We start from the raw sequence: 57,671 nt of genomic DNA, 5'->3' as shown, positions 1-57,671 counted from the left end.
CGGAGGAGTGGGTGGTCATGGCCGCCCACCGGCAGGGGCGCACCCACCTGCCCGCCAGCGACGCCTGCCCGCTGTGCCCCTCGACCGCCGAGCGCCACACCGAGATCCCCGCCTCCTCCTACGACGTGGTGACCTTCGAGAACCGGTTCCCGGCCCTGTCGTACGGCGAGGCCCCTCCCGGCGGCGCCGATGATCTGCCCGTGCCCCGGGCGACGGGTGAGGGGCGCTGCGAGGTGCTGTGCTTCGCCGACGAGCACGACGCCTCGTTCGTGGACCTCTCCCCGGACCGGGTCCGCACCATCGTCGACGTGTGGGCCGACCGCACCCGCGAGCTGTCCGAACTCCCCGGGGTGCGGCAGGTGTTCTGCTTCGAGAACCGCGGTGCCGAGATCGGGGTGACCCTGCACCACCCTCACGGGCAGATCTACGCCTACCCTTTCCTCACCCCCCGGACCCGCCGCACACTCGACGCGGCCCGGCGCTACCAGGAACGCACCGGCAACAATCTCTTCGCCGACACGCTGCGCGCCGAGCAGCACGCCGGAACCCGGATCGTGCGCAGGACCGAGTACTGGACGGCCTTCGTCCCCTCCGCCGCGCGCTGGCCGGTCGAACTGCAGGTTTACCCCAACCGCCGCGTCGGCGACCTGCCGGAACTGACCGAGGAGGAATGCGACGACCTCAGCGTCCTCTACCTCGACCTCCTGGGACGCATGGACCGGCTGTTCGGCCAGCCCCTGCCCTACGTCGCCGCCTGGCACCAGGCCCCCGTGCGTTCGCGGCGTGACCTGGCCTACCTGCACCTGGAACTCTTCTCCGTCCGCCGCGCACCCGACAAACTCAAGTACCTGGCCGGCTCCGAGGCCGCCATGGGGGTGTTCGTCAACGACGTCCTCCCCGAGACCACTGCGCAACGACTTCGGGAGGCCGCACAGTGAAACTGCTGGTAACCGGCGGCGCCGGCTACGTCGGCAGCGTGGTCGCCGCGCTTCTGCTGGACGCCGGGCACACGGTCACCGTCCTCGACGACCTCTCCACCGGCCACCGCGACGCGGTGCCGCCCGGCGCCTCGCTCGCCGAGGCCGACCTCACCGAGGCGGGAGACGTGCTGGACCCCTCCTACGACGCCGTCCTGCACTTCGCCGCGAAATCCCTGGTGAGCGAGTCCACCCGGGATCCGCGACCGTACTGGCGCACCAACGTCTCCGGCACGCTCGCCCTGTTGGACGCCGTCCGGCGGCACGGCACCGGGCGCGTGGTCCTCTCCTCCACGGCGGCCGTGTACGGCGAACCCGACACGGTCCCGGTGCCCGAGACCGCGCCCGCACTCGCCACCAACCCCTACGGGGACAGCAAGCTCGCGGCCGACCGGATGCTGGAGTCCTGGTCCGCCGCCTACGGCATCGGCGCGGTGAGCCTGCGCTACTTCAACGTCGCCGGCGCCCGCGGCCGGTACGGGGAGCGGCACGACCCGGAGACGCACCTGGTGCCCAATCTGCTTCGGGTGGCTAGCGGCCGGGAGGAGCACGCCCGGATCCACGGCACCGACTACCCCACCCGGGACGGGTCGGCCGTGCGCGACTACCTCCACGTGTCCGACCTCGCCGACGCCCACCTGCGCGCCCTCGACCGGGCCCAGCCCGGCACCTTCCGCGTCTACAACCTCGGAACCGGAAGCGGGTGCACCGTCCGGGAGGTGCTCGACGCCGTCCGGCGGGTCACGGGCCACCCCGTACCCGCCGTGGCGGGGCCGCGCAGACCGGGCGACCCGGCGGTGCTCGTGGCCTCCAACGAACGCGCCCGGCACGAACTCGGCTGGGAACCCCGCAGCACCATCGGGGACATCGTCGCCGACGCCTGGGCGTTCGCCCGGGAGCGGGGAGGGGCGCGGTGAGCGGTGTCCAGGAATCGTTCGCGGAGGTCTTCGGATACCCGCCCGAGGGTGTGTGGGCGGCTCCGGGGCGGATCAACCTCATCGGCGAACACACCGACTACAACGACGGGTTCGCGCTGCCCTTCGCGCTGGACCGCGTCCTGTCCGTGGCCGCCGCCCGGCGCACCGACGGGACGCTGCGGCTGCGGTCGCGCCAGGAGCCCCGCGGCGCGGAGATCCCCGTCACCGACCTGGAACCGGGGGCGCTGTCCGGCTGGGCGGCCTACCCCGCCGGGTCCGCCTGGGCGCTGACACGGGCCGGCCACCACGTCGGCGGGATGGACCTCCTCGTGGACAGCGCCGTCCCGACCGGTGCGGGACTGTCCTCCTCCGCGGCGATGACCTGCGCCAGCGCCCTGGCGATGGTGCACCTGTACGGCATCGGCAGCGACAGGTCGGACATCGCCCGCACGGCCCAGCGCGCCGAGAGCGAGTTCGTGGGGATGCCGTGCGGGACGCTGGACCAGACCGCGGCGATGCTGGCCACCGGCGGGCACGCGCTGTTCATGGACACGCGCTCGGCGCGGACCGAGCACGTGCCGTTCGACCCGCCGGCGCACGGGCTGGCGCTCCTGGCGATCGACACGCGCGCCCCGCACCGGCTCGTCGACGGCGAGTACGCCCAGCGCCGCAGCTGCTGCGAGCGGGCCGCACGGACCCTGGGGGTCCCGGCGCTGCGCGACGTCGACCCGCACGCCGCGGGAACACTCGACGCGCTTCCCGACGAACGGACGCGGCGCCGGGTGCGCCACGTGGTCACCGAGAACGAGCGGGTGCTGGAGACCGTGCGGCTCCTGAACGCGGGACAACCCCGCGAGGTGGGCCCGCTGCTCACCGCGTCCCACGCCTCACTGCGCGACGACTACGAGGTCAGCGCGCCGGAGGTGGACACCGCCGTGGACGCGGCCCTGGAGGCGGGGGCGCTGGGCGCGCGCATCACGGGGGCGGGGTTCGGCGGCTGCGCCATCGCCCTGGTCGAGGCCCACCGGGCGCAGTCCTGCACGGCGGCGGTGCGCGACGCGTTCCGCGGCGCGGGGTTCACCCCGCCGGTCGCCTTCGAGGCCGTCCCCTCGGCCGGTGCGCGCTGGGTGTCCACGGTGCCGTAGCCCTCGGGCAGCCCCGCTGCCGCTGGCGAGCGGCAGCGGGGGCGCGCGGCGCGTTCCTCAACGCTGCCCCGCCCGCCGGGCGGCGTCCTCCAGCCGGGCGCGGTGCTCCTCCCACCATCGGCGGTCGTCGGTGGGCATGTTGTCGTTGTCCCGCCGGCTCCCGACCGCGCCGTCCAGCATTTCCCGCACGATGTCGGCGTGGCCGAGGTGGCGCTGGGTCTCGGCGACGACGTGGGTCAGGATGAGGTGCAGTGTCACCGGGTTGCGCTTGTCGGGCCACCACGGCACCCGGCCGACCGCCTCCGGGGCCAGCTCCGCGACCGTGGCGTCGGCGTGCTCCCACGCCCGCCGGTACAGGCCGATGACGTCCTCCCGCGACTCCTCGGGGGTGGCCCACATGTCGAAGTCGGCCTCCATGGTGGAGGGGTCCAGGTCCCGGAGGAGACCGGTGGGACCGAACCAGGGGACGTGCTCGTCGAAGTGCCGGCCGAAGACCAGCCCGAGGTAGCCCAGTTCGATCATCCCCAGGTGTTTGACCAGCCCCAGCAGGTTGGTGCCGGTCGGTGTCATCGGGCGGCGGATGTCGTACTCGGACAAGTCCTCCAGTTTCCACAGCAGGGAGTCGCGGGCGTAGCGCAGGTAGCGGTGCAGGCACTCTGTGTGATCCGTCTCGGCCATGTCGAGGGTTCCCTTTCCGGAAGGGGATGTGTGTGCTCGGCGTTCGCCACGGACGATTGTCCCCGCGATGGCCGACATCCGCCGGGAACCGTGGCCAGGTGTCGTCAGGGCGTCTTGCTTCCGGCGGTCACGTACCGGGGTCGGCGGCGGGTGCCGCGTCGGCGCCCCGGTCCCCGTCCTGCGCTGGTTCTCCGAGGTCCGTGAGGGTGCGCACCTCCCGGCGCAGCGCCCACAGGACGGATCCCGTGAGGCCGGCGCACGCGAGGACGAGCGTGCCGCCCGTTCCCAGGGCGGTCATGGCCACGGCACCGCCCGCCAGCGCCCCGACGGGTTCCACGCCCCAGCTGAGGAGGCGGATCGTGGCAGTGACCCGCCCCAGGAACTCGCCGGGCACCAGGGCCTGCTTCACCGTCTCGCAGACGACGAGGTTGACCACCACCGCGTACGACCACGTCCCGAGCGCCACGGTCACCATCCCGACCGCCGCCCACTGCTGGACCCCCGCCGCCAGCGGCACCAGCAGCGCCACGGGCCCGGGAACGGCGAAGGTCAGGATGGCGGTGCGGCCGTGCCCCACCCGTTCCATGAGCCAGGGCGCTGTCGCCACCGCCAACAGGCCGGTGGCACCCGAGACGACGCTGGTCGCCCCGAGGAGTGTGGGGCTGAACTCCAGTTCCCGCACCGCGTAGAGGACGAACAGCGTGAAGAACATGGCGTGGAACAGGTTGGAGTGCGCCGCTGCCAGGGTGAGCGGGAACTGCACCCGGTCCCGGCGCAGCAGGGCGATCCCGAGCCGGATGGCACGTAGTGGCGGTTCGTGGCCGTTCTCCCCGTCCGGCCGCCGCCGCGGCAGCGTGCGGATCATGACACTGCTGAACAGGTAGGTAGCGGCGTCGATGAGCAGCACGACCGGGGCGCTCAGGAGCTGCACCAGCAGTCCGGCGGCCCCCGGGCCGGCCACGTCACCGACCGCGACGCTGCCCTGGATCCACGAGTTGGCGTGGCTCAGGGACCGCTTCGGGACCAGGGACGGAACGTAGGCGGAGCGGGCACTGTCGAACAGCAGCGTCAACGACTCGATGACCAGCATGGCCAGCGCCAGCACCCAGATGGTAAGCAGATCGCCCCAGAACAGCAGGGGGATCGTCACCAGGACGACCAGCCGGCCGAGGTTGGCCCCGTGCATGACCGACAGCCGCTCGTAGCGGTCGGCCGCCGCCCCCGCGGGTAGCGCGAGGAGCAGTGGGGCGGTGGCCCCGGCGGCCTTGACGACGCCCATCTCCCACGCGTCGGCGTCCAGCGCCAGGACGGCGATGAGCGGCATGGCGAAGAGGGTGATCTGGGTGCCGCCCATCGAGACCGATTCCCCGGTCCATAACCGGAGGAACCCCGTGCTCCGCAGTGTGCTCAGGTGCCGTTCCCCTCCGGAAGCGCGGCGTCTCGGGTTCGGTCGGTTCGACACAGGCAGCTCGCAGGGCCGTTGACGGTGGTGACAGATGCGCTCGTGAAGTCGACGTAGGACCGAGCACCGAGGGTGGGGCACCGTCCGCACGCCAGGTACTGGAGGATGTCATGCGCCGCCCAGGCCGCCACCACCGTGTTGCTCGGGCCGAACGACCACGGCGTGGGTTCCTGGAGGCGCTCCTCCAGATCCTGGCCGCGGTCGGACAGGTTCCGTTTCCGTTCGGACTCGAAACATGCGCGGCACGCTCCCGGGCCGGTGGCCGATAGCGGACCCCAGTAGCCGCGTTCGAGCCCCACAGCCGCCTCCATCATGGCGATGCCGTGGTGTTTGGTCCAGTTCGCCACGTCAGCGGCCGATCCGGGCGGGCAGGTGCCAGGCCCCACCGGGGCAGGAGACACGAGTGTGTCGGAGTTTCGGTGGGCGGGACGCGACGTTCCGTACGAGCGTCCCCTGGCAAAAAAATAACCAGCTGGTAGGTTTTGGGTCCGTGGCCGCGCATGGGACGGGTCGTTCCGACAGGCCGCAGCGCGTCCACACGTTCGGGTCCCGGCGCCGTGAGGAGAAGTTTCCGTGACCGAGCCCGCCCCGGGGCCAGCGCGCGTGTCCAAGGGGGAGCGCACCCGGCAGCGCGTCATCGACTCCGCCGTCGAGCTCTTCGCCCGGTCGGGCTACCGCGCGGTCTCGCTGCGCGACATCTCCGCGGAGGCCGGACTCACCCACGCCGGGGTGCTGCACCACTTCCCCGACAAACAAGCCCTGCTCCTCGCCATCCTCACCCGGCGCGACGAGATGGACGCGCCCCTGGTGCTGGCAGAAGGACTCACCGCGCGCGAGCGGCTGACCAACGTTCTGGCGATCGTCGCCCGCAACATGCGCACCCCCAGCCTGGTGTCGCTGTACACCAAGCTGTCCGCCGAGGCCACCGACCCCGACCACCCCGCCCACCACCACTTCGTCCGTCGCTACGAGACCCTGCGCGGCTGTCTCGTTCCCGCGTTCGCCGAGCTGCTCGACGAGCGGGCCACCGTCACACCACGACTCGCCGTCCAGCAGTTCCTCGCCGTCATGGACGGTCTGCAGGTGCAGTGGCTGCTGTGTCCACAGAGTGTGGACATGCCCGCCGCCGTCGAATCCTTCCTTGCCACCCTGGGGATAGCCGTCCCCGGCCTGGCCGAGTCCGTACCCGACCCCGAAGGGCCCGTATGAGCACCCCTGACGCGTTGGACCCCGCCACAAAGGCCGCGGCCACCTCCGGAAGCGACACCTGGCACACCACCGCCGTCCCGGGCACGCTGCGCCGCCTCACCCTCGCCGACGGGCCGCACGGTCTGCGCAAGCAGTCCGAGGGCGGAGACAATCTCGGCATCGGCGACAGCGTCCCGGCCACGTGCTTCCCGCCCGCCGTCGGTCTGGGCGCGACCTGGAACCCCGACCTGGTGCGGCGCGTCGGTGCCGCCCTCGGCACGGAAGCCAACGCGCTCGGGGTGGACGTGCTGCTGGGCCCGGGCATGAACATCAAACGCTCCCCGCTGGGCGGGCGCAACTTCGAGTACGTCTCCGAGGACCCTCACGTCACCGAACGCGTCGCCGCGGCACTGGTGGACGGCATCCAGTCCCAGGGGGTGGGGGCGTGCGTGAAGCACTTCGCCGCCAACAACCAGGAGACCGACCGGATGCGGGTCAGCGCCGACGTGGACGACCGCACCCTGCGCGAGATCTACCTGCGCGCGTTCGAACACGTCGTCCGCACCGCCGACCCGGCCATGGTGATGTGCGCCTACAACCGGATCAACGGGGTCCACGCCAGCCAGGACCCGTGGCTGCTCACCACACTGCTGCGGGACGAGTGGGGCTTCGACGGGGCCGTGGTCTCCGACTGGGGCGCCGTCGTGGACCGGGTCGCCGCGGTGCGTGCCGGGCTCGACCTGGAGATGCCGCCCAGCCACACCGACCGGCTGGTCACCGAGGCGGTCCAGCGGGGCGAACTCGACGAGTCGGTGCTGGACACCGTGGTGGACCGGCTGCGGCGCCTCCAGGAACGCGTCTCCAGCGACACCTCCCGGCCGGCGGAGCACGACAGCCACGACGCCCTGGCCCGCGAGGCGGCGGGTGAGGCGGTGGTGCTGCTCCGCAACGAGGGCGGCACCCTGCCACTGGACCCCGGCCGTTCCGTGGCGCTGATCGGCGAGTTCGCCCGCACTCCGCGGTTCCAGGGCGGGGGCTCCTCCCACGTGGTGCCGACCACCGTGCGCAACGCGCTGGACGCCCTCACCGAGGCCGTGCCCGGCGGGGTCACGTTCGCCCCCGGGTTCACCCTGGACGGCCGCCCCGACAGTGGCCTCGTCGACGAGGCCGTGGCGGCGGCCGCGGCGAACGACACCGCGGTGCTGTTCCTGGGCCTGCCCGAGGCCGCCGAGTCCGAGGGTTTCGACCGCTCCGGCATCGGGCTGCCCCACGACCAGCTCGCCCTGCTGGACCGGGTCCGGGAGGTCACCGACCGGGTCGTGGTCGTGCTGTCCAACGGCGGTGTGGTGTCGGTGAACGAGTGGCAGCATCAGGCCGACGCCGTCCTCGAGGGGTGGCTGCTGGGCCAGGCGGGCGGTGCCGCCCTGGCCGACGTGCTCACCGGTGCCGTGTCGCCCTCGGGGCGCCTGACCGAGACCATCCCGCTGCGGCTCAGTGACCACGGCTCCCACCTCGCCTTCCCCGGCGAGTACGGCCACTGCGTGTACGGTGAGGGCGTGTTCGTGGGCTACCGCTACTTCGACACCCTGGACCGTCCCGTGGCCTACCCGTTCGGCCACGGGCTGACCTACACCAGTTTCGCCTACGCGGATGCGGAGGCGAAACCCGACGGTGCCGACGGCTGGCGGGTGGCGTTCACCGTCACCAACACTGGCGGTTACACCGCCGCCGAGGCCGCCCAGCTGTACGTGGAGGTCCAGCAGGACCACCCCACCCGGCCCCGCCGGGAGCTGACCGACTTCGCCAAGGTGACGCTGGCTCCCGGAGAGAGCACCCGCCTCGAACTGGCCGCCGGCGCCCGTGACCTGTCCACCTGGGACCCGCTGAACCAGCGCTGGTCGTTGAGCGAGGGGACCTACACCCTCGCGGTGGGCGCGTCCTGCCGCGACCTCCGCCTCCGGGTGGACGTGACCAGTGAAGGGGACCGGTTCGCCCCCGCGCTCACCGCCCGCTCCACCATCGGCGAGTGGCGCGGCCACCCTGTCGGAGGGCCGGTGCTGGACGAGCTGCGCGACCAACTCCCGCCGGAGTTCCGGGAGGTTCCTGAGGAGATGCTGGCCATGGCCGACTCCATGCCGCTGGAAACATTGGCAACCCTGTCCGGGGCGCTCAGTGGGCAGGACATCGCCCGGCTCGTCGCCGAGACGGAGTCCCGGCGGCGGGCGGCGATCGACCGCGGCGAGATCACCGGTTCCTGAACGCGGCGAACGCACCGTCCCGGCCCCTCGGCCGCGCGAGGGCTGCCGGCGTTCGGGCAGGGATGTACCGGCGGCCTACGCAGCGGGACCGGAGCGGTCCGTAACTCCCGGCCGGACCGTTTCGTGGTCCGGTCAGGCCGTCTCGCCGGTGTCGGCGATCCGCTCCTCGAGGGCTGGGGCGACACGCTGCACGGTGGCCAGCGGGGACCGGAGCGTCTGGTTCCCGGAGCCGTAGGCCGTGACCCGGACGAGGAGGTTACGGGTGTTGAAGACCGCCACGGCGTGGCTCCGGCCGTCCCCGGTCGGGGTCCACTCCGCGTAGTCCCACCTCTTCTCATCGGAGGGTTCGTACAGGGAGGCGAACCCCTCGTCGCCGGTGTCGAGCTCCTCCACCTCGGTGGCGGTGTAGGGCACGTCCGGCTGGGTGGAGCCCTCCAGCCACTCCCGCCTGGTCTTGCGACGGTCGGCCACCGTCTGCCGGACCTCGCTGTAGTCGGGGGAGTCCGCCTCCGCGTCGTAACGGGTGACCGTGAGGGCCAGGCTGTTGTCCTGGACGTCGAAACACGTCCGGTCCGGTCCGTCCGGCATGTTGAGGGAGGGGTAGGACCGGTCCTCGTTCCCCAGGCCCACCATCCCCACGTCCCCCAGGTGAAGCTCGGAGGTGAGTTCCTCGGTGAACAGTTCCTCGCAGGTGGGAACCTCGGTGTAGGGCGGTCCGGGTGCCAGCCACAGGGGCAGGACGATCGCGGCGGCCGTCGCGGCGACAACGCCACCGGTGACGACCGGCACCCGGTAGCGGGCGACCAGACCACCGGGGTTCTGCGGTTCGGGCTCGGGGGGTGCGGGGGAACCTTCGGACACTGGGGACTCCTGACAGGACAGGACGGGCGGACCGACAGAACATCAGTATCCCGCTTCGCCGGAACCGCGCACGCGTCAGGTCGCGGTTCCCCGAGCCGCGCTCCCGGTCCCGTGTGCGGCTCACCCGCCTCCGGGCCCCGCATCCGGTGGGTGGGGCAGGTACGTGCGGTGGCGGAGACCGGAGACCTCGGCTCCTCCGGAGACGGTCGAGTGCGGGATGCCGTCGCAGGCCAGGCGCCAGCACCTCCCGGTCCCGGACCAGATCGTTGGCGTTGACGCTCAGGTGGCGGCCGTCCCGGTCGGCGAGTTCGGCGCGCGTACCGTTGCCGTACTCGGTTTATCCCGGGACGGAACGGGGAGTCTCAGGAAGCGCTCTCCGATGGGGTGAGGGCCTCAGTTCCGATCGCGGTGGCGATTCGGTCCAGTAGTTTCCGCTCCCGCCACTGGAAAAAAGCGGGAAAATCGTCGGCGCTGAGCTTGTCGGTATCGATGAGGTGGGTTTGGACATGCTTGAGTAGCGCGTCCTGGCTAATTCCCTCCTTTTGGACGAGGCGCGCAAGATAGTTCGACGGCGCCGTACTTCCGATGACCCGATTGGTGTGCGCTGAGAGGGGCGTCTTGTTGATGATCGAGTCATAGGCCTCGCGCGATACCCCGTTACGATTACACCATGCCTTAGGGAATATGTGGTGGATGTCGATAGCATCGTCGAAGTAGGTCGCCACATTCACGTCGTTGCCGCTGATCCAGTCTCGCGCTCCGTCGGCCATGAGCAGCGCGTAGATCCCCTTGTAGGCAGCGCTGTTGCGGGTACGTAGCGTGCGTAGCCGTTGCGGCGCGAACTGGACCTCCTGGACCGTGCGCGGTTCGCCACCGACACCCCGTACCCAGTCCACCACCTCGGTGAGGTCGCGGACGAAGCGTGTCTCGGTGGTCCCGCTGTAGAGCTCGCCGAAGACGCCGCACCAGTACCAGCGGGTGATCTTCTGTTGGGCGTCGTGGGTGTTCCACTCCTGGCCGAGAACAGCGCAGATCGCGGCCAGCGGGATCAGTTGACTCCCATACGGCAGGGACTTCACGTCGAAGACGTAGCGCTGGTGCAGGAACCGCGCCGCAGCCTGGAAACCCGCGACGATTTCCCGGCTGTACCTGCGATATTCCTGCAGAGGCAGGCGGAGCATGTGGGAGCGGCGGCAGCCGATCCGCAGTGAGCGATCCGACTCGGCACCCGCGTGTTCAACGTGGTTGCGGTAGGTAGCCAACAGGGTGACCGCCTGCAGGAAATCGGTCTCGGATACCTTTTCCAGTACCTGCTGGCGATCTCCCGTCCACTGCTGTCGGCACTCCTCCCAGTCCTGGCGCAGGTCGAAGTCGTCGGCCGCGTAGGTCGCGGTGAGCAGCTCGAACACGGTCAGAGTGATCCCACCGGTGTTGACTTTCTCGAAGACCTGGCACACCGCCTCGCGCGGCGTTGTCGAACTTAGCTCGATGACGGGAACTAGGTACTGCTCGAAGCGTTTGACGAACTGCTTATTGAACGCCTGCCACTGTTTGCTGGCCGTCTTGTCGTACTCGTGATGTTCTCGAAAACCTTCGGCCCAGTCATCGGCGTCGAATACCCGGGTAAGGGGGAACATCCCGGCGGCGTACTCCTTCTCCGGTGTGGAGAGGTCCAGCTCCACGTCCCGCGCGAAGTCAGTGCGTATCAGCCGGTTGGCCGGGACGAACCGGAAGGCGTTTTCCCGGTCGTAGGTCTCGTCGAGGGCGTGCTTGATGTTCACGTAGAACCACCCCTCGACCTCGTGCTTCTTCTCGTTCTGAGTGCGCACGGGACGGTTGAGCATCAACGCTTGGTACAGCGAGGTCAGCCGCTGCTGTCCGTCCAGCAGAAGCCGCTCGGCAGACGCGCCCGCGGGCAGCTCGATCCCTTCCACCGCGCGTTCTTTGAATCGGGTCTCCCCACCCGTACGGAGCATCATGGTCGTGCCCACCGGGTAGCCGAGCGATATCGAACTCAGCAGGCTGATGATGTTGCGCTCGGGCCACACCCACCCCCGTTGGAACTCCGGAAGCTGAATGCGCCCCTCCCTGGCCTGCCGCAGCAGATTGGACAGGAACTCCTTCTCAATGCCGAACGATTCGACGCTCAACCCCACACTCCCTTGCGCACATCGCGCTCCGTGCCGAACCCATCATTACCACCGTGATTCCGGGCGTATGCGAGGTTTCATGGGATCCTGCGCACAAGTCAATGCCCGCGCGGTTTACTCGGTTCCCACGCCGGATCCGTGTGTTCGCGTGGCCGAATCGGCGCATCAGCCCATCCGTGTCCGCAACAGGTATTCGTCCACGAGGGGACAGTTGCTTGCTCCTATGGCGGGATAGGAGCTTGGTAACCGCCAGCCCGGCCCAAGAGTTCGCTGCCCCTGGTCACCACGAACGGCAGGGACGGGCCCTCGCCCTCACCGCCCGGTGTGACGTCGAATATTCGGGATGCGGCGGGGGCGGTGATGCGGGCCCACGCTGACAGGGAGAAATGCTGCGGCGCCAGCCAGCGCGTGCTGATCGCGCTGGAGGCGCTCGATCAGCGGGACGAGGACGTACATGGTGGTTGTGCTTGACCCGCACTCCGGGACACGCTCCCCGAGATCCGGGAGCGGGCGGCGGTGGAACTTCCCGGTGCGAAAGTGCGTAGGCGTCTGTTCTGGCGGTACTCGCTGGTCTACGACGAACCCACCCGCGCTGCCCGCCGGTAGGGGATGCTGTCGCCATGGGCAGAACCGAGTACTACCACGACCCGGGCGCGCCCCGGGCGAACACGTTGATCCCCGCCAGCAACCTGCTCGTCGTGGACGGCGGGGGAGCGGTGCTGTTGCAGCGCCGCCGCGACACCGGACAGTGGGCGCTGCCGGGCGGAGCACAGGAGATCGGGGAGTCCCCGTCCCAGTGCGCGGTGCGCGAGTGCGAGGAGGAGACCGGCGTCACCGCCGAGGTGACCGGACTGCTGGGCGTGTACTCCGATCCCCGCCACATCGTCGCCTACACCGACGGTGAGGTCCGCCAGCAGTTCGAGGTCACCTACCTCGGCCGTCCCGTCGGCGGCGCCCCCCGGAGCAACGACGAGGCCGACGCCGTGCGGTGGTTTCCTGTCGAGGAGCTGGACAGTGCCGACATCCACCCCAGCATGCGCCGGCAGCTCGCCGACTACCTCGACGGCGGCCGTCCGCGCCCGCGGTGAGCACAGCCGCGTCCGCGTGTGGTCTCCTACCGCAGCCGCCGCGCCCGCAGGACAGTGTCGTGGGTGTGCGGGTTGTCCGCCGCCGCGGGCGCGGTTCGCGGGCGGGTCTCGTTGACCAGTACCCGCCAGTCGTCGTCGAGGTGTTCGGCGACCTCGTGGGGCTGGTAGTACGCGCCCGGGTCGAAACCGCGGTCGTTGTCCGGCGGCATGTCGGTGACGTCGTGACCGACGAACAGGAGGGTCCCTCCCGGAGCGACCGCGGCCAGCAGGCGGCGCAGCGCGGCGTGGTCCGGCTGCTTCGGGAGAGGGAAGTACTGGGCCGAGACCAGGTCGAACGCCCCCGCCGGCGGGCCGGTGGCGGTCAGGTCGGCGCGGGCCCACGCCACGGCGTCGGTGGTGTCCGTGGCCTGTGCGGCGGCGCGTTCCAGCGCGACCCGGGAGACGTCGACGGCGGTGACCTTCCAGCCGCGTCGGGCCAGCCAGAAAGCGTCGGCGCCCTCACCGCACCCCGCGTCGAGGGCCTGTCCCGGTGGCAGGTCGGCCGTTTCGTCGATGAGGGCCGGGTTGGGGTTACCGCTGAAGAGCTGGTCCTGGCTGCTGTACCGCTGGTCCCAGAATTGCGCGTCCATGTGTTCGGCCTCCTGGTTCCGGAGTGGGATGGGGTGGTGGGAAGCTAGTTCTCCGTGCCGTGCGCGAGGGCTCCTCGGGCCGCTCGTAGGGCACGGTTGGTGTCCTCGGTGGTCAGGTCGGCGTTGATCGCGCCCGCCGCGGCCGCACCAGAGGCCGCTGAGGCGAGCACGGTCGCCCGCGGGTCGGTGAGGTTCCCCGCGGCCCACACCCCCGGTACTCCGGTGAGGCCGCTGGCGTCGGCCGCGATGTGGTCGCCGGTCCCGGACGGGTGAGGGCTCGGTTCCAGACCGAGCGTGGTGAGTACCGCCGCGTGCGGGACGGCCCGCGGCGCCACCGCCAGGGCCCGCAGCTCGACCAGCTCGCCCGAGCGCAGGCGGACCCCGCGCAGCCGGTCGTCGTCGCCGGTCTCCACGGAGGCCACCTCACCGGGCACGAGCGTGACGCCCCGCGCGGACAACCGTTCGGCCTCCTCGTCGGTGGGGGCGGGGCCGGTGTGCCGCAGCAGGGTGAGGTCGCTGGTCCACTGGCGGAACAGCAGCGCCTGGTGCGCGGCCTGCGGCCCCGTGGCCAGCACCCCGATCGGTTGGTCGCGGAACTCCCAACCGTGGCAGTAGGGGCAGTGCAGCACATCGCGCCCCCACCGCGCGGGGAGTCCGGCGACGTCGGGCAGTTCGTCGGTGATCCCGGTCGCCACCAGCAACCGCCGCCCCGGCACCCGGTCGCCCGTGTCGAGCTCCACCTCGAGCCCGTCACTCGTGGGCGAGGCCGCGACCGCCCGGCCGGCGATGACCTCCCCGCCGTAGTCCGCCACCTCCCGGCGTCCCGCCCCAGCAGCTGCTCGGGCGGTGTCCCGTCCCGGGAGAGGACCCCGTGCACGTGCTCGGCCGGGGCGTTGCGCGGCTGTGCACCGTCCACCACCAGCACCGACCGCTGTGCGCGGCCGAGCATGAGCGCCCCGTTCAGTCCCGCCGCGCCGCCGCCGACGACCACGACGTCGTACCGTCCGCCCTCGCTGGGCTGTTTCCGTTGAGTCACTGGTGACCACCTCCGCTGCACAGGCTGCACACCGGGGTGTCCGTTTGACAAAGTTCTTTGCCAAAACTGCAATAGACGGGTGTCGGACGACCTCGATTCCGTTCTCAACGCGGTGGGTTCGCGGCTGCGCGAGCTGCGCCGCCGCAGCGGCGCTACCCTGGCGGCTCTGTCACAGAGCACGGGCATCCCGGTCAGCACGCTGTCCCGGCTGGAGTCGGGGCAGCGCAAGCCCAGCCTGGAACTGCTGCTGCCCCTGGCCCGGGTGCACCAGGTCCCGCTGGACGAGCTCGTCGGCGCCCCGGCCAGCGGCGACCCCCGGGTGTACCCGCGCCCCGTCGAGTACCACGGCATGACCGTGATCCCGTTGAACCGCAAACCCGGAGGGCTGCAGGCGTTCAAGCAGATCCTGCCCGCCCGCCACCACGGCGCCCAGCCGGAACCCCGCTCGCACGAGGGCTACCACTGGCTGTACGTGCTCAACGGGAGGCTGCGCCTGGTGCTCGGCGAGCAGGACCTCGTCCTCACCGCGGGCGAGGTGGCTGAGTTCGACACCCACCTCCCGCACTGGTTCGGCAACGCCGAACCGCAGCCGGTCGAGTTCCTGAGCATCCTCGGTCCCCAGGGTGAACGCTTCCACATCCGGGCGAGCTACCGCCCGTGAGGCCCGCGCGCCGCGTCGGAACGATTCCGCTGTCCGAGGTCCGCCTCGTGGTGCCTGGCGGTGTTGTTACCGCGCGGGTGGCGCCTCAGGGCACGACCCGGTAATGCGTGGTGACGCGCAGCTGCTCATCGAGTACGTGGAAGGCGACCGCGGGGGGATGCTCGTAGTCGAACGTCTCACCCGGCTCCCAGGGCAGCTTCAGAGTGGAGGAGACACCGGGCGCCACCAACAGGGGGCGGCCCGCGAAGGTGGTGGCTGCCGCAGTGTGGGCGTGTCCGCACAGCACGGCCGCGACCTGGGGATTCCGCTCGATGAGGTCGGCGAGACGCTGCTCCCCGTGCTGGCGCATGGCGTCGAGGTAAGGGCTGTGCAGTGTGACGGGCGGGTGGTGGAGGCAGACGAACACCGGCACGCCTTCCGGGTTGTCAGCCAGCACCCGGTCCAGCCAGTCGATGGTCTCGTCAGCGAGGTAGCCGTCACTCCGGCCGGGAACGGTGGAGTCGCAGAACGCAAACAGCGCCCCAGCGGCCCGGTGCACCACGTTGACGGGGGAGTCGGTGGGCGGCTGGCCCAGGAGCACGTCCCGGTAGGCGGCTCGCGTGTCGTGGTTTCCGGGGCCGGTGAACACCGGGAGCGGTGAGGACAGGACCTCGTTGGCCCGCTCGTACTCGGCGGCGTGGCCGTGGTCGGCGATGTCGCCGGTGACCAGTACCGCGTCGATCGCGTCGGGCAGCCCGTTCAGGTAGCTCATGACACGCGCAGCGCGGTTCGTGCTGTGCTCACCGCCGTCGAGGTGGAGGTCGCTCGTATGGGCCAGAACGATCATCGTGTTCCTTCCACAATCCGCCCCTCCGGATGAAGGGCGCCTACCGCAGCGAACCTCGGACCCTGCCGCCGGGAACGCCCGAACTCCCTGGAGTACCGGGGAGGCGCTGCCTCGGGAAGCGCCCGCGGGCGCCGCGTGCTACTACTCCCCCCCCCGCGGCCCGGGTGAGTGCGGTCGGCCGACCGTAGCACCAGGGCAGCCGGAACCAGCAGGAACAGCCCGAGCAGCACCGCCACGGCCTGGCCGCTCCGCAGGCCGAGGAGGACCATCAGCAGTGCGCAGCCCGCTATCAGCGCACCGGTGGCGCTCCTCACACACCCGCGTGTCCGTCCGCTCACCACCCGAGCTGCCCTACCTCGGGAAGAGTTCGAAGGCGAGGGCGGGTCGGCCGCCGAACTGCGGCGCGGCGCCGCCGCCGGTGATGCTTTCCAGTACGTTGCGGGCGTAGGTCTCGGGGGAAGTGTCCGTGAGCCCCTCGATGTAGGCGCGGTGCTCCAGCAGGGAGGACACCCCGCGCTCGAACCCGTCGGTCACGTCGACGGCGTGGGTCGGCTGCGGCGAGCCCGCGACCGCGACCCAGCGCACCCCGTCCCAGGGCACGAGGCCGTTGTCGGCGAGGTCGGGGAAGATCCACCGGTTGCCGGAGTCGCCGGCGGCGTCCAGCGCGGCCCGGCCCACCGCCCGGTGATCCGGCGTGTTCCACGCGCGGGCGCCCCACGTGTCGTGGTGGTTGATGGTGATGAGGAGTTCGGGGCGGTGCTCGCGGATCGCCGCGGCGAGGTCGCGGCGCAGCGCGGTGCCGTACTCGATCACCCCGTCGTGATGGTCGAGGAAACGCACCGTCGACGCGCCGACCACCGCGGCACTGGCGCGCTGCTCCCGTTCGCGCAGCTCGGCGGACTCCTCCGGCGGAATCCCGTCGATCCCCGCCTCCCCACGCGTGGCGAGCAGGTAGCTGACCTCCCGTCCGGCATCGGTCCAGACGGCGACCGCGGCGGCGGTCCCGTACTCGATGTCGTCCGGATGGGCCACGACCGCCAACGCCCGGGTCCACTCCGTCGGCATCGGTTCCAGCTGCTCGGCCACCATGCCCCCCCACTGTGCGGATGTCGCGTCCTACGGTTGCCGACATTACCCGAGCCCGCCCGCACGCGGGCCTCCAGAGCACCGGGCGCTGTCCCGACACCGGACACGCCCTCGCGCGGGCGGCCTGCCGTTTCCCCACCCTTGTCGGGCGGTTTCCGTTCACAGCGGGGACAGGGCCATGAGGACCTCGTCGCGGTCGTCGTCCGGGGCGAGGCGGTAGGCGCCGGGGCGCCGGCCGATCTCCCGGTAGCCCAGCCGACCGTAGAACTCCTCCAGGCCCGCGCCGCCACGCGCGGCGAGGTGGAGCTGTTCCAACCCCATCTCCTCGCGGGCGACGGTTCGGGCGCTGCGCATCAGGGCGGCGCCGACTCCCTGGCCGCGCACCTCCGGACGGGTCTGGACGTGGTGGAGCGTGCCCCAGTGGGAGACGAGCGGGTGGGGGTCGCGGCGGATGTTAAGCCACCCGGCCAGGGAGCCGCGCACCGTCGCGACGAGCAGGCGGCTGCGGTCGGGGGAGAGGCCGGCGACGATTGCCTCGGCGGCCGCGCCGACCTCCTGCGGGTCGACCGGTGGGAAGGGGAAACCGGCTGCCCCGCCGGCGTCGCTGACCTCCCTCCAGCACGCGGCGGCGGCCCGCTGGAGGTCCTCGGTGATCTCGTGCGGGTGGCGGATCTGGACGAAACCGGGCTCACTGGTGGACACGGCACTGGGTGTGGACATCGGCTGCCTGCGGGGACGGCGACGGTCGGACGGGGGTGCGCGGGCACCGGCCTCACTCGGACGGTGGGGCCTCGGGGTTCCGGTGGTGGGGGATGCCGTGCACGGCGTGGTAGGCGTAGCCGAGGGCTTCCTCGACCAGCCCGGCCAGGTGGTCGCTGGTGATGCGGTACACCATCCGGCGGCCCTCGCGGCGGACCTGGACCAGCCCGGCCAGGCGCAGCCGCCCGAGGTGCTGGGACACCGACGAACGTGAGGCCTCCACCTGGGACGTCAGGGTGGTGACGTCCTGCTCGCTGTTGAGCAGCTGCAGCAGGCGCAGGCGGGTGGGGTCGGCCAGCAGCCCGAGGACCTCGGCGGCGGCCCCGTACTGCTCGGGGGACTCCTCGGCGTTGCGGCCATAACTGTTGTCATGCGCATGCATGCTTGCATAATGTCGGATGCGCGCGTCCGCCGCAACCAGTGACCACCACCGATCCGTGAAAGGCACCGGCGCCCATGGCTGAGGAGCGTCCCCACCACCAGCACGACCACGGCCACGGTCACGGGCACGGCCATGGGCACGGCAGAACCGCCTCGGTGTGGGGGCGGTTGCGTCACGCCCTGACCCCCCACAGCCATGACACCACCGAACAGTTCGACTCCGCGCTGGAGACCAGCCGCCTGGGGCTGCGCACCCTGGTGTGGTCGTTCGTCGCCCTGCTGGCGACCGCCGCCGTCCAGGCCCTCATCGTGGCCTTCACCGCGTCGGTGGCGCTGTTGGGCGACACCGTCCACAACGTCGCCGACGCCCTGACAGCGCTTCCGGTGGGTATCGCCCTCGTGCTGGGGAGGCGCGCGGCCAGCAGGCGCTTCACCTACGGCCTGGGCCGTACCGAGGACCTGGCCGGGGTGGCCGTGGTGGTGCTCATCGCCGCGTCCGCGGCCCTGGCCGGATACGAGGCGATCCACCGGCTCGCCGACCCCCAGCCGGTATCCCACCTGTGGGCGGTGGCCGCCGCCGGGGTGGTGGGTTTCGCCGGGAACGAGCTCGTCGCCCGCTGGCGCATGCGGGTGGGCAGGCGCATCGGTTCGGCCGCGCTCGTGGCCGACGGGGCCCACGCCCGCGCCGACGGTTTCACCTCCCTCGCCGTGCTGGGGAGCGCGGCCGGAGCGGCACTCGGCTTCCCCCTCGCCGACCCGCTGATCGGGCTGGCCATCACCGTCGCGATCGTGTTCGTCGGGTACGGCGCCGCCAAACAGGTCGGTGCCCGCCTGCTGGACGCGGTCGATCCCCAGCTTGTGGAGACGGCCGAGCGCACCGCCGCCGGGGTGGCGGGGATTACCGGGGTCGGGCAGGTGCGGATGCGCTGGATCGGCCACAGCCTGCACGCCGAACTGTCCGTGGCGGTCGCGGCGGATCTGGCCGTGGCCCGGGCGCACCGTATCGCCCACGACGTCGAGCACGCCCTCATCCACGCGGTCCCCCGCCTGTCGGCCGCGAGCGTGCACACCGAGCCCGACACCGGTGCCGAGACCGCCCACCAGCAGCTCGCCCACCACAAACGGCAGGTACCGGCCCAACCGCAGCAGGCGTGACACGGACACCGCCCGCGCTCGGTCCCCGGAAGGCGGCGTCCCCGTGCGGGAGAACCGCCGACTGGTGGGTGCCCGCGGCGACTCCCACCGGTGCGTCCGGCAGCATCGGAGGGAGCGAGTGTCGGTACCCGGGGCGGGCGGGGTGGGACGGGACAGCGGCAACGCATGGGACACGACGACCGGGCAGGGGAGGAATGGACCTCACCATCCATCACCTCAGATGCTTCCTTGCTGTGGCGCAGGAGCTCCACTTCGGGAACGCCGCCGCGCTGCTGCGGCTCAGTCCCTCGGCGCTGAGCGAGCAGATCTCCTCCCTGGAACGGCGCCTGTCCCGTCCCCTCTTCGACCGCTCGTCCCGCACCGTGGAACTCACCGACCACGGTCGTGAATTGCTGCCACTGGCCCGCAGAACCGTCGCGGCCATGGACGACGTCCTGGACTGGGGGAGGGGTGACACCGCCACTCCCTCCATCCGCGTCGGCCTGATGGTCTCCAGCCCGGGGTTCCGCACGATCATGGCGACGGCCGCCCGGGAGATGCCCCACGTGCGCTGGCAGATCCGACAACTGGGATTCCTGGGATGCTCCGAGGCTCTCGCCAACGGCGGCGTGGACTGCGTGTTCGCGGTCGAGATCGGGCGGACGCCGGCCCCCGAGTTCGAATCCCTGCTGCTCTGGGAGGAGGCGTGCGTGCTCGTGACACCGGAACAGCACCGGCTCGCCGACCGGACCTCGGTGCGCCTGGACGAACTCGCGGAGGAGACCTTCGTGTCCACAGAGGACGAGACGGCCTCGCAGCGGTGGCTCTCGTCCGTCACCGTCGACGGCACGGCGCCACGCCTGCTGCCGGTGGCACGCAATTTCGAGGAGATTCTGGAATCGTGCAGCGCGGGGCAGGGGGTCAATATCGCCGGGGAATCCGCGCGGGAAACGTACTCCCGACCCGGGGTGCGTTTCATTCCCATTGTGGATTCCCCACCAGCGGCCACGTACCTGTACCTGCGGCGCGGCCGGCATCCGTCTCCGTTGGAACGGTTCGCGCGAATGGCGCGCGAGTTCAGGGACGGATCGGATTCCTGACCGTTCGGATCAGCCGAATTCCCGTTCGGATGACTGCGCTGGTTTCCGTCCGCTGTACCTATCACCATGGAAAGCATGGTTCACGAACCCTTCTCTTCCCCACGGGAGGTGCGGGTCGATCCGGACGTTGTCTTCGCGTGTCGGGAGACCGGCGCACTGCTTCTCGACCTCTACCGCCCGGTGTCCCCCGGCCGCCCCGTGCCGGTGGTGCTGTGGTTGCACGGAGGCGGGTGGTTCACCGGGGACCGCACACTGGCACCGGACCTCGCCCGCCGCGCCCGCACCACCGGATGCGCCATGGCGAGTGTCGAGTACCGCCTCTCCGGCCAGGCGCTCTTCCCCCCCCCAGTTGCACGACGTGCGCGCGGCGGTCCGTTTCCTGCGCACCCGCGCCGAGAACTACGGCCTGGACCCCCGCGCGGTCGGGGTGTGGGGCGCCTCCGCGGGTGGCCACCTGGCCGCTCTGACCGGCCTCACCGGCCACCTCACCACCCTGCCCGGTGAGACGGAGACCGGCGGGAGCGCGGCGGTACAAGCGGTGGCGGAGTCCTACGCGCCCGCGGACCTCGCCTCGGTCGCCGCCGGGGCGCCAGATCCAGCTCCCGGTGACGGGGACTCCCCGCCCGAGGCGCGGCTTCTCGGCGGCCACCCTGCCGAGGTTCCGGAACGTGCCAGGCGGGCGAGCCCACTGGCCTGGGTGAGCGCCGCGGCGCCTCCGTTCCAGATCTCCCACGGGACCGGCGACGCCCTCGTCCCGCACCGGCAGAGCGAACGTCTGCACGAGGCCCTCACCGCCGTCGGCGCGCCGAGCGAGCTGTACCTCGTCGAGGACTACCGGCACGGGTTCCTCAACCCGGGAGGCCGCCGCGACGCCGACACCCCGCAGGGTATGGACGACGGCCGGCTGGAGACCGAGGGAACCGCCCCGGCCCTGCACCGCACCTCGGCCGCTCCGAACGCCACGGGCGAGGGGACGACCTTCGGTTTCGACAGCATCGACGGTTTCCTCCGCCGGACCCTCGCATCCCGTTCCGCATCCGACCCCACCCCGCGTTCCGCACCAGGAGGCACCACGTGACCAGTACCGACCCGGAGGCCGCGCACGGCCCCGCGCCCGTCGTCAACGCCCTGCCCGGCGAACCGGTTCCCTACTACCTGGCCAGCGGAGAGGGCCTGCGTTACGAGACCGACGGCCAACTGTGGACGGTCATCGCCCGCGGCGTCGACACGGGCGGACTCTTCGACGCCGCCTTCGTCCTCGGCCCCCGCGCGGCCGGAACACCGTTCCACAGCCTGCCCTCCCACCAGCACTCCTACTACGTGTTCGACGGCAGCGCCCAGTTCTGGCTCCCCGGTCAGAGCCGCGTCCTGGTTCCCGGGGACTCCATCCACGTTCCGGAGGGCACACCCGTGGCCTACCGGATGCTCACCCACATGACGCGGCTGCTGTTCTTCTCCGCCCCCAGCGGCGCGCTGGACCCTCTCGTGAACTCGGGTAGGGAGGTGGAACGCCACGTCTACTCGCCCGGCGCCACCATCACCGGACGGACGCCGCCCCTGGCGGGCGCGCGGGTCCACGACATTCCGCGAGCGGCCGCCCGGGACGTTCAGGACGAGGGTCTGCCGGACGGGGCCGAAGGGTACGTCCTCCGTTCCCGCACCGGGGACCGGCGCGGATGGCCGGACGCTGTGAACTCCTACCTGGCCCGCGGCCGGAACACCGGCGGGCGCTACGTCGCGGTCAACACCCTCGCCGCGCCCCAGCCCTACATCATCCGCCACTTCCACCAGCGGCACACCGAGAACTTCCTGTGCCTGTCCGGTCGGATCTGGCTGTGGGCCAACGGAAAGGAGGTGCTGCTGACTTCCGGTGACTTCCTGCACGCCCCGGCCGGCACCGTGCACAGCTTCGCGATCTCCGCGCACAATACGCAGATGCTCGGGCTGCTCACCTCGGACGTCTTCGAACCGTTCTTCGACGTCACCGGAGTGGCGACCGACGACCACGTGCACACCGAGGGTCTGATCGACCCCTCGGTCGTCACCGACGGCATACGGCACAACCCCGACCTGGACCTCGTCGTCGTGAGTGACCCACTCCGGGGAGGCCAGGCGTCGGTTCCGTAACCGCCCGCGGAGGCGCCGCTCCAGGACGGAGCTCCCGCGCGGGGCACCCGTAGCCGGGAGAAGCGCATTCCTCCTCCCGCGGCATGCGTCACCATGCACCTCGGTGCGGAAACCGGACTGCGACGGGGAATCCGACAGGCCGGCCGCGTCGACACCATGTGCCGGCACCGGGAGGACTAACCGGCCGGGTCGTTGGTGGGCCGGTGGTGTTCGGCGGCCCAGGAGGCGAGGATGCGCAGGCGGTCGTGGGTGGGTGTGCCGGGGTCGGCGCTCCAGGCGATGAGCTGCTGATCCGGGTCGGCCGCGCGGGACAGGGCGTCCCAGTCGAGGGTGAGGTCGCCCACCACTGGCGGAACCGGGTGTCGTGCACGGACAGTTCGCCGACCAGCGCACTCAGCTGCGGATCGTCGGGATGCCGCGCGGCTTCCATACGCAACTGGGCCACACAGGTGTGGGCCGCACCCTCCCAGTCGGCGTACAGGCTCCGCATGGCGGGATCGGTGAACACCAACCGGACGTAGTTGCGCTGTTTGGCCGGGACCTGCGCGAAGTCGGTCACCAGCGCAGCGGCCAGCGGGTTCCACGTCAGAACGCCCATCTCCAGAGCACTGCGGACACGCCCTGTCCAGGCCTGTCCGGTCGGTTCCGGACGGGATGTCCCCGTGCGGTGCGGCCGGATGCGCGGTGCTGGCCACAGTCGAGGAGCGGTTCCCCTGCGTCCCCGCGGCCGCGAGGGGGAGGGCAGGGCGTCGAGTTCCTTGCCGGGCCAATACAGTAGACATTCTGGACACGGGTCCCAGCGCGGGTGCGCGCCGTTTCTCCCGGACGCGCGCGGTGGAGAGTGCTCCGGTATACGGGGAACGACGCTGCGCCGGCCGGCCTCTCCGTGCGGTCTCCGGGAGGGCGGTACTCCGTCGTGCTGTACGGCCGGGAACCACTGCCACAGCCCTCTTCCGCGCACCGTGCGCGGAGCTCGGCCCCGGTGCGGGAGAGCACTGAACGCAGTCGCCGCGACCGTGACTCCCTTACCGCACGACACCCGCGTGACATGGGGAAAGCTATAATCTCTGCTTTATACACTCTACCTATTCTGTTGGGTGATAGGGATTGTGCGTAAAGTAAGGTGGATGAAAGTGGACATAAGGAGTCGGGGTAGTGGTGACTGTGAGTGAGGAAGAGAAGAGATTTACCATCTCCGTGTCGGTGCACGACGGAGACGAGGAGTGCGCCGACACGAGGCCAGCGGAGATCAAGGCCGTGATGCAGCGCGATGAGGACGAGAACCTCGGCATCGTGGAGATGACCGTCCGGGCGGGTGAGGAGGGGGACCTTCCCGCCCGGACCGTACGCAACATCGACTTCGAGATGCTCGCGCGCGCTCTCGGGGGAACGGAGTCGGAGAGTACGCGGACCTCGATCCCCGCCACGGCTGGGAGAGCGTCGAGGCAGCTAGCCAGCGGTGGCGGGAAGAGCAGGGTGACCCGCCCCTACCGGCGGATGCCGGCGAAAGAGGATGTGAAGGCGCGGTTCCTCGAGACCCGGAGCGTGGGAAAACTCGCGCGGCACTACGACGTGCCCCGCTACACAGCGCAAGCCTGGGTCGACCGTCTCCGGAGGAACGGTTACCTGGACTGACGTGGCCCTCCTCCCGAGGCCGGCCACGCACCGTTCGGGGAGCGTGCGTGGTGGGAGGGGCGTCGGCCCGGTCCGGTTGCGGGCGTGAACCGCCCAGCGGACCGGTGTGGACGTAGGGGCGCGGTGACTCAGCGCACGTATGGCGCGTCCGGGTGCGGGTGGTTGCGACTGGAGTGTCTCCCCAGCCCAGTGGCGTATTCAGGCATCCCACCGCCCCACCTTCGGCTGCCACAGTGCCCACGCACGGGTGCCGACGGCATCGTCCGACCTCGCGCATGTCGTTGTACTGCGCCGTTTCAGGATATGTCGCCTCAAGATGTCGTCAGTACAGAGTCCAGCGTGTAGCCTGTCGCACAGTCAGCGGGAATGCGCGACGAGACGGATCCCGAGCGGAGGAATGGGCTGTGCGGGTTACGTGGGACCGTGTACTGGCGTGGCGACTGCGGAGGCAGTTCCTCGAATCGCCTACGACCGCCCACGCGGAGGAGGTCGTGGGACGGCTGTGCGGGGTGCAGGCGCAGGTCGCCGCGCCGGCGGCGACGGCGGTGGGGATACGACAGAAGGATCCCGAGCCCGACGGGATCGAGCATGCGCTCTCGGAACGGTCGTTGCTGAAGACGTGGTCGATGCGGGGCACACTCCACCTGTTGCCCGCCCGGGACGCGGCCAACTACCTTTCCGTGATCGCTTCGGCGCGTACCTGGGAGAAACCAGCTTGGCAGCGTGCGTTCGGCGCGACGCCGCGACAGGTCGCGGATCTGGTGGAAGCGGTCGCGGAGCTGCTGGACGGGCGGGTGCTGACCCGGGACGAGCTGGTCTCCCATCTCGTGCGCGATCCACGCTTCTCCTCGCTGGAGGAGCAGCTCCGCTCCGGATGGGGCACGCTCCTCAAACCACTGGCGTGGCAGGGGGCGCTGTGCCATGGCCCGAAGGACGGGAACGCGACCACCTTCACCCGGCCGGCGAGCTTCGTTCCCGACTGGCCGGGGATACCGGACCCGGACGAGGCCGCACCCGCTGTGATCGCGGCGTACTTGGGCGCCCACGGGCCGGCCACCCCGGAGATGCTCGACGCCTGGCTGACGCGCAACAGTCTGCGGAAAGCACCGCTGCGCCGGTGGTTCGCCGATATGGGGGACCGGTTGACCGAGGTCGACGTGGCGGGACGTAGCGCCTACCTTCTGACAGAGCACGCGGAGGAGCTGGCCGACACCCGGCCGCAGGGGACCGTGCGGCTGCTTGGCGCCTTCGACCAGTACGTGCTGGGCGCGGGGACGAAGGAGACGGAGGTCCTCCCGGGGCACCACCGTTCCAAGGTGAGTAGGACGGCCGGCTGGATCTCGCCCGTGGTGGTGCTTGACGGCCGGATCGTCGGCACCTGGGAGCTGGATGGAGGCCGGGTGACCGTGTCGCTGTTCCCGGACGCCCAGCAGCCGCCGTGGGAGGAGGTGGAGGCCGAGGTCTCCCGGATCGCGCGTGCCGGCGGCCACGGTGAGCTGGAGTTGCGCTCGGCCTGACCCCGCCTCACACCGGAAGCTCGGACAACCGCGACTTCGGGTTCGTGGTCACTCGGGACAGGATCCCCAGGAGCTGGTCGAGCCGGGCCAGTCCCGTGTCGCGTTCCCACAGGGAAGTGTTGACCTCGAGCATGGCGGAGATCCCCTCTCGGTGCATCAAGGCGTGGAACGACAGATCGTAGCGGGCGGTGCCGTGGGAGACCAGCTCATAGCTGGTGGCGCAGCCGGGGAGGTCGATCGGCATCCAGTCGGGCAGCTGCAGTTCGCAGGTGACCTGGTAGATCGGGTGCTGCCCGGGGGTGCGTTCCGGGCGGACGGCATCGACGATCTCGGCGAACGGCAGACGCTGGTGCTCGTAGGCGCGGAACAGGCTCTCCCCCACCCGTTCGAGCAGTTCGGTGAAGGTCGGGTCGCCGGAACAGTTCACCCGTACGGGCAGGACGTTGAGGAAGCAGCCGACGAGATGCTCCGCTCCGCGTGTGCCGCGGTTCTCGCTCGGCGCCCCCAGGACGATGTCGGTATAGGAGCTCAAATGGTGGAGGAGGGCCGTGGTCGCGGCGCAGAATACCGTGAACACGGTGGTGCTGTGGGCCCGGGCCAGCTGTCCCATCGCCTCCGCGAGTTCGCGCGGCCCCGGCCTCTCCAGGAACTCGCCGACGAAGCTGGGCTGTTCCGGCCGCGGGTGGTCGGTGGGCAGAGCGAGCACCGGCGCGTCCGCGAGCTCCCTGGCCCAGTACCGCCGCAGCCGTTCCCCCTCCGGGCCGGCCAGCGCCTCCCGTTCCGCGGTCACCAGGTCGGCGAACCCCACATCCAGACGAGGCAGGCGCGGCGGTTCCCGGGTGACGCGCGCGCGGTAGAACTCCGACAGCTCCCGCATGAAGACCGTCATCGACACCTCGTCGGTGACCAGGTGGTGGAAGAGGAGATGCAGCACGTGCCGCTCCTCACCGGTACGGACCAGCCGGGCACGCAGGAGGGGGCCGGTGGTGATGTCGAATCCGCCGTAGGCGGTCTCGCGCTTGAGGCGCTGTTCCCGCGCGGCGCGTTCGGAAGGGGGCAGAGGGCTCAGATCCGTGTACTCCACCTCGATGCCGAGGAACGGAAGGACGCGTTGCACGGGTTCCCCGTCGACTTCCTCGAATACGCCGCGCAGGCCGTCCTGCCGAGCGACGACGTCTCCCACCGCGCCGCGCAGCGCCTCGCCGTCGAGCGGGCCCGTGATGTGGAGGAGGAGCGGGATCGTGTGGGTGAGTGCCCCAGGGTTCGCCTGTTCGGCCAACCAGAGCTGTCGTTGCGCGGCCAGTAGCGGAATCGTGCGCTCCTCCCGAGCGGGGGCGACCGGCTCCGGTGCGGCTTCCGGCACTGGGGGGTCCTCCCGTGGCGCCGCCGCGACGAGTTCGAGGAACGCGTCGAGGTGCGGGTGACGGCTGCGGAGCGCGGTGGTGAGCCGGGCGGGGGTCGGGTTCTCGAAGAGCGTCCGTACGCGCACGTCGACACGGAGGGTGTCGCTCAGTTCCGTCACCAGGCGGGTCGCCACGATCGAGTATCCGCCACTGGCGAAGAAGTCGTCGTCGGGAGCGACCGTCGGCAGCCGGAGCGCTTCCGCCCACAGCTCGCGCACGAGGCCGAGCAGCGGGTCGTCCTCGGCGAGGGAAGCCGCTCCGGGATCCGGCGCGGTGAACCGCGCCCCGTCGACGATCTCCAGATCCCCGGTGGGGCTCCAGCGGGCCGTGAGGGAGGTGGGGGATGAGGAGACGTGGAGGGTACCGGGGGTGTGCGGGGACAACTGCGGTGTGCCGGTGTCGACCACGGGGTGTCCTCCGGAGACGTGGACGACCCGCGGCCAGGTGTCGGGAAGCCCGGTGATGTCGACGACCAGCAGGGTGTCCGCCGCCGTCCGCAGGAGGCGCAGTACGCGTCGGGAGGACCCGCGGTCCAGATCCGCTGCGGTGACCGGTTCGGTGACGAGGATGATCCGAGCGGCGCCCTCCTCGGAGTACGCGCCGAGCAGGTCAGCGGGGATCAGTGCGACGGACGCCCGCGGCACCGGTTCCCCGTCCGCTCCCGCCGAGCGGACGCGTGCCCCGGCCGTCTCGGCGGCAGCGCGGACCGCGGGGGCTTCCGCCAGCGTTTCGTGCACCAGCACGGTATCCGCGGCGTCCAGGTCGAGCGCGGCTCGCAGGTCCGCTGCGGGCCCGCCGTTCGGCGCCTCGCCGAGGGGAAGGCGCGAGAGGGGGGTGTCCGGTTCCGCCAGCCAGTGGCGGAGTACCCGTTCGTAGTCGCGCAGCAGGGCGGTGATCCCGTCCTCGGTGTAGAGGGCGGTGTCGTACTCGATCCAGACGCGGGCTCCGCGCTCGGAGACCTCCAGCTCGATGACGGTATCGAACCTGCCACGGTCGCGCTGCACCTCCACCGGCAGGGTGGGGAGCCCGCAGAAAGCGAGGTCCTCGAGCGGGTTCACCGCGGGCAGGAACAGGTGCTGGACGAGCGGGGTGCGGCTGGGATCGCGTTCCGGTCGGGCATGTTCGAGGATACGGCTCCAGGCGAGACGGTCGTGGTCGAGCGCGTCGGCGACGACCCGTCCGCAGTGGGCGGTGAGCGCCGCGAAGTCGGCGTCCGCCGTCATGGTGACGCGCAGGGGGATGGTGTTGGCGAACTGGCCGATGAGGTTCTCTACCTCGGGGACCGGACGGTTCGCGGAGAGCACACCGAGGACGAAGTCGTTCTCGCCCGTGGAGCGGGCGATGAGCGCGGAGAACGCGGCGAGCGCTGCCGTGTAGGGTGTGGTCCGGTTCCGCCGGGCGAACTCGCGCAGGCCCGCGCCCACGGAGGCGTCGAAACGGTACGTGGTGCGATGCCCCCGGGTGCCTTTCACCGGTGGACGCGGCCGGTCCGGGCGCAGGTCGAGCCGCGCCGGTGCGTCGCGGAGCGTCTCCCGCCAGAAGCCGCCGTCGCTCTCCTCCGCGGCCGGGAGCAGCGTGTTCCGCTCCCATAGCGCGAAGTCCCCGTACTGGAGCTCCGGTTCGGGAACGGCGGACGGTGCCCCGCGCGCGGCGGCGCGGTAGTCCTCGCTGACCTCGGACAGTATGAGACGCACCGCGGTAGCGTCCGCGACGATGTGGTGCACCCCTAGCGCGACGACATGGTCGTCGCGGTCCAGCCGGAGCGCGAGGAAGCGGACCAGGGGGCCGGCCGCCATGTCGATGTCCGCTCCGGCGAGCTCGCGCACGTGCCGGTGCGCGGCTTCCTCCCGCTCGGCGGGAGGAAGCGGGCTCAGGTCCAACCAGCTCAGGTCCGGTTCGGGGCTGGGGGGATGGATACGCATGCGGGCGCCGTCCTCGTCGGACGTGACCGTGCTGCGCAGGATCTCGTGGCGGGTGAGCAGCGCGTGTACCGCGTGCTGGAGGAACCGCCGCTCAAGGGGACCGTGGACCCGGAGCGCGACGCATTCACGCAGGGAGCCGTCCGCGGCGCTGACCTCTCCAGCGGACCAGAAGTGTTCCTGGATCGACGCCAGCGGGATGTCCTTCGTTGAGTCGTCCATGCGGACACGATATAGCTTTATTGGTGTATTTGCCGATTATGCGTCTTTAGTCTTCTGATCGCTGTACATATGGGATGAACAGTGAAGAGTTCCTGACTCATGGCGGTCGTGTGGTGGAGCTGCTACTGTCGACCAGTGTTGACAGTCGTTGATTCTGTAGCATGATGTCGTGTGTTGCCGCGCAGAGCTAGGCGAGACGAGTAGATGAGCACGGATCACCATCCCGAAGAGCAGAAGACCACGAGCGGCAGGAAACGCTCCGTCCTCTTCCGCGACCGCAACTTCCTCTCCCTGTGGTCCGGAGAGTCGATCAGCCTGCTCGGCAGCGAGATCAGCGTCGTCGTACTCCCATCGCTGGCGGTGCTCGTCTTCGGGGAAGGGGCGGTGGGCGTCGGCCTCCTCGCCGCGCTGCAGTGGCTCCCCTTCGTGGTGCTGGCTCCGGTCCTCGGCGGTGTCACCGACCGGTTCCGGCGCAGGACGCTCATGCAGATCGCCAACATCGCGCGGTGCGTCATCCTGGGGTCGGTGCCGCTGATGGCGCTCCTGGACCAGCTCACGGTGACCCACCTGTACGCGGCGGCGCTGCTCAAGGGCGTCTTCGACGTCGTGTTCCAGCTGGCTTACCAGGCCTACCTCCCCCACCTGCTCGATCGGGAGGATCTCAGCGACGGCAACGCGAAGACACAGCTCAGCCGCTCGGTCGCCCAGGTGGTCGGCCGTTCGGCGGGTGGCGGCCTGATCAGCCTGGTCGGTCCCGCGCGGGCGCTGACCGCGAACGCCGTGGGCTACCTCGCCTCCAGCATCGCCCTGCTGCTGGTGCGCAAACCGGAACCCGAGCCCCAGCCCTCCGGGCACGGCCTCGCCGCCATGCTGCAGGACATCCGGGACGGCGTGACCCTGACCTTCGGGAACCGGCTGCTGCGGTACCTCACGCTGATGGGGACCTTCGGCAACATGGCGGTGTCGCTGACGCTGGCGATGATCATCGTCTTCTCCTATGAGGACCTGGGCTTCACTGCCGCGCAGGTCGGCCTCGCGTTGGGCGTCGGAAGCGCCTCCATCGTGGTCGGGGCGCTGTTCTCCCAACGGATCAACGAGAAGCTGGGGATGGGGCGCACCCTCATCCTCACCCACGGCATGCTCGCTGTCGCGTTCGGCCTGCTCCCCGCGGCCATGCTCGGCGGGACGACGTTCGCGTTCGCCGTCATCGTCGTGTCCCAGTGCCTCTCCTCCCTGACGACGCCGATCGCCAACGTCGGGATCATGACGCTCATCCAGAAGGCCACGCCTCCCGAGGCGATGGGGCGTGTCGGCGGGGTCGCGCTGCCGTTCGTGTGGGGGGCCAACGCCGTCGGCCCTCTTCTGGGAAGCGCGGTGGCGGTGGTCTTCGCGAACGCGATGGCGTTCGTCCTCGCCTCCCTGCTGGCGCTGGGATCCGTGGGATGGGTCGTGCTCGGCGCGGTGTACCGGCTCACGGACGACGTTCCGGAGGAGCTGCGGGTCAAGGTGTGAACGGTATCCGCGGGCCGGTCGCGCGGCCGTTCCGCGGCGGTGACACGAAGGAGGGTGCTGATGGCTCCCGCTCGAACCGCCCACGACACGTCCCGGGAGGAGCATCCGCCCCAGGCGGGAGGGCCCCGGCCTCCACTGCCGCGCGTGGTCCAGGGGCATGCCCGCGCCATCCCCGACGCACCGGCGGTCGTGCACGGCGAGGACGAGCTGACGTACGCGGAGCTCAACCAGCGGGCGAACAACCTGGCACGGAGGCTGCGGAGCCACGGGGTGGACCGGGGGGACGTGGTGGGGCTCCACATGGGACGCTCCCTCGACTGGGTGGTCGCCATGCTGGCGGCGCTCAAGTCCGGTGCCGTGTGCATGTCGCTCGACCCGGACGCGCCGGCGGAACGCAACGCCCGCGCCGTGGCGACCGCCCGCGTCGCCGTTCTCGTGCGCGGCGCGGCCGAGGAGGGGGAGCCGGGACCGTCGTCGGTGCCGACGGTCCGTTGCGACGCCCGCGCACCGGTGGCCACGGGAACCGACGACCCCGACCTCGCGGTGTCTCCCGACGATCTCGCCTACGCCCTGCACACCTCGGGGTCCTCGGGGCAGCCGAAGATCGTCCTCGCCCAGCACAGCTGGCTGAGCGCCGGTGCGGCAGCGGGAGCGGAGGTGAACGGCACCACGTCCCACGACCGGGGGTCGTGGCTCGGCCCCGCCGGCGCCGGTATCGCGATACACGAGGTGTGCAGCCTGTTGTGGCGCGGCGCCAGCGTCCACGTCGTCGACCAGGAGGTCCTCACCTCGCCACCGGCGCTACGGGACTGGCTGCTTGCCAACCGGATCACGCAGTCCTTCGTGGTCACCCCGCTCGGCGAGATGCTGCAGACCCTGGAGTGGCCGGCGGAGACACCACTGCGACTCATGACCCTCGGTGGGGACAAACTCAACCGCTGGGCGCCCGCAGACCTCCCGTTCGAGATCACCGTCTCCTACGGTTCCCTGGAGACGTTCCAGATCGCTAACGCGCTCCACCCGTGGGAGGCGCGGTGCACACCGCGCACCGCCACCCCTGCCGACCGTTCCGCGCCCCCTCCCGTGGGGCGCCCCCTTCCCGGGGTGCGGGTACACGTCCTGGAGGACGACCTCACCCCAACACTGGAGGGCGAGATCGGGGAGCTGTGGATCGATACCGGCGGCCTCTCCCTGGGGTACCTGGACGCCCCCGCGCTGACGGCCGACCGGTTCCGTCCCAACCCGTTCGGCGCGGCGGGAAGCAGACTGTACCGGTCGGGGGACGCGGGCCGTTTCCGGGGTGACGGGGTACTGGAGCACCACGGGCGCATCGACGATGTCGTCAAGGTGCGCGGCCACCGGGTCGAGGTCGGCGAAGTGGAGTGGACGCTCGGAAGCCACCCCGGTGTGGCGCAGGTGTGCGTTGTCGCGGTGCGCTCGGAGGAGGACGGCGCCACCCAGCTGGTGGCCTGCGTCGTCCCCGAGGGGGACGTGTCTCCCGGCGAGCTGCGCGCGTACACCGCCGCGCGTCTCCCGGAACCCATGGTCCCGGTTGCCTACGTGCCGATGGACCGGTTGCCGAGGAACACCTCGGACAAAGTGGACCGGCTGGCGCTTCCACCGGACGACTGGTGGAGATGGCGCCCGACCCGGCGGTACCGGGAGCCGCGAGGCGACGTGGAGGCACGTGTCGCGGCTCTGGTGGCCGAGCTGCTCGGGCTGGAACGCGTTGGCGCCGACGACAGCTTCGTCGAGCTCGGCGGTGACTCGCTGCTCGCTGCGCGCCTGCAGGCGCGCATCACGGAGAGCCTCGGCGTCCGGATCGCGATGCGCGACATGTGGGAAGCCGAGAGCCTGGGTGACCTCGCCGGCCGTGTGGAGCGGCGGCGCAGCGGGGAGGCGGAGCCGGAGGCCCTCCCCCGCATTGTGCCCAGGAAGCGTTCGTAGGGTCCCGGAACCGGAGTAGGGAGAGAGTAATGACGGAATCCAGGCAGGATTCGATACATCGCCTCACGAACGCGTTCGACTTCCACGACCCCGCCTACACCCCGGACGTGGCGGAGGTCGTGAACCGCGAGATGCGGGAGCGGAACCCGGTCGCCTACTCTCCGGCGCACGGGGGCATGTGGATCGTGTCCCGCTACGAGGACGTGCAGGCCGTGCTGCGGGACCACGAGACCTTCAGCTCGGGTGCGGGCGTGCACTTCCCGCGCGCCAAGGGCATGCCGATGTTCTCCCCCATCGACTACGACCCGCCGGAGCACTCGGACATCCGGAGGCTCATGGCACCACCGGTGGGCAAGGAGGCGGTGCGCAGGCTGGAACCGTCGTTCCGGGAGCTCGCCGCCGAGCTCGTCTCCCCCCTCGCCGAGCGGGGCCACGGCGATGTCGTCGCGGAGCTGGCCCGCCCGTTCGCCATCCGCACCCTGGGGGCGACCATCGGGCTGTCGGAGGATGCCCAGCGGGAGATCCGGGAGCTGACTCGCAACATGTGGCTGCTGCTGTCCCGGGAGGACGACTCGAGCGGCTTCTGGCCCCAGTACCGCGAGCTGCTCTCCTCCGAGATCCAGAAGGCGCGCGCGTCCTCCGAGGACTCCTACCTGGCATGGCTGGCTCGGGCCGAGGTCGATGGGGAGCCGATATCCGAGGAGCTGCTCTACTCGATCGTCGTCTCCTACTGCGTGGCCGGACACGACAACACGATGAACACGCTCAGCCGGATGCTGTGGCACCTCGCGCGTTCCCCCGACACTCAGCGCCGTCTGCGCGAGGAGCCCGAACTGATGCCGGTGGCAGCCGAGGAGACCCTGCGCCGGTGGAGCCCCACGGACCGGTTCACCCGGGTCACGACCCGCGACGTGACGCTCCGCGGGGTCACCATCCCCGCCCACTCCCGGGTGGTGCTGCTGTTCGACGCGGCCAACCGCGACCCCGAGGTGTTCCCCGACCCGGAGGAGTTCCGGCTCGACCGGGGCAACTCCCACAAGCACCTGAGCCTCGGACACGGGATCCACCGCTGTCTCGGCGCCCATGTCGCCCGACTGGAGTTCACCTGTGTTCTGGAGGAGCTCGCGCGGCACCCGGTGTACCGCCTCGTCACCGAACCCCGGTGTGTCTTCGAGAACGGGCGGCACACGATGTTCGAAGAGATACGGGTGAGCTTCGCGGACACCGCGGCGGCGGCACCGGGAGGGGACGCATAGATGGAGAGGCCCGCTGACCCCGCCTCCGCCGTCGCACCGACGGGTGCGGCGCCCGACGTTCGGCCCCTCCTCGACATCACGTCGGGACTGTGGGCTTCGCAGACCCTCGTCGCCGCGGAGAGCCTGGAGCTGTTCACCGTCCTGTCCCGCCGGGAAGGGGAGACCCCGGACGGCGTGGCCGCAGCGCTGGGTATACCCGAGCGTCCCGCCGAGATGCTCCTCACCGCCTGCGCCGCCCTGGGGCTGCTGGAGCGGGAGGGAGAGCGCTTCGTTCCGGCCCCGGTCGCGGAGCACTACCTGGTACGGGGGCGCCCGTACTACATCGGGGACTACATTCGCATGCTGCGGGACTATGCCTACCCCGGCTGGATGGGGATCACCGAGGCGGTGCGCAGCGACCGGCCGAGCCGGCGGATACCGGAGCCGGACAGGGGGATCTTCGATACGAGCAACCGCCCGGAGCTCTTCTGGGAGGGGATGGACCAGATGTCCGCCCTCACCGGGAACGTGTTCGCCACGGAGGTCGGGATCGGCTCCAGCGAACGGCTCCTGGACGTCGGCGGAGGCGCCGCAGGGTTCACCATCGAGCTGTGCCGCCGGTTCCCGGAGCTGCGGGCCACGGTCTACGACCTGCCGCACGTGTGCCAGCTCGCCACGACGCGTATCCGTGATGCGGGGATGGACGACCGGATCACACCGTGTCCGGGGGACTTCTTCGCCGACGGCGAGCTGCCGGGCGGACACGACCTGGCCCTGCTGTCGATGGTCCTCCACGACTGGGCTGAGGAGGACGGCCGCGCGATCCTCGCCAAGTGCTTCCGCGCGCTGCCCAGCGGTGGACGCGTCGCGATCAGCGAGCTCCTCGTCGAGGACACCAAGGACGGTCCGTTGGACGCGGCTCTGATGAGCATGAACATGCTGGTCGGAACACGGGGCCGCAACTACACCGCCGCGGAGTACGCCTCCTGGCTGCGGGACGCGGGTTTCGTGTCCGTGCGCGTGGTGCGGTTCCGGGCCGCTGGCGCGAACGGGGCCCTCCTGGCCCGGAAACCGTGACCCCGTGCCGGAAGGAGCAGTCCCACCGTGGCACCCCAGAAGTGGTTCCTCCGGGAGCCGTCTCCCGACGCCGAGTTCCGGCTGCTGTGCTTCCCCTACTCGGGGTGCGGCGCCTCGATGTTCCGCCACTGGCCGGCCTGGCTCGGGCCGGTGGAGCTCCTGGCGGTGCAACCGCCGTGGCGGGAGAACAGGATGGCGGAGCCCCACTTCGGCACCTACGAGAGGCTCGCCGCCTCCTTCGTCGCTGATGCCGGGGAGTATCTGGACCGGCCCTACGGAGTGTTCGGGCACTGCGGCGGGGCCCTTCCCGCCTTCGAGACGGCGCTGTGGGCCGCGGAGCACGGACCGCGCCCGCCGGACCGGTGCTTCGTCTCCTCCCAGGTCGCTCCGCAGGACGGGCCGTACGGACGTTTCCTCGGCCTGGCGCCGGCGGAGCTGCGCGCGGAGCTGCTGGACCTGCTCGCGAGCATGGGAGCGCACGAGCCCTCCGGCGACATGGTCGATCTGGTCATGGAGGTGCTCCAGGCCGACCTGGAGACCAACCGGCGGTACCGCAGGGAGCAGCCCGCTCGGGTCCCGTTCCCGTTGACGGTCCTCGGGTGGCGCGACGACGCGGAGATCCCGCCCGCACTCACGCGGGGCTGGGCGGAATGGGGGGACGTCGGCGAGCGTCTGCTGGAGGGCACACACCATACGTTCCTGCGGGCGCCGGAGGCGCTGCGGAACGTGCTGCGGAGTGACCTCACCGGAGTGTGACAACCGGCGTCCCCGTCCGGGGGGCTCCCCGCGCCACCGCGGGGAGCCCCCCGGACGGGTCAGGAGTCCGCGGCGTCTCCCCGTGCCGCTCCGGCCGCGTTCCACAGGTTCGCCGGAGTGTCCAGGCGAGTGGCCTCGACCGACGCGACACGGAACGCGGCCGCGGGGGTGGAGTGCGCCAGCATCCCCCGCACACCATGCAGGTGGAGGGACGTCCGGGCACACGCGAGGGCGTGCTCCGACGCGGCCGCCAACAGTCGCGAGGGCTCGGCCGCTTCAGCGCGGCCGCGGTCGCATCGCCAGGCGGTCTGGTGCAGCAGCAGCCGCCATCCGTCCGCCGCGCCGATGAGGCGGGCGAGCTCGTGCGCGACGGTTTGCAGCTCCACCAGCGGCTTGCCGAACTGGCGCCGCTGGTTGACATGGGTGCGGGCCAACTCCAGGGCGCGGTCGGCGACACCGAGCAGCAGCGCGGCCTGCCGAACCCGGGCGGCGTCCAGGGCCCAACGCGTGTGCGGCTCGGACAGCCGCAGCGCCTCGGCTGGTGCGCCGGTGAACCGGAGCCGCACCGTGGACAGCCCCAGCCGCGTTCCGGACTCGGTCTCGCAGGTGGACTCCTGCGGAACGACGAGGTACCAGCCGCTGTTTCCGTGTTGTTCCATCGCCCGGATCAGGGCCAGCCCGAACCGGCCGGCGGGCAGGTGCTCACTCTCGCCCCACGCCCGTCCGCTGTCGTCCACTCGCAGGTCGGCTGTGGTGTGGACCCCGACCGTGGCGGCGTGCTGCTCCCCGCGCAGCAGCGCGGCCAGCCGGGAGCGCGGCACCTCACTCCCCGCCAGGAGGTCCAACACCAGTGCGGTCTCCCGGTACGACGCCTGCGGCTCCAGTCCGCGGCCCAGGCCGAGGTTCACCATGGTGTCGGCGCTGAGTCCGAGGCCGAGCCCGCCCACGGACTCCGGGGCGCCCATACCCGGCACCCCGATCGCGGCCAGCTCGGCGTCCAGGTCCCCGGTGCGGGTCAGTACGGTCGTGAGCGCGTCGGCGATCCGGGTCTGTAGCGGATCGATGCTCTGGTCCATGCCTCAGCCTTCCCGCGGTACGTCGTCGAGCAGCCGTGCGCCGGTGACGATGTCGAGCAGAACCTCGGAGGCGCCTCCCGAGACCGTCAGCCCGGGAGCTTCCCGATAGGCCGCCTCCAGCGTGAGTGTGCCGGGGTCCGCGTCGGGGTCCAGCACCTGCGGGCCCAGCGTCTCGAACACCCACCAGGCGATCTCCTGTGCTGTTTCGCTGCAGTGCCACTTGGCCAGCGAGGCCTGGGCGATGTCGGACTCCCCGGAGTGGAGGCTCTGCAGTGTGCGGCATGCCAGGAGTCGGCTCGCCTCCAGCTTGGCCCGCAGCCGGGCGAGTTCGCCCAGCTCGGTCTCACTGGGGGTCCTGCCGTCCCGGTCGATACGTTCACTGGCGAGCTCGAGCCAGTGGCGGGCGCGCGCGTAGTAGTCCAGCCCGTTGCGCTCGGCGGCGAACATCCGGGTGATCAGCGGCCATCCGGATCCCACACCCCCGACCACCGCCTCCGGTCCGGCCCGTACCCCCGAGAGGCCGATGTCGTGGAACTGCTCGTCGGAGAGGCTGGGAAGCGGCCGAACGGAGACACCGGGATCCCCTAGCGGCAGGAGGAAGAGCGTGAGCCCTTCGTAGCGGCTCTGCCTCTCGTCGGTGCGCACCGCGCACAGGGCCACGTCCGCGTAGGCGCTCTTGAGGTTGTAGGTCTTGCGCCCGTTGATGGTCCACCCCGTCCCGTCGTCGTCCGGGACAGCGTGTGTGGTGATCCCGGCCAGGTCCGATCCGTGCTCGGGCTCGGTGAACAGGACGCACGCCGTCAGCTCGCCCCCGGCCAGCTGGGGGAGGAGACGGCGCTTCTGCTCCTCACTCCCTGCCTGGAGGATCAGCGAGCCGATGATCTGCACCGATATGTAGTAAAGACTTTGCGGTATGCCGTGGCGCACCATCTCCTCGAGAAGCGCCACGGTGGCGGTGAAGTCGGCGTCCCGTCCGCCGAACTCGGCCGGCCAGGACGGGGCGAGGATGCCGGACCGGCCCAGATGGCGGTAGAGGTCGCGCGCATCGCCGTCCATGCCGTCGTCCCTCTCGTGGACCGCGCGGACGAGCCGGCGCGTGTGCGGATCGGAGAGGATCCCGCGCACTTCGCGCGCGAAGCGTGTCGTCGATTCGGGGGTGTCGAAGTCCATGTCCGCGATCCTCGCTCGCGCTCGCCGCTGAAGACTCTTGTAGATTATTGCTGTGTCGTGACAATGAATACTATATAGTATTTAACAGTGATTGGGGCGGTAGTATGGAACATCAGAGCGAGTTACTTCGCAGGCTTCGCCGTCTGCCCGAGACGGACCGGGACGCGTTCCTCGCGCAACTGGACAGAGTCACCCCCGGGAACCGGTCCGCTCCCCTGTCGTTCCGCCAGGAGCAGCTGTGGCTGTTCGACCGTGTCGCCCCGAGCGGGACCGCCTACGGCCTGGGGTTCGCCCTCACCCTCACCGGCCCGCTCGACACGGTGGCACTGGAGGGTGCGGTTACTGACCTCGTCGCGCGCCACCCCATCCTGCGCTCCCTCTTCCCCCACGAGAAGGAGACCGGGGAACAGGTGGTGCAGCCCGAGCGCGAGACGCGGCTGGTTCCGGAGGACGCCCACGGGCAGGATCCTCCGCGGGTCCACGAGGAGATCGTGCGGGAGGAACTGCGCCGCGGCTTCGACGTCAACGCCGAGCCCATGGTCCGGTTCCGGCTGGTGCGGTGGTCGCCCGAGGAGCACACGCTCATCGTCGCTACGCACTACCTGGCGATGGGACGGCGCTCCCACGACGTGCTGTGCGCGGACATCGCGGCCGCCTACGCGGCACGCCGCGCCGGGACGGAACCAGGGTTCCACAGCGCTGCCACCCCCTTCGCCGAGTACGCGGTATGGCAGCGGGAGTGGAGCCGAAGCGCTGAGGCGGAACACGCCGAGGAGTTCTGGAGCCGAGCGCTCTCCGGGTGGGAGAACACCGAGCTTCCCCCGGACCTGCCGCGTCCGCGTGTGCTGAACCTGTCCAGCGAGTCCGTCAGCCGTCCGGTGCCGAGGGGCGCCGCCGCGCGGGCGCGGGCGCTCGCCGAGCGGCTGGACGTGCCGGCGGACGACGTGCTGCTGGCCGCCTACCTCGCCGTGCTCTCCCGGCAGACCGCGGCTCTGGACCTGACCGTCGGACTGCCGCACGATGTGCCCGGACCGTTCTCCCCCGACGCCCTTCTGGGGGACTACGGCAACCTCCTGCCCCTGCGCCTGGAGGTCGACCCCGCGGCCCCGTTCGCCGACCTGGTGCGCGCCGTGCACGCGCGCAGGACAGCGTCCGAGGAGCACGGGACACTGCCCTTCAAACGCATCCTCGACCGGCTCGACATCGATCCCGACCCCGGTCGGCTCCCCCTCGTCCAGCTCGGGTTCGACGCTCCTGAGCCCGGCGCCGGCCCCCACTGGGCGGACGAGCTCCGCATCACCGGAGAACGGGTCGACACCGGTATCGGCACCTTCGAGCTGGCACTGGAGACCACCCTGGACACGGCGGAGCCGGTCGTCACCGTGCGGTACGCCACCGCCCTCTACCGGGAGGCGACCGCCGACCGGCTGGCGCGCCGCTACCTCGACTTCCTCGACGGCGCGTGCGCGCGTCCGGACCAGCCGCTGACCGCGCTTCCGTTCGCCACCGCCGAGGAACGCACCGCCATTCTCCAGGACTGGAACCCCCGCATCGGAGACCCACCCGAGGGGAGCGTGCACCACCTGTTCGAACGCGCCGCCCGGCAGCACGCGGACCGTACCGCCGTCGCGTGGCGGCACGGCGAGATCACCTACGCCGAGCTGGACGCGTGGGCCAACCGGATCGCCCACGGCCTCAGCCGCGCGGGAGCGGGCCCGGAGACGCTCGTCCCCGTCCTGCTCGAACGCGGGCCCCTCTTGGTGGCGGGGATACTGGGCGTACTCAAGTCCGGCGCCGCCTATGTGCCCATCGACCTCACCCAGCCCGACGAGCAGGTCCAGGCAATCATCGGCGACTGCGGCGCCCGCGTGGTCCTCACCTCCGCGGAGACAGCGCCCCGCCTCGGTGCGGGACCGATCACCGTCGACGCCGAGGCCGACACACGCGGCCTGCCGGAGACACCGCCGCCAGCGGCGAGCTTCCCGGACTCCCTCGCCTACGCCATATACACCTCGGGCTCGACCGGGCGTCCCAAGGGCGTGCTCGTCGAGCACCGCAACGTCACCAACTTCATCAGGACCGTGCAGGAGATGTTCGCGCTCGGCTCCCAGGACCGGATCGTGCAGTTCGCCTCGCCCGGATTCGACGTGTCCGTGTTCGAGACGTTCGGAGCGCTGCTGTCCGGAGCCCTCCTCTACGTCGTCGACGAGGACGAGCGCCGTTCCGCGGCCGCGCTCGACGCGATCCTGGCCGAGAGGCGCATCACGGTCATCGACCTGCCACCCGCTGTCATGGAGCTGCTGGAGCCGGAGAACTACGCCGACCTCCGGGTGGCCTTCGTCGGAGGGGAGGCGTTCAGCGGCGCGCTGACGACCCGGTGGGCCCGCCAGTGCCACTTCTACAACGGCTACGGCCCGACGGAGACGACCGTGACGGTGATCGCCAAGGAGTGCGCGGGCACATGGTCGGAGTCCCCGCCGATCGGCCGGGCGATGGCACAGCACCGCGCCTACGTCGTTGACGAGGATCTGGGACTCCTTCCCCCCGCCGCGCGGGGGGAGCTGGCGGTTTCCGGGCTCGGCGTCGGACGGGGCTACCTGGGACAGCCGGGGCTGACCGCCGACCGGTTCCGCCCCGATCCGTACGGCCCGCCGGGATCGCGGATGTACATGACCGGGGACCTGGCGTCCTGGAACGACGACGGCGACCTGGAGTTCCTCGGACGGGTCGACCGCCAGGTCAAGGTTCGGGGGGTGCGGATCGAGCTGGGCGAGGTGGAGGCGGCCCTGCAGGCGGTTCCCGGCGTGGCCCGCCCGGTGGCTGACGTCGCGGTCGACCCGGACCGCGGCACGCTCCTCGTCGCCTACGTGGTCCCGGAGGACGGTGCGGAACTCCAGCTCGACACGGTGCGCAACGCGTTGAGCGCCCGCCTGCCCCCTCCGATGGTGCCCAGTGTGCTCGTCCCGCTGGACGAGGTGCCGCTGACCCAGAGCGGCAAGGTCGACCGGCGCGCCCTTCCCGCCGTGGAGTTCGTCGCGGTCGAGGAGGAGGGTGACGAGGAGGACGAGAACAGCACCCCCACGCAGCGCAGGGTGCGTGGCGAGGTCTTCGCTCCGTTGCTGGGGGCGCGTGTCGGCAATCACGTCAACTTCTTCGCCGCCGGCGGCACGAGCCTGCAGGCGATCCGCATCGCCGCGCGGGTCAAGTCGGTGTTCGGGGTGGAGGTGCCGATCGCGGAGTTCTTCGTGACCCCGACGGTGGCGGGGCTCGCGGAACTGGTGGACCAGGAGGTGGCGCGCGAGCGGGACCACCGCGACGCCCTCACCGAAGCGCTGGAGCTCGTGGAGAACCGTACCGATGCGGAGCTCGGCGAGCTCGCCGAGACGCTGGACTCCGGATCGCGGGACACCTGAGCAGCCGGCTGGTGCGCTCGGGTGTCCGGGCCCGAAGGGAGACCTGGTGGTGGCCATGGCTGATACCCGTGACACGGCGCGGGGCGGGGGGCGTTTCGCCGCGGAGTCCCCCTGGGTCAGAAGGTGCGCGCGTGCCGACCCCGCCCTGCGCCTGGTCTGTTTCCCCTACGCGGGCGGAGGCGCGTCGCTGTTCCACCCTCTGCCCGCGCTCCTTCCCGACACAGTCGAGGTGCTCGCGATCCAGCCGCCGGGTCGGGAGGACCGCTCGCGGGAACCGTTCCCCGCAGACATCGGCGTTCTCGCGCGCGCCTGCGCCATAGCGCTGCGCCCCTACCGCGCGCTGCCCCTCGCCTTCTACGGGCACTGCGCCGGTGCTCTGCTCGCCTACGAGGTCGCGCACCACATGGGAGAGCGGTTCGGGACGTGGCCGCGCCACCTGGTCGCCGCCGCCCAACCCGCGCCGCACCTGCCCGGACCGGAGGCCCCGCTGCACCGCTTGCCGGACGAGGAGCTACGCGAGGCGGTCCAGGGGCGCGGCGGCCTCCCCGAGGCGCTCGTGGACGCCCCCGGCCTCATCGAGTTCCTGCTGCCCCTCCTGCGGGCCGATTTCGCCCTGTGGGAGGGCTACCGGCACCGTTCCCGCCCCCGGTTGCCCTGCCCCGTGACGACGCTGCGCGGAGACGCCGACCACGTCGTGGACGCCGAGGCGGTCGCGCCGTGGCGGGAGCACACCTCGGCCGGAAGCGCGGACGTGGTCGTGGACGGCGGTCACTACTTCATCAACGACGTATCCGAGGACACCGCGCGGACCCTGGCGAGAGTCCTCCGCACCGGATGAACGAGGGAGCACATGACCGACAGCGCAGACCTCGCACGGATCAGCCGGACCGCGGAAGCGGTCGACGGGGTCCACGCCGCAGCCGCCGTCCTCGACCGGCAGCTGCGTCCGGGAACGGACCCGTACGCCGGGGCGGGGGCGGAACCCGCCGCAGGAACACCGGTGCCCGGAGCGCGTCCGGCGCTGGTCCGGGGGCCCGACCCGGACCCCGGAGCCGACGCCCCGACGACGGTCACGGAGGCGCTGCTGACGACGGCCGCCCGTGCTCCGGAACGCGGCACCACCTACGTCCGCGCTGACGGGAGCGTGCGGCGGCAGACCTACGCCGCGCTCCGCGACGAGGCGCTGCGCGTTCTCACGGGACTGCGGCGGACGGGGACACGCGCCGGCGACCCCGTCCTGCTGCAGTGCGCGGACAACCGCGCCTTCGTGACCGGCTTCTGGGCGTGCGTCCTGGGCGGGTTCGTGCCGACGCCCGTGGCGACCGCTCCCGAGTACCGGACGGACAACGCCGCCGTGCGCAAGTTCCACGCGGCGTGGAGGCTGCTGGGGCGTCCGCTGGTCCTCACCGACACCGGGGTGCGCGACCGGGTCGCGGAAGCACGCGACCGGTGGGACGACGGCGCCCAGCTGCGCGCCGTCTCCGTCGCGGACGTGACGGAGGCGGAACCCGCGCAGCCGTTCCTGCCGGACCCCGACCATCCCCTCGTCAACCTGCTGACGTCGGGAAGCACTGGTACTCCCAAATGCGTGCACCACACGCACCGCTCCATCACCGCCCGCACCCACGCGGCCATCGCCGCCAACGGGTTCACCCGGGACGAGGTGTCGCTCAACTGGATGCCCCTCGACCACGTCGGCGGCATGGTGATGTTCAACGTACGGGACGTCTTCCTGGGGTGCGAGCACGTCAACGCGCCCACGGACGCGGTGGTCCGCCGCCCGCTGAACTGGCTGGACTGGATCGACCGGTTCCGCGTCACCACCACGTGGGCGCCGAACTTCGCCTTCGCGCTCCTCACCAAGCACCGCGCGGAGATCGCCTCCGGCCACTGGGACCTGTCCTGCCTGCGCAACATCTGCAACGCCGGCGAGGCCGTGGTGTCGCGCACCGCGTTCCAGTTCCTGCGGACACTGGCGCCGCACGGGCTTCCGCCCGACGCGATGGTCCCCTGCTGGGGCATGTCGGAGACCTCCTCCGGGGTGACCTACGCGCGACTGGACCTGCGCGATCCCGCCGTCGGCACGGTCACGCTCGACTCCTCCTCGCTCGACGGCCAGCTCGTCGAGGTGGCTCCCGAGACGCGGGGGGCGCTCACCCTGACCGAGGTGGGCGCGCCGGTGGCGGGGGTGGCACTGCGTGTCGTCGACGAGGCGGGAGAGCTCCTGCCGGAGGGGCGTGTGGGGAGGGTGCACGTCTCCGGCACCACGATCATGGCGGGCTACCTCCACAACGCGGCCGCCAACGCCGCCGGCTTCACCGACGACGGGTGGTTCGACACGGGGGACCTCGGGTTCCTCAGGGACGGGCGGTTGACCCTCACCGGGCGGCAGAAGCACATGCTGGTCGTCAACGGGGCCAACTACCCCGCCCACGAGGTGGAGTCGGTCGTGGAACAGGTGCCCGGAGTCCGGCCCGCCTGCACCGCCGCCTGCGGGGTGCAGGACCAGGAGACGGGCACCGACTCCCTGCACGTGTTCTTCGTGCCCACGGCGGAGGCCCTCGGCGACCTGGACGGCACCGTTACCGGCATCCGGGCTGCGCTCACTCGGGACATCGCCCTGCACCCCGAGTCCATCGTCCCCGTGAACGAGGCGGAGTTCCCCCGGGCCGCGGGCGGGAAGGTGCAGCGGGAACGCCTGGCGGCGGCGCTGGCCGAGGGGCGGTTCGACCACCGCAGGTACGGAGGCGGCCCGGAACGCGGCACCGACGAGGTGGACTGTTTCCTGGAGCCGGTGTGGCTGCCCCGCGAGGAGGCCGGTACGTCCCCCACGGCGGACCGGCCCACGGTGCTGTACGCTCCGGCCGCTGCCACGTGGCCGCGGCGCGCGGCGGGTGCCGTCGGCTGTGTCACTCCCGGCGAGCGGTTCGAGGTCCGCGCCGCCGACCATGTCGTGATCGACCCGCTCGATCCGGAGCAGCACGAGCGCGCGCTCGCCCACCTCGTCGCCCACCGGGGGAGACCGGAGCGTATCGTCTACGCGCTGGAGACCGGGCCGGCGGACGGGGGCCGGAACCCGGACGCGCCGGCGCGGTTCCTGGCCGCGCTCTCGGCCATGGCGCGCGCAGCGCCGGAGGCCGAGCTCACCGTCCTCACCCAGGAGGCCACCGGGGTGCGACCCGCGGACCCGGTCCAGCCGGAACGGGCGGCACTGGTCGGGATGGTCCGGACCGCGGCGGCGGAGGGTCTGCTCACGGCTCCCCGACTGACCGACGCCCCTCCTGAGGCCGGGGGGCCGGAGCTGGCGGAGCTCGCCGGCACCCGCTACGGCGGCGAGGTCGTCGGGGTCCGCGGCGGGGCGGGATACGCGCCGCGGCTGCGCACGGTGCGGCGCGGCGAACGCGTCGACGTCCCCACCACGTTCCTCCCCCGCGAGGGGGCGGTCCTGCTCACCGGGGGGCTCGGCGGGCTGGGCCGGCACGTCGCCGAGCAGCTCCTGGTGGGCGCCAACGCGCGGATCCTGATCGTGGGCCGTACTCCCGAGGAACGGCTCACCCCCGAGGCCGGCGCCGCGCTCGCGGAACTGCGTCAGCTCGGGGAGGTCCGCTACGCCCCGGTCGACGTGGCTGACCGCGACGGCCTCGCCGCCGCGGTCACCGCGGCGGAACGCGCCTGGGGGCGGGGGATCGACCTGGTAGCGCACCTCGCCGGCTCTCCGGTGTCCCCCCAGTGGCGGGACCTGTCCGCCCATGACCTCACTCGGGAGACACCGTCCTGGCTGAGGCACATGCTCCGCCCCAAGCTGGACGGCGGCGCCGCGATCGAAGGGCTGTTGGACGAGCGGCCGGACACCGCCGTGGTGCTCTTCTCCTCCGTGAACGGCTTCCTCGGCGGGAGCGGGTTCGGCGCGTACGCGGCGGCGAACGCGGGGCTCGACGCGTTCGCGCACCGGTGGGCCGCGCGCGGGCACGCGGTCCGCTGCCTGGCATGGACCATGTGGGACGGCGCCGGGATGAACGACGGCAATCCGCTGGTCGCCGCGGCCCGCCGGCGCGGCTTGCGGGTGCTCGAACCGGCCGACGGCCTGTCCCTCCTCCTGGAGGCCCTGCACCAGCCCGCCCCCTACCTGTTGGCTGGGGTCGATCCCGCGAACGCGCGGGTCAAGGCGGAGCTCGCCCCGGACCAGTTCGCGGGCGGTAGTACCGTCGTCGCGGTGGTGCCGGAGGAGAGCGCCGACCCGGAGACGGTGCGCCGCGCGGTCGCGGCGGAGCTTTCCGCCTCCGGCGTGTTCGCCCAGATCACCCTCCTGCCGCGGCTGCCGCGCGACGCTGCTGGTGCGGTCGACCCGGAGACCGTACTGGCTTCCCGGGAGAACACGTCGCCCGACCACGACGCGCCGCGGGGACGCGGCGAGACACTGGTCGCCGGCGCTGTGGGAGATGTGCTGGACCTGGAACCGGTCGGCAGGGACGTCTCGTTCTTCAGCCTGGGCTGCGACTCCGTGCGGGCCGTCCGGTTGGCCGGGGAGCTCAGTGAGCGGCTCCAGCGCGACGTGGCGGTGGAGCTCCTCTACGAGCACCCGACAGTGCGCGACCTCGCCGCCGCGGTCTCCCCGGGGGGATGAGGGTCCGGACCCTCATCCCCCCGGGGAGACCCGCATCCGCCGTTCTCGGAGCCACAGGTAGTGGGGGAGGTGGTAGCGGTAGTGGGGGCCCAGCACCGGATGGTCCGTGATGGAGGCGTGTGTGCCCTCGCCGCGCGTGAAGCCGGTGCTGTCGGCGACGTCGGTGTGCCACCGTAGCGTCCTGCGCCATTCCGGCAGTGTCGTAGCCGGCCACGACAGCGCCGCGGGGAGGAACGGGATGCCGACCGAGTCGCAGTAGGCGCGGACCACGGCGTGGGGGCGGTCCACGAGCTCGTCCGCGTCCACGACCACGGGGCGGGCGCCCGTCTCCGTCACGGCGTCGTGTATCCGGCGTACCCGGGCGAAACCGATCTCGTCCCGTCCTAGGGAGGGGTTGAGCCGGTAGTGCGAGGCGATCGCCGCGCGGGGCTCCCGGATGAGGAAGGTGTGGGTGGCGGAGCGCAGGAACCACTCGGCAGCGTGGACCTCCGGGTAGGGGAAGTCCGTGGTGTCCTTGACGAATACCGGAGTGCGCCGGGACAGCGAGTCCAACGCCTCCAGCACCGCTTCCCCGCTCGTGCACCGGGTCCCGTGGACGTCGGCCGCACCGAAGTCGTGCACGTGCGAGAGCGGCTCGTGCACCACGGTGAAGTCGCCCCGTTCGCGCATCATCCGCAGGAAGGCGGTGGAGCGGCAGCGCGGCGGACTCCACAGGACGAGGAGCCGGGGGCGGTCAGCATGGGGCATCGGCGGCACCGTTCTCCCAGTCTGCGACGCCGAGGCGGAGACGACGCAGGACCTCCGCGTGGTGCTGGGTGAGGAAGAAGTGGCCCCCGGAACGCACGAACAGGTCGAAGCGCTCCGCGGTCTCCTCCTCCCATCCCTGCATGGCCTCCGGCGCGACCTCGGGGTCACGGTCGCCGCACCACGCCTGGATCGGACAGCTCAGAGGCGGACCCGGCTGGTAGCGGTACCGCTCGATCATGGCGAAGTCGGCGCGGATCATGGGTAACAGCAGGTCGAGCAGTTCCTCATGCTCCAGGACCTCCTCCGCGGCCGAGCCGTAGGCGCGCAGCACGCGGACGAGCTCCTCGCGCGCAAGCGCGCTCACGGGAGTACGCGGCCGGGCGTTCGACGGGGCGGGGCGCCCGCTCACCACGAGGTAGGCGGCGGGGCGCCGCATGGACTCCAGACGCCGGGCCGTCTCGAAGGCGATGATGGCTCCCATGCTGTGTCCGAACAGCAGGGGAACCGTGCGCTCGGCCGCGATGCGCGCGGCGATCGCGTCGGCGACAGCGGCGAGGTCGGTCACCGGCGGTTCCGCCATGCGCGTCCCGCGTCCGGGGAGCTGGATCGGGACCAGTTCGGTCGAGTCGGCGATGGCACCGGCCCAGTCCGCGTAGTAGCTCGCCGATCCCCCGGCGAACGGGAAACAGTACAGGCTGTACCGGGCAGCGGGGAACCGGAGGCGGTGGTCGAACCAGGGCTCCCCTGCGCGGGGGGAGGCGGGGTGTCGGGGAGCGGTCATTCGGAGCCCACCACCGTCGGTGCGTTCCGGTGCCGTGGGACGAGACGCACGGGCATGCTCTTGTAACCCGCGACGAAGTTGGAGGCGAGGTGCGCGACCTCGCCCGCGGGCTCGACCTCGGCGACGAGGTCCAGCAGCTCGTCGAGGAAGACCCGCAGCCCCAGCTGCGCGAGGCCGGCGCCGATGCAGTAGTGCGGACCGATGCCGAAGGCGAGGTGCCGGTTCGGGTGCCGGGTGATGTCGAACCGGTACGGGTCGTCGAACGCGCGTTCGTCGCGGTTGGCCGAACCCAGCCACACGCTCACCGGCTCGTCCGTCCGGATGGTTCCTCCGCCCAGGTCGACGTCCCGAGTGGCGTACCGCATGAAGTGGCTGGCGGGTGAGGACCAGCGGAGCACCTCCCGTACGCAGCCTGCGCGCAGTCCCGGATCCTCGCGCGCCATCCGGAACTGCTCGGGGTGCTCGCCCATCAGCGCGACCATGGTCGACAGGGCGTGGGGCGTGGTGACGTTGGCTCCGAGCAGCAGCGCGTAGCAGTTCAGGATGAGCTGGCGCTCGCTCAGCGGCCCCTCGTCGAGCTCCATGGAGCGGAGGATGCCGATCAGGTCCGTTCCGGGGTCAGTGGGAACGCGCCGGGAGATCTCCTCCCGGAAGAACTCGAACAGCTCGTGGTGTGCCTGGCGGACCGTGCTGGTGGGCGAGCCGGTGCTGTAGTCCGGGTCGTCGTAGGCGATCGTCCTCGTGGTCAGCTCCGCCATGCGGGGCCAGTGCTCCTGCGGGAGCCCCATGAGCGTCCCGGTGAAGGCCATCGGGAACATCAGGGCCTCCTGGGCGATGTCGATGGTTCGCCCGTCGAGTGCCGGCCGGAGCACGGACCGGACGATCTCCCGGATCGGCTCCTTCTGTTCGGAGACCGCACGCGGGGTCAGGGCCCGGTTCAGTGGTTCCCGCAGCTGCCGGTGCCGCGGCGGGTCGGTGTCCGGCATCATGTCGTCGGAGGCGATGTCGGGCATGCTGAGGTCGACGATGCACAACATCGTCCCGCGCCGGGAGGAGAACGTCTCGTAGTCGCGCAGGACGCGCGAGACGTCCTGGTGCCGTGTGACCACCCAGAACGGCTCCCGTCCGTCCCCGGGGTCGCATCGGTAGACGGGGTTCTCCGCGCGTAGCCGCGCCCACAGCGCGTGCGGGTCCCCGTGCGCGTAGAAGGCGGAGTCGAGCAGGTCGGGATCGTCGCAGTGCACTGGATCGAACGGGGGGCAGGAGATCCGCACGTCACGCTCCTCTTGTCGCGTCCGGTAGCCGGGCGTCCACTTCACGGGCGAGTTCGGACACGCGTGTCGCGTGGTAGAAGGCTCTGACCGGTATCCGGGTCCCGGTCGTCTCGGCGATCGTGTCGAGGAGACGCATCGCCAACAGCGACGTCCCCCCGAGCACGAAGAAGTCGCTGTCCGCGCTCACGTCCCCGACTTCGAGGATGTGAGCGTACAGTCCGGCGATCCACGCCGCGGTGGCGCGGGAGTCCCGCTCCGCGTCAGCCCAGGGTGGGCCAGTCATGCCGATTCCCCCTTCCGGTCTCGATTACGTGCGCTACGGCCGTACGGATCGCCGCAGCGCTGACATCAGCGGCTTCGAGCGCCTCGCGGTGTTCTTGCACCACGACCCCGACCTCGCCGGTCACAGCGACGCGCCGGTGGGGGAGGGGATGCTCCGCGCTGACGGTCGCGGCCACCGCGTCGCCCAGTCCGCCCTGCGGGCGGTGCTCCTCCACGGTGACGATCCCCGCGGTGGTACGCGCCGCCGCGAGCACCGCCGCGGTGTCCAGGGGAACCAGCGTGTGGACCTGGAGCACGCGGCACGACACCCCCTCCCAGGCGAGCGCGTGTGCGGCTTCCAGGGCCATGAGCACCGGGTACGGACCCATGGCGATGACGGTGGCGTCGGTACCGGACCGCAGCGTGGCCGCGCTTCCCAGCTCGAACCCCGCATCCTCCGGCCGGATGTCGGGCGTGGCGCTCCGCCCCAGACGCAGGTAGGTCGGGCCGGGCCGGCGGTGGGCGGCGTGCAGCGCGGGGCCGACCTCGGCACCACTCGCCGGTACCACGACCGTCATCTCGGCGAGCGCGCGGACGACGGCGAGATCCTCCAGGGCGTAGTGGGTGGTCCCGAGGTGCGTCGCGGAGAGCCCGCTGTGCGTCGCCACGACGCCCACCGGGAGCGCGTTGCCGACGACGTCGAGTTTGAGCTGTTCCGCGGCGCGCGTGGTGGCGAAGGTCGCCATGGTGTGCACGTAGGGTCGGTAGCCGCGGGCGGCCAGACCGGACGCGACACTGAGCATGTTCGCCTCGGCGATCCCCACGTTCAGGTAACGGTCGGGAAAGCGCGCGCCGAACGTGTTCTCCAGCCCGCCGGTGTCCGAGTCCAGACAGAGCACGCGCTCGTCGTGCTCGGCCAGCCGCAGGAGCGCGTCCCGGTACGCCGCGCGCGGGTCCGTCCCGGGGGCGGCGTGGTCGGGGGGAGTGGTCGTCACGTCGGTCGCCTCGCTTCCACGGCCGTGAGTGCCCGCCGCACGAGCTCGGGGCGCAGGGTGGCGTAGTGGCTGGAGGTCTTGCCCTCCAGGAAGGGGACACCGCTGCCTTTCACCGTCCGGGCGATCACGGCGAGGGGGCGCCGCTGTGCGGGCCCGCGCGCGGCGGCGCTGAGGGCGCACGTGTCGTGCCCGTCCACGTCGCGTGTCTCCCAGCCGAAGGCGGCGAACCGCCCGGCCAGGGGTTCCAGTCCGGCGCGCTCCTCGGTGGAGCCCGTGATCTGCAGGCTGTTGCGGTCGACCACCGCGACCAGGTTGTCCAGACCGCGGGTCCCGGCGTACATGGCGGCCTCCCAGACGCTGCCCTCCTGTAGCTCACCGTCCCCGAGCAGCACGTAGACACGTCCGGTTCCGCCGTCCAGCCGCTCCCCGAGCGCGGTACCGATCGCTAACCCGAGCCCGTGGCCGAGCGACCCGGTGGGGAACGCCACCCCCGGTATCCCCTGCCGAGGGTGGCCGAACAGCCGGCTTCCCGGGCGGGCGTAGGTGTCCAGCTCCTCGGCTTCGAGCAGCCCTCGTACGGCGAGCGTCGCGTAGAGGGCGGGGGCCGCGTGCCCCTTGCTGAGGATGAAGGTGTCGCGTTCGCCCATGACGTCGAAGTGCAGGACGGCGAGGATGTCAGCGCAGGAGAGGCTTCCCCCCACGTGCGCTCCCTTCGGGCCGCCCGCGGCGCGGATGATGGAGCGGCGGATCTCCACCGCCGCGGTGTCGGTATCCACGTCACCGCCCCCTCACCGCGTCTCGCCAGTCCCGGATCCGGGGCCGTGCTCTAGCCATGCGAAGAACCAGGTCGCGGTGGTGCCAGACCTTCTCGAACGCCTCCGCGTAGGCCGGGAGGACCGTGGCCGCGTCCGGGCCGAGATGCCGTCGCTGCAAGCACAGCGAGTCGTCGACGGCGGCGCAGCTGACGGGGAACGCCTCAGCGAGCTCCGCGTCGCTGGTGTCCGGGGCGCGGAACGCTGGGTGCGCCGGAAGGGGGGCCGTCTGGTACTGGGAGACCGGCACCCCCTCCGCGCGCAGGGCGCGGTGGAACGCCTCGCGCACCGCCGCCGGGTGCGTGTCCTCGATCCCCAGCTCCGCGGGGGCGAGGCGCAGGCGGATGATGTGCCACGCGTGCGTGCGGTCCGGCGGGACGTGCGGCACACGCAGGCCGGGCAGGCGCGCGAGCCGCGCGCACAGGTCCGCGGCCGCCCGCTCCCGGGACGCGGCGTAGTCGGGGAACCGGTCGAGTTGGGACCGGGCGAAGGCCGCCTGGACGGGACTCAGGCGCGCGTTCCCTCCCGGCCGGTGGGTGAGGTAGGTGCGCACTCGGGTGGGCGGGGCCTCTCCGAAGTTCCGCGCGGTGGTGACGGCACGGTGCAGCTCGGTGGAGTCGGTGGTGACGAGCCCGCCCTCCCCGCAGCTGGGGAGGTTCTTGCTGGGGTGCAGGCTGAAGCAGCCGAGCGTTCCCACTCCTCCCACCGGGGTTCCGCGGTAGGAGGCGCCGTGTGCCTGGGCCGCGTCCTCGACCACCGGAAGGTGGTGCTCTCGGGCGGCCGCGTTCAGCCCGTCCATGTCGGCGGGCAGGCCGTGGAGGTGAACCGGCAGCAGAGCCGTGCTGCGCGGGGTGAGGGCGGCGCGGACGCTCCGCGGGTCCAGGGTGAGGGTGTCGGGCTCGATGTCGGCGAAGACCGGTGCGGCACCACGCTGGCGGACGGCGTGGGCGGTCGCGTTCATGGTCAGGGCGGGAAGGATGACCTCGTCCCCCGCGCCGACGCCGAGCGCCGCGAGAGCGGCGTGCAGGGCCGCTGTGCCGGAGGCGACCGCGGCACAGTGCGCCACCCCGACGTGCTGCGCCCAGGCCTGTTCCAGGGCGGGAACCTCGGTCTCTCCCGCCGCGGTCGCGGTCAGACGGCCGTTGCGCAGTACCCTCAGGACGGCCTGTTCCTCCCCGGACGTCACCACGGGCCACGGGGCGTCGTCGGACCCCCGGGGGACCGCCCGCGCCCCGCCCAGCATCGCCAGCGCGCTCATCGTGCTCTCCCGGCGACGCGCTCCAGATGCTCCAGGCACTCTTCCCAGGTGCCGCGCAGGCGTCGGCCCAGTGTCGTGACGCGGTCGTGGTGCGGACGGTCACTGGTCGCCTCGTGGGCGGCGGCCACGCGGAACCCGGTCCAGGCGTGTGCCACCCGGTCGACCGAGTGGGCCGCCTCTGCCAGGTCGGGGGCTCCCAGCCGGCGCGCGGCACGGGTGAGGAACGCGCTGTGCAGGCTGGCCTCGGCCTGTGCGGGCCAGCCGAGGATGTAGATCTCGCGCAGTGTTCGGGGCCGCTCGTGGTTGTCCGGAGCCCGCAGCTCCTCCAGCAGGTCCGACAGGGCCTGCGGCCCCTGCCGGAGGGCACGCTGCTCGGTGGTGTTCGCGCGGATGCTTCCGTACACCCACTCGGGTCCGGGCTCTGGCTGCGGCCCGGACACCCCGACTTCCAGCCAGCGCCATGAGGGGTTGCTGCCGGCGAAGAACGGGTCGCTCTCGTCGTCGAGGCTGATACGGCCACGCGCCTCCTGCAGCACGGCACGCGGCAGGTTCCCGGAGAACGAGGGCGGCACCGGGTCGATCACCCGGTAGACGTCGTGCTCGGGGTCGTATCCCGTGACGATGACCAGGTGCGCGGCGTGCACGTCGCGGTAAGCGGGCCGGAACGGGAGATGGAAGTTGTTGACCGCGACGATCGCCGGTGTTCCCCGCTCCAGGGCGGTGCGGAGGTCGCGGTGCGCCTCCGCGGGGCTGGAGGGGTGGTGCCACCGCAGCCGCACGGGGTGGTCCCCGCACAGGGTGTCCTGGAGTCGTTCCCCGGCGGGATGGAAGTACTCCACCGGTTCGACCGGACCCGCTGGGAGGTGGAAGCGCCAGCTGGAGCCGAGCGCCTGCACGGGGTCCCATCCCGCGCGCTCCAGCACGTGGCCGATGTCGAGCTGCAGGCAGCTACACAGGTCGTCGTACCAGGAGAGGGACGGCTCGGCGGGAAGGAGGGAAGGCTCGGCGGGAAGCGTGGTCATCGCACCTCCTCTGTGGACAGCGCGAAGATGTGGATGGCCGGGTTGTCGGGCAGCCGGAACCCGCGGAGCGTCTCGCGCCTGGTGACCGGCACGCGCACCGCCCAGATCTGGCCGCTGAGGTTGTCCTGCCGGTGGTGGGGGTAGTGCATCGCCGGCGACCGCGCGGCCAGGAGCTCACCGAAGTGCGACCGCGCGGGGAGGAAGTCCGAGACACGCAGCCGTTCCCGGTCGGCGGCCCCCGAGGAGTAGTGGATATGGACCGTCTCCTCGCAGCGGCGCTCTGAGGTAGCCAGCAGGTGCAGCCAGTCCGCCGCTGTCTCCGGAAGCTCCAGATACTGCCCGGCGCAGCGGATGTTGTCCGGTGCCTCGCCCGTGGCGGGAGACACGGAGAAGGGGACGCCGTCTACGGTGATCTGCTCGTGCGGCATGGTCTCCGACGGCAGACTGTTGCCCCAGACATTCAGCGCGCCCAAGTGTAGGGTTTGTAGTGTTGTCAGAGCGATGTTGTTCTTGTAACGCTGCAGTTCGACGGTCGTTATCGCGTGTGTGCGCCGGATTTCTGTCTCCGCGGTGCCCGTCACGTCTCCACTCTCGTCACATGAAGTGTTTTGGCTAAATCTATGCTAGCTTCTATGTAGATTAATGACTCTAGTCGCAAAATATGCAGGAGGCAACTTGTGACGGTATGCCCCGAATGTCAGGGACAGGTCTCGTTGCCGGACACGGCTATGGCCGCGGAGATCGTGGTGTGCGAGGACTGTTCGAGCGAACTGGAGGTCGTCGCGGTGGACCCGCCCGTTCTCGCGTTGGCTCCGGAGGTCGAGGAGGACTGGGGAGAGTGACCGGGGACGGAGACGCCGGGGCATGGGCGGCGGCACCGGTGGCGCTGGTCGCCACCCGTATCCGGGTCGAGGAGCGGATGCTCCTCGACGCGTTCCAGCGGAGAGCGGTCCCATGCCATCACGTCGACGACCGTTCCCTGGTCTACCGGGTCGGCGGGCCTCCGCCACCGTGGCGCGCCGTGGTCAACCGCGCCTTGTCCGCCAGCCGGCGGCTGGAGGTGAGCCGATGGTGCGAGGCGGTGGGCACACCGGTGCTGAACACGCCGGACACCCTGGCGCGCTGCGATAACAAGATCGCCACGGCGCTCGCGCTGCACCAGGCGGGAATCCCCGTTCCGCACACCGTGGTCGCGCTCGACCCCGCTGCCGGCGGCGACGCGGCCGAGGAGATCGGATTCCCCGCCGTGGTCAAGCCGACCACCGGGTCCTGGGGTCGGGGGGTCGCCAGGATCGGCGACCGGGACGCCGCCGAAGCGGTCTTCGAGCTCCGCGGGCAGCTGGCCTCACCCACACAGCGCCTCGGTCTCCTCCAGGAGTTCCGGTACGGCCGGGACCTCCGCGTCCTCGTCGTCGGCGGGAGCGCCGTCGCCGCGATCACCCGGGAGTCCGGCCACTGGGTGCGGAACACGGGACGCGGGGCTCGCGCCCGCGCTTACGCGCTCGACGCGGAGTTGGCGAGCCTCGCCGAACGCGCCGCCGCGGCGGTGGGCGGCGGAGTGCTCGGCGTCGACCTGTTGGAGACCGACACCGGAGAGCGTCTGGTGCTGGAAGTCAACGGAGCGGTGGAGTTCCACGGGCTCTCCGCGGCCCACACGGACGCGCCGATCGCCGAGACCATCGCCGACCACGTCCTCAGCGGAGCCCCGGGATGAGAGTCAGTGTCGTGGGAGCCCGCGGATACGTGGGCGGGGAACTGGTTCGGCTGGTGCTGGGGCACCCGGAGCTGGAGCTCGTCCAGGCGACCTCGCGGAGCTGTGCGGGAAGGCCGCTGGGCGCTGTGCACCCGAACCTGCACCACCATTCCGGGGTGCGTTTCACCGCGCCGGAGCAGCTGGAACCAGCCGACGCCGTCCTCGCCGCCGTGCCGGCGGGTGAGCTGGCCGGCGTACACCAGCGGCTCACCAGCGCAGCGCGCGTCGTGGTCGACCTCAGTCCGGACAGTCGCGACCCGCGGACGGCTCCGGAACCGGGTTACACGCTGGGAATGCCCGAGCTGAACCGCGCCGCCCTGTCCGGCGCCACCAGGATCAGTGTCCCCGGCTGCATGGCGACAGCCGCGGTGCTGGCGCTACGGCCACTGGTCTCCGCGGGCCTGGTGGACGGAGAGGCGCTCGTGGACGCGCGCACCGGGTCCAGCGGCGCGGGAACCGCGCCGACGACGGCGACCCACCATCCCGAACGCCAGAACGCCCTGCGTGTGTACCGCGCGGCCGGACACCGGCACGCGGACGAGATCGCGAGGATATGCGGCGTACGGACCCGGATGACGGTGACGGCCGTGCCCCTCGTGCGTGGTGTGCAGGCCGTGGTCCACGCGCGTCCCCCGCGTCCGGTGTCGCGCGCCGAGGTGTGGGACGCCTACCGCGCGTGCTACGCGGAGGAGCCCTTCATCCGCCTGGTAGCGCGGCGGGCGGGACCGCACCGGTTGCCCGACCCGCAGTTCCTGACCGGTAGCAACTTCGCCGACCTCGGCTTCGACGTGGACGAGGACGGCGCGCGGATCGTCTCTGTGGCCGCCCTGGACAACCTGATGAAAGGCGCGGCGGGGGGAGCCGTGCAGAGCTTGAACGCCGCGTCGGGGATCGCGGAACGGGCGGGGCTGGAGTTCCCCGGGCTGCACGCGGGTTGAGGGAGTGGTGCGAGATTCCGGACGTACATGTGGTCAAGGTCGGCGGTTCCGTCCGCACTGGTGCGGTACTCGACGACGTCGCCGCGTTCACGGAGGAGGGAGCGCGTGTGGTCCTCGTCCACGGGGGAGGAGGGGAGGTGGACCGCCTCGCGGCGCGGTTGGGGATGCCCGCCCGCACCCTCACCTCTCCGGACGGCACCCGCGGCCGCAGGACCGATCCCGAGACACTCGACGTGGTGGCCATGGCTCTGCTCGGGCGGGTCAAACCCGCTCTGGTCGAGGGGCTGCGCGCGCGCGGTGTGACCGCGGCGGGGCTGTGCGGAGCCGACGGGGCGATGGTGACGGCCGAACGGAAACGGGCGCTGCGCTCGGTGGAGGACGGGCGGGTGCGCGTGGTCCGGGACGACCGATCCGGCCGGATCACCGGGGTGCGGCCGGAGGCGTTGCGCGCGCTCCTCGCCGCGGACATGGTCCCGGTCGTGTCCCCGCCCGCCGCCAGCGAGGACGGTGCTCCGCTCAACGTCGACTCCGACCACGTGGCGGCGCGGATCGCCTCGGCCCTGCCGGCCGCCTCCCTGGCGCTGCTGACCGACATGCCCGGTGTCCTGCGGGACCCGGGCGACCCCTCCTCGCTCCTGCGCGCGATCGACGGCCAACGGGACGAGGCCGATGGGCGGATGCGGCACAAGGTGCGTGCGGCCCTGGACGCGCGGCGGTACGTGCCCCGGGTCGCCATCGCGTCCGCGCACTCCGCGCACCCGCTGCGGGACGCGCTGAACGGTGGGGGGACAGTGGTCACCACCTCCCCCGGGGAGGACATATGAGGGACGCGGACTACCCAGCCTGGCTGCTGCGCGAGATGCTGCGTATCCCGTCGGTGTCCGGACAGGAGAACAGGCTCGCCACCTTCCTGGCCGGGCAGATGGAGCGCCTGGGCATGACGGCGCACGTGGACGCGGTGGGAAACGTGCACGGCGTGACCGGACCCGCCCGCGGGCCCACGGTGATGCTCCTCGGCCACATCGACACCGTCCCCGGCCGAGTGCCGGTGTGCCGCGTCGGCGACCTGCAGTACGGCCGCGGGGCCGTGGACGCCAAAGGCCCGATGGCGGCCATGATCTGCGCCGCGGCGCGCGTGGCCGGCGTCCGGACACACGTCGTCGGCGCGGTGTGCGAGGAGGTCGCGGGATCGCGCGGCGCCGGACACCTGCTGGCGCACACTCCCGCCCCCGACGCGGTGGTGATCGGTGAGCCCAGCGGGTGGGACGGCGTCTGCCTCGGTTACAAGGGCCGAGTGGGGGTCGGCTACGAGACCAGCAAGCCGCCGTCGCACACGAGCAGCCCGGAACCCACAGCGGTGGAGTCGGCGGCCGCGTTCTCCCGCCTGGTGCAGGAGTACCTGCGGACGGCGTCGCGCGCCGTGGACCCGGTCGCCTTCGATGCGGCCGCGGGAACCCTGGTGCGGTTGGAAGGCGACCTGAGCAGGGCGGAGGCGTTCCTGACCTGCCGGGTCCCGCCCGAGTTCGACTTCGACGGTTTCGAGGCGCACGTGCGGGCCCGCGCGCACGGGCGGGTCTGGTTCGACGAACGGGTCCCCGCGGTGCGCCGGAACCGCGGCGACCCGGTGGTCAGCGCACTACGCGCCGCGATCGCGGCGACCGGCGGCAGCCCCGCGCTGCGGCTGAAGGCCGGGACCTCCGACATGAACACGGTGGACGCGTGGCACGTTCCGATGGCCGCCTACGGCCCCGGTAACGCGCACCTTGACCACACCAGTGACGAGCACATACCGATCGCGGACCTCAGCCGGTCCGTCGATGTGCTCACCCGGGCCCTGGCACGGATCGGCACACGCCTGCGC

49 protein-coding genes and 2 pseudogenes (2 of these 51 cut by a window edge) are annotated in these 57,671 nt (G+C 71.4%); 27 read left to right on the top strand and 24 right to left on the bottom strand.

Going from position 1 to position 57,671, the window contains the following annotated elements:
* The 3 genes in view from galT to galK are tightly spaced (each overlapping or abutting the next) and all read left to right on the top strand, a layout consistent with a single transcriptional unit that may run on beyond the window.
* Positions 1 to 938: the 3' portion of a galactose-1-phosphate uridylyltransferase gene (galT, locus tag FHX37_RS18350; RefSeq protein ID WP_141925468.1), read on the top strand. 142 nt of this gene lie to the left of the window's left edge; only the last 938 of its 1,080 coding nucleotides appear in the window; its start codon lies beyond the left edge, outside the window; the stop codon is at positions 936 to 938.
* Entirely contained in the window at positions 935 to 1,894 is a 960-nt protein-coding gene (gene galE, locus FHX37_RS18345) for a UDP-glucose 4-epimerase GalE (RefSeq protein WP_141925467.1), read from the top strand. The genes galT and galE overlap by 4 nt, the downstream gene beginning before the upstream one ends.
* The gene (galK, locus tag FHX37_RS18340; RefSeq protein ID WP_141925466.1) at positions 1,891 to 3,039 is read left to right on the top strand and encodes a galactokinase; all 1,149 of its coding nucleotides are present in this window, start codon (positions 1,891 to 1,893) and stop codon (positions 3,037 to 3,039) included. Before galE ends, galK begins: the two co-directional genes overlap by 4 nt.
* A 57-nt stretch (positions 3,040 to 3,096) precedes the next feature.
* Here galK and FHX37_RS18335 read toward each other — a convergent pair whose 3' ends face one another.
* From FHX37_RS18335 to FHX37_RS23000, 3 genes are all read right to left on the bottom strand, one after another.
* Entirely contained in the window at positions 3,097 to 3,717 is a 621-nt protein-coding gene (locus FHX37_RS18335) for a DinB family protein (protein ID WP_141925465.1), read from the bottom strand.
* A 127-nt stretch (positions 3,718 to 3,844) separates the two neighbouring features.
* Positions 3,845 to 5,179 (bottom strand): MFS transporter, encoded by a 1,335-nt coding sequence (locus tag FHX37_RS18330; protein WP_170181636.1) that lies wholly within the window; start codon positions 5,177 to 5,179, stop codon positions 3,845 to 3,847.
* Positions 5,125 to 5,526: a hypothetical protein gene (locus FHX37_RS23000; protein ID WP_170181635.1), complete on the bottom strand. Its 402-nt coding sequence runs from the start codon at positions 5,524 to 5,526 to the stop codon at positions 5,125 to 5,127. Before FHX37_RS23000 ends, FHX37_RS18330 begins: the two co-directional genes overlap by 55 nt.
* A 226-nt stretch (positions 5,527 to 5,752) precedes the next feature.
* On the opposite strand from FHX37_RS23000, the gene FHX37_RS18325 reads away from it, so the two are divergent.
* Together FHX37_RS18325 and FHX37_RS18320 are read left to right on the top strand one after the other, a co-directional pair.
* A complete protein-coding gene (locus tag FHX37_RS18325; RefSeq protein WP_141925463.1) occupies positions 5,753 to 6,388 on the top strand; it encodes a TetR/AcrR family transcriptional regulator in 636 nt (211 codons plus the stop codon).
* Complete coding sequence (locus tag FHX37_RS18320) at positions 6,385 to 8,625, top strand: glycoside hydrolase family 3 C-terminal domain-containing protein (protein WP_141925462.1); 2,241 nt, start codon at positions 6,385 to 6,387, stop codon at positions 8,623 to 8,625. The genes FHX37_RS18325 and FHX37_RS18320 overlap by 4 nt, the downstream gene beginning before the upstream one ends.
* 132 nt (positions 8,626 to 8,757) lie before the next feature.
* Here the strand turns inward: FHX37_RS18320 and FHX37_RS22995 are convergent, their stop codons facing one another.
* Positions 8,758 to 9,486 (bottom strand): hypothetical protein, encoded by a 729-nt coding sequence (locus tag FHX37_RS22995; RefSeq protein WP_170181634.1) that lies wholly within the window; start codon positions 9,484 to 9,486, stop codon positions 8,758 to 8,760.
* Positions 9,487 to 9,848: 362 nt separating this feature from the next.
* Positions 9,849 to 11,636, bottom strand: a complete 1,788-nt coding sequence (locus FHX37_RS18310; RefSeq protein ID WP_141925461.1) for a GmrSD restriction endonuclease domain-containing protein — start codon at positions 11,634 to 11,636, stop codon at positions 9,849 to 9,851.
* 620 nt (positions 11,637 to 12,256) lie between these two features.
* Here FHX37_RS18310 and FHX37_RS18295 point away from each other — a divergent pair.
* Positions 12,257 to 12,724, top strand: coding sequence for an NUDIX domain-containing protein (locus FHX37_RS18295; RefSeq protein WP_141925460.1), 468 nt, complete (start codon positions 12,257 to 12,259; stop codon positions 12,722 to 12,724).
* A gap of 26 nt (positions 12,725 to 12,750) precedes the next feature.
* On the opposite strand, the gene FHX37_RS18290 is transcribed toward FHX37_RS18295, so the two are convergent.
* Positions 12,751 to 13,353: a class I SAM-dependent methyltransferase gene (locus tag FHX37_RS18290; protein WP_141925459.1), complete on the bottom strand. Its 603-nt coding sequence runs from the start codon at positions 13,351 to 13,353 to the stop codon at positions 12,751 to 12,753.
* A gap of 44 nt (positions 13,354 to 13,397) precedes the next feature.
* On the bottom strand, positions 13,398 to 14,165 hold the full coding sequence (locus FHX37_RS18285) for an NAD(P)/FAD-dependent oxidoreductase (RefSeq protein WP_342777632.1): 768 nt from the start codon (positions 14,163 to 14,165) through the stop codon (positions 13,398 to 13,400).
* A gap of 303 nt (positions 14,166 to 14,468) precedes the next feature.
* On the opposite strand from FHX37_RS18285, the gene FHX37_RS18280 reads away from it, so the two are divergent.
* Positions 14,469 to 15,050, top strand: coding sequence for a helix-turn-helix domain-containing protein (locus FHX37_RS18280; RefSeq protein ID WP_141925458.1), 582 nt, complete (start codon positions 14,469 to 14,471; stop codon positions 15,048 to 15,050).
* An 85-nt stretch (positions 15,051 to 15,135) separates the two neighbouring features.
* Here the strand turns inward: FHX37_RS18280 and FHX37_RS18275 are convergent, their stop codons facing one another.
* From FHX37_RS18275 to FHX37_RS18260, 4 genes are all read right to left on the bottom strand, one after another.
* Entirely contained in the window at positions 15,136 to 15,876 is a 741-nt protein-coding gene (locus FHX37_RS18275) for a metallophosphoesterase (protein ID WP_141925457.1), read from the bottom strand.
* Positions 15,877 to 16,227: 351 nt separating this feature from the next.
* Complete coding sequence (locus tag FHX37_RS18270) at positions 16,228 to 16,965, bottom strand: PIG-L deacetylase family protein (RefSeq protein WP_246062433.1); 738 nt, start codon at positions 16,963 to 16,965, stop codon at positions 16,228 to 16,230.
* Positions 16,966 to 17,121: 156 nt separating this feature from the next.
* Positions 17,122 to 17,664 (bottom strand): GNAT family N-acetyltransferase, encoded by a 543-nt coding sequence (locus FHX37_RS18265; protein ID WP_211351951.1) that lies wholly within the window; start codon positions 17,662 to 17,664, stop codon positions 17,122 to 17,124.
* A 70-nt stretch (positions 17,665 to 17,734) separates the two neighbouring features.
* Complete coding sequence (locus tag FHX37_RS18260; protein ID WP_141925455.1) at positions 17,735 to 18,103, bottom strand: ArsR/SmtB family transcription factor; 369 nt, start codon at positions 18,101 to 18,103, stop codon at positions 17,735 to 17,737.
* Positions 18,104 to 18,177: 74 nt separating this feature from the next.
* On the opposite strand from FHX37_RS18260, the gene FHX37_RS18255 reads away from it, so the two are divergent.
* From FHX37_RS18255 to FHX37_RS18240, 5 genes and pseudogenes are all read left to right on the top strand, one after another.
* Positions 18,178 to 19,257 (top strand): cation diffusion facilitator family transporter, encoded by a 1,080-nt coding sequence (locus tag FHX37_RS18255; protein WP_141925454.1) that lies wholly within the window; start codon positions 18,178 to 18,180, stop codon positions 19,255 to 19,257.
* Between the two features lie 194 nt (positions 19,258 to 19,451).
* The gene (locus tag FHX37_RS18250; protein WP_141925453.1) at positions 19,452 to 20,336 is read left to right on the top strand and encodes a LysR family transcriptional regulator; all 885 of its coding nucleotides are present in this window, start codon (positions 19,452 to 19,454) and stop codon (positions 20,334 to 20,336) included.
* A gap of 66 nt (positions 20,337 to 20,402) precedes the next feature.
* A pseudogene (locus FHX37_RS23725) lies at positions 20,403 to 20,624 on the top strand (hypothetical protein); the annotation flags it as partial.
* Positions 20,625 to 20,694: 70 nt separating this feature from the next.
* Positions 20,695 to 21,414 carry an alpha/beta hydrolase gene (locus FHX37_RS18245; protein ID WP_246062432.1) on the top strand — a complete coding sequence of 240 codons (720 nt, stop codon included), beginning with the start codon at positions 20,695 to 20,697 and terminating at the stop codon, positions 21,412 to 21,414.
* Entirely contained in the window at positions 21,411 to 22,463 is a 1,053-nt protein-coding gene (locus tag FHX37_RS18240) for a quercetin 2,3-dioxygenase (protein ID WP_141925452.1), read from the top strand. The genes FHX37_RS18245 and FHX37_RS18240 overlap by 4 nt, the downstream gene beginning before the upstream one ends.
* A gap of 176 nt (positions 22,464 to 22,639) precedes the next feature.
* Here FHX37_RS18240 and FHX37_RS18235 read toward each other — a convergent pair.
* Positions 22,640 to 23,061: pseudogene (locus FHX37_RS18235) on the bottom strand (MmyB family transcriptional regulator).
* A 557-nt stretch (positions 23,062 to 23,618) separates the two neighbouring features.
* On the opposite strand from FHX37_RS18235, the gene FHX37_RS18230 reads away from it, so the two are divergent.
* Positions 23,619 to 24,098: a hypothetical protein gene (locus tag FHX37_RS18230; protein ID WP_141925451.1), complete on the top strand. Its 480-nt coding sequence runs from the start codon at positions 23,619 to 23,621 to the stop codon at positions 24,096 to 24,098.
* Between the two features lie 404 nt (positions 24,099 to 24,502).
* Positions 24,503 to 25,615, top strand: a complete 1,113-nt coding sequence (locus FHX37_RS18225) for a winged helix DNA-binding domain-containing protein (protein WP_211351949.1) — start codon at positions 24,503 to 24,505, stop codon at positions 25,613 to 25,615.
* 7 nt (positions 25,616 to 25,622) lie between these two features.
* Here FHX37_RS18225 and FHX37_RS18220 read toward each other — a convergent pair whose 3' ends face one another.
* Positions 25,623 to 29,159 (bottom strand): condensation domain-containing protein, encoded by a 3,537-nt coding sequence (locus FHX37_RS18220; RefSeq protein WP_141925449.1) that lies wholly within the window; start codon positions 29,157 to 29,159, stop codon positions 25,623 to 25,625.
* 204 nt (positions 29,160 to 29,363) lie between these two features.
* Between FHX37_RS18220 and FHX37_RS18215 the strand changes: the two genes are divergently transcribed.
* The 5 genes from FHX37_RS18215 to FHX37_RS18195 are packed head-to-tail and all read left to right on the top strand — an operon-like array spanning position 29,364 to position 35,686.
* The gene (locus FHX37_RS18215; RefSeq protein ID WP_141925448.1) at positions 29,364 to 30,671 is read left to right on the top strand and encodes an MFS transporter; all 1,308 of its coding nucleotides are present in this window, start codon (positions 29,364 to 29,366) and stop codon (positions 30,669 to 30,671) included.
* A 60-nt stretch (positions 30,672 to 30,731) separates the two neighbouring features.
* A complete protein-coding gene (locus tag FHX37_RS18210; RefSeq protein WP_141925447.1) occupies positions 30,732 to 32,618 on the top strand; it encodes a non-ribosomal peptide synthetase in 1,887 nt (628 codons plus the stop codon).
* 29 nt (positions 32,619 to 32,647) lie between these two features.
* Complete coding sequence (locus FHX37_RS18205) at positions 32,648 to 33,874, top strand: cytochrome P450 (protein ID WP_141925446.1); 1,227 nt, start codon at positions 32,648 to 32,650, stop codon at positions 33,872 to 33,874.
* Positions 33,875 to 34,930 carry a methyltransferase gene (locus FHX37_RS18200; RefSeq protein WP_141925445.1) on the top strand — a complete coding sequence of 352 codons (1,056 nt, stop codon included), beginning with the start codon at positions 33,875 to 33,877 and terminating at the stop codon, positions 34,928 to 34,930. It begins immediately after the preceding gene.
* A gap of 27 nt (positions 34,931 to 34,957) precedes the next feature.
* Positions 34,958 to 35,686 (top strand): thioesterase II family protein, encoded by a 729-nt coding sequence (locus FHX37_RS18195; protein ID WP_141925444.1) that lies wholly within the window; start codon positions 34,958 to 34,960, stop codon positions 35,684 to 35,686.
* A gap of 59 nt (positions 35,687 to 35,745) precedes the next feature.
* On the opposite strand, the gene FHX37_RS18190 is transcribed toward FHX37_RS18195, so the two are convergent.
* Together FHX37_RS18190 and FHX37_RS18185 are read right to left on the bottom strand one after the other, a co-directional pair.
* Positions 35,746 to 36,762 carry an acyl-CoA dehydrogenase gene (locus FHX37_RS18190; protein WP_141925443.1) on the bottom strand — a complete coding sequence of 339 codons (1,017 nt, stop codon included), beginning with the start codon at positions 36,760 to 36,762 and terminating at the stop codon, positions 35,746 to 35,748.
* A gap of 3 nt (positions 36,763 to 36,765) precedes the next feature.
* The gene (locus FHX37_RS18185; protein ID WP_141925442.1) at positions 36,766 to 37,932 is read right to left on the bottom strand and encodes an acyl-CoA dehydrogenase family protein; all 1,167 of its coding nucleotides are present in this window, start codon (positions 37,930 to 37,932) and stop codon (positions 36,766 to 36,768) included.
* Between the two features lie 104 nt (positions 37,933 to 38,036).
* On the opposite strand from FHX37_RS18185, the gene FHX37_RS18180 reads away from it, so the two are divergent.
* The 3 genes from FHX37_RS18180 to FHX37_RS18170 are packed head-to-tail and all read left to right on the top strand — an operon-like array spanning position 38,037 to position 45,969.
* Positions 38,037 to 41,345: a non-ribosomal peptide synthetase gene (locus tag FHX37_RS18180; protein WP_141925441.1), complete on the top strand. Its 3,309-nt coding sequence runs from the start codon at positions 38,037 to 38,039 to the stop codon at positions 41,343 to 41,345.
* Between the two features lie 55 nt (positions 41,346 to 41,400).
* Positions 41,401 to 42,183: a thioesterase II family protein gene (locus FHX37_RS18175; RefSeq protein ID WP_141925440.1), complete on the top strand. Its 783-nt coding sequence runs from the start codon at positions 41,401 to 41,403 to the stop codon at positions 42,181 to 42,183.
* Between the two features lie 12 nt (positions 42,184 to 42,195).
* On the top strand, positions 42,196 to 45,969 hold the full coding sequence (locus FHX37_RS18170; protein ID WP_141925439.1) for an SDR family NAD(P)-dependent oxidoreductase: 3,774 nt from the start codon (positions 42,196 to 42,198) through the stop codon (positions 45,967 to 45,969).
* 12 nt (positions 45,970 to 45,981) lie between these two features.
* Here the strand turns inward: FHX37_RS18170 and FHX37_RS18165 are convergent, their stop codons facing one another.
* The 9 genes from FHX37_RS18165 to FHX37_RS18125 are packed head-to-tail and all read right to left on the bottom strand — an operon-like array spanning position 45,982 to position 53,592.
* Positions 45,982 to 46,716, bottom strand: a complete 735-nt coding sequence (locus FHX37_RS18165) for a sulfotransferase-like domain-containing protein (protein WP_141925438.1) — start codon at positions 46,714 to 46,716, stop codon at positions 45,982 to 45,984.
* Positions 46,703 to 47,497: a thioesterase II family protein gene (locus FHX37_RS18160; protein WP_141925437.1), complete on the bottom strand. Its 795-nt coding sequence runs from the start codon at positions 47,495 to 47,497 to the stop codon at positions 46,703 to 46,705. The genes FHX37_RS18165 and FHX37_RS18160 overlap by 14 nt, the downstream gene beginning before the upstream one ends.
* Positions 47,494 to 48,771 (bottom strand): cytochrome P450, encoded by a 1,278-nt coding sequence (locus FHX37_RS18155; protein ID WP_141925436.1) that lies wholly within the window; start codon positions 48,769 to 48,771, stop codon positions 47,494 to 47,496. The genes FHX37_RS18160 and FHX37_RS18155 overlap by 4 nt, the downstream gene beginning before the upstream one ends.
* 1 nt (position 48,772) lies before the next feature.
* On the bottom strand, positions 48,773 to 49,054 hold the full coding sequence (locus FHX37_RS18150; protein WP_141925435.1) for a phosphopantetheine-binding protein: 282 nt from the start codon (positions 49,052 to 49,054) through the stop codon (positions 48,773 to 48,775).
* A complete protein-coding gene (locus tag FHX37_RS18145; RefSeq protein ID WP_141925434.1) occupies positions 49,032 to 50,027 on the bottom strand; it encodes a transketolase family protein in 996 nt (331 codons plus the stop codon). The genes FHX37_RS18150 and FHX37_RS18145 overlap by 23 nt, the downstream gene beginning before the upstream one ends.
* On the bottom strand, positions 50,024 to 50,803 hold the full coding sequence (locus FHX37_RS18140) for a transketolase (protein ID WP_141925433.1): 780 nt from the start codon (positions 50,801 to 50,803) through the stop codon (positions 50,024 to 50,026). Before FHX37_RS18140 ends, FHX37_RS18145 begins: the two co-directional genes overlap by 4 nt.
* A 1-nt stretch (position 50,804) precedes the next feature.
* Complete coding sequence (locus tag FHX37_RS18135; RefSeq protein ID WP_141925432.1) at positions 50,805 to 52,097, bottom strand: DegT/DnrJ/EryC1/StrS family aminotransferase; 1,293 nt, start codon at positions 52,095 to 52,097, stop codon at positions 50,805 to 50,807.
* Positions 52,094 to 53,119, bottom strand: coding sequence for a BtrH N-terminal domain-containing protein (locus FHX37_RS18130; protein WP_141925431.1), 1,026 nt, complete (start codon positions 53,117 to 53,119; stop codon positions 52,094 to 52,096). The genes FHX37_RS18135 and FHX37_RS18130 overlap by 4 nt, the downstream gene beginning before the upstream one ends.
* A complete protein-coding gene (locus tag FHX37_RS18125) occupies positions 53,116 to 53,592 on the bottom strand; it encodes a hypothetical protein (protein WP_246062431.1) in 477 nt (158 codons plus the stop codon). The genes FHX37_RS18130 and FHX37_RS18125 overlap by 4 nt, the downstream gene beginning before the upstream one ends.
* A 204-nt stretch (positions 53,593 to 53,796) precedes the next feature.
* Here FHX37_RS18125 and lysW point away from each other — a divergent pair, with 204 nt between their 5' ends.
* The 5 genes in view from lysW to FHX37_RS18105 are tightly spaced (at most 29 nt apart) and all read left to right on the top strand, a layout consistent with a single transcriptional unit that may run on beyond the window.
* Complete coding sequence (lysW, locus tag FHX37_RS23295) at positions 53,797 to 53,961, top strand: lysine biosynthesis protein LysW (RefSeq protein WP_211351948.1); 165 nt, start codon at positions 53,797 to 53,799, stop codon at positions 53,959 to 53,961.
* Positions 53,958 to 54,833, top strand: coding sequence for a RimK family alpha-L-glutamate ligase (locus tag FHX37_RS18120; protein WP_246062429.1), 876 nt, complete (start codon positions 53,958 to 53,960; stop codon positions 54,831 to 54,833). Before lysW ends, FHX37_RS18120 begins: the two co-directional genes overlap by 4 nt.
* A complete protein-coding gene (argC, locus tag FHX37_RS18115) occupies positions 54,830 to 55,810 on the top strand; it encodes an N-acetyl-gamma-glutamyl-phosphate reductase (RefSeq protein ID WP_141925429.1) in 981 nt (326 codons plus the stop codon). The genes FHX37_RS18120 and argC overlap by 4 nt, the downstream gene beginning before the upstream one ends.
* Before the next feature lie 29 nt (positions 55,811 to 55,839).
* Positions 55,840 to 56,634, top strand: coding sequence for a [LysW]-aminoadipate kinase (locus FHX37_RS18110; RefSeq protein ID WP_246062428.1), 795 nt, complete (start codon positions 55,840 to 55,842; stop codon positions 56,632 to 56,634).
* A protein-coding gene (locus FHX37_RS18105; RefSeq protein ID WP_141925427.1) for a M20/M25/M40 family metallo-hydrolase crosses the window boundary here: on the top strand, positions 56,631 to 57,671 show its 5' portion. Its footprint extends 84 nt past the window's final position; 1,041 of the gene's 1,125 nt are visible here — the first part of the coding sequence; it begins with the start codon at positions 56,631 to 56,633; its stop codon lies beyond the right edge, outside the window. Before FHX37_RS18110 ends, FHX37_RS18105 begins: the two co-directional genes overlap by 4 nt.

Source organism: Haloactinospora alba, assembly GCF_006717075.1.
GTDB lineage: Bacteria > Actinomycetota > Actinomycetes > Streptosporangiales > Streptosporangiaceae > Haloactinospora > Haloactinospora alba.
The sequence above is the reverse complement of the archived record's forward strand: the minus strand, read 5'-3'. Positions and strand labels throughout refer to the sequence as shown.

Bases quoted from the DNA above. Each gene is read 5' to 3' on its own strand.
- FHX37_RS18190 (WP_141925443.1), bottom strand. From the start codon at position 36,762: ATGGACCAGAGCATCGATCCGCTACAGACCCGGATCGCCGACGCGCTC.
- FHX37_RS18295 (WP_141925460.1), top strand. From the start codon at position 12,257: ATGGGCAGAACCGAGTACTACCACGACCCGGGCGCGCCCCGGGCGAAC.
- FHX37_RS18250 (WP_141925453.1), top strand. From the start codon at position 19,452: ATGGACCTCACCATCCATCACCTCAGATGCTTCCTTGCTGTGGCGCAG.
- FHX37_RS18180 (WP_141925441.1), top strand. From the start codon at position 38,037: ATGGAACATCAGAGCGAGTTACTTCGCAGGCTTCGCCGTCTGCCCGAG.
- FHX37_RS18185 (WP_141925442.1), bottom strand. From the start codon at position 37,932: ATGGACTTCGACACCCCCGAATCGACGACACGCTTCGCGCGCGAAGTG.
- FHX37_RS18210 (WP_141925447.1), top strand. From the start codon at position 30,732: ATGGCTCCCGCTCGAACCGCCCACGACACGTCCCGGGAGGAGCATCCG.
- FHX37_RS18270 (WP_246062433.1), bottom strand. From the start codon at position 16,965: ATGGTGGCCGAGCAGCTGGAACCGATGCCGACGGAGTGGACCCGGGCG.
- FHX37_RS18175 (WP_141925440.1), top strand. From the start codon at position 41,401: ATGGCTGATACCCGTGACACGGCGCGGGGCGGGGGGCGTTTCGCCGCG.
- FHX37_RS18220 (WP_141925449.1), bottom strand. From the start codon at position 29,159: ATGGACGACTCAACGAAGGACATCCCGCTGGCGTCGATCCAGGAACAC.
- FHX37_RS18255 (WP_141925454.1), top strand. From the start codon at position 18,178: ATGGCTGAGGAGCGTCCCCACCACCAGCACGACCACGGCCACGGTCAC.
- FHX37_RS18165 (WP_141925438.1), bottom strand. From the start codon at position 46,716: ATGCCCCATGCTGACCGCCCCCGGCTCCTCGTCCTGTGGAGTCCGCCG.
- FHX37_RS18260 (WP_141925455.1), bottom strand. From the start codon at position 18,103: ATGCATGCGCATGACAACAGTTATGGCCGCAACGCCGAGGAGTCCCCC.
- FHX37_RS18335 (WP_141925465.1), bottom strand. From the start codon at position 3,717: ATGGCCGAGACGGATCACACAGAGTGCCTGCACCGCTACCTGCGCTAC.
- FHX37_RS18135 (WP_141925432.1), bottom strand. From the start codon at position 52,097: ATGAGCGCGCTGGCGATGCTGGGCGGGGCGCGGGCGGTCCCCCGGGGG.
- FHX37_RS18130 (WP_141925431.1), bottom strand. From the start codon at position 53,119: ATGACCACGCTTCCCGCCGAGCCTTCCCTCCTTCCCGCCGAGCCGTCC.
- FHX37_RS18160 (WP_141925437.1), bottom strand. From the start codon at position 47,497: ATGACCGCTCCCCGACACCCCGCCTCCCCCCGCGCAGGGGAGCCCTGG.
- FHX37_RS18290 (WP_141925459.1), bottom strand. From the start codon at position 13,353: ATGGACGCGCAATTCTGGGACCAGCGGTACAGCAGCCAGGACCAGCTC.
- FHX37_RS18275 (WP_141925457.1), bottom strand. From the start codon at position 15,876: ATGATCGTTCTGGCCCATACGAGCGACCTCCACCTCGACGGCGGTGAG.
- FHX37_RS18150 (WP_141925435.1), bottom strand. From the start codon at position 49,054: ATGACTGGCCCACCCTGGGCTGACGCGGAGCGGGACTCCCGCGCCACC.
- FHX37_RS18205 (WP_141925446.1), top strand. From the start codon at position 32,648: ATGACGGAATCCAGGCAGGATTCGATACATCGCCTCACGAACGCGTTC.
- FHX37_RS18170 (WP_141925439.1), top strand. From the start codon at position 42,196: ATGACCGACAGCGCAGACCTCGCACGGATCAGCCGGACCGCGGAAGCG.
- FHX37_RS18215 (WP_141925448.1), top strand. From the start codon at position 29,364: ATGAGCACGGATCACCATCCCGAAGAGCAGAAGACCACGAGCGGCAGG.
- FHX37_RS18200 (WP_141925445.1), top strand. From the start codon at position 33,875: ATGGAGAGGCCCGCTGACCCCGCCTCCGCCGTCGCACCGACGGGTGCG.
- argC (WP_141925429.1), top strand. From the start codon at position 54,830: ATGAGAGTCAGTGTCGTGGGAGCCCGCGGATACGTGGGCGGGGAACTG.
- FHX37_RS18320 (WP_141925462.1), top strand. From the start codon at position 6,385: ATGAGCACCCCTGACGCGTTGGACCCCGCCACAAAGGCCGCGGCCACC.